The 56581-nt window shown below is 40.1% G+C and carries 65 protein-coding genes, 2 pseudogenes and 1 other annotated feature (2 of these 68 running past the window's edge); of the genes and pseudogenes, 12 read left to right on the forward strand and 55 right to left on the reverse strand.

What is annotated here, in order from left to right:
* The 13 genes from HMPREF9624_RS09305 to HMPREF9624_RS09370 form a co-directional block, all read right to left on the reverse strand.
* A protein-coding gene (locus HMPREF9624_RS09305) for a metal-dependent transcriptional regulator (protein ID WP_009537518.1) crosses the window boundary here: on the reverse strand, window positions 1–310 show its 5' portion. It extends 89 nt beyond the left edge of the window; only the first 310 of its 399 coding nucleotides appear in the window; the start codon lies at window positions 308–310; the stop codon falls past the left edge of the window.
* Between the two features lie 47 nt (window positions 311–357).
* Window positions 358–2514 (reverse strand): heavy metal translocating P-type ATPase, encoded by a 2157-nt coding sequence (locus HMPREF9624_RS09310; protein ID WP_009537519.1) that lies wholly within the window; start codon window positions 2512–2514, stop codon window positions 358–360.
* A 34-nt stretch (window positions 2515–2548) separates the two neighbouring features.
* The gene (locus tag HMPREF9624_RS09315) at window positions 2549–2842 is read right to left on the reverse strand and encodes a DUF6110 family protein (protein ID WP_009429850.1); all 294 of its coding nucleotides are present in this window, start codon (window positions 2840–2842) and stop codon (window positions 2549–2551) included.
* A gap of 829 nt (window positions 2843–3671) precedes the next feature.
* Window positions 3672–4055, reverse strand: coding sequence for a 50S ribosomal protein L7/L12 (gene rplL, locus HMPREF9624_RS09325; RefSeq protein WP_009428111.1), 384 nt, complete (start codon window positions 4053–4055; stop codon window positions 3672–3674).
* A 64-nt stretch (window positions 4056–4119) separates the two neighbouring features.
* Window positions 4120–4617, reverse strand: coding sequence for a 50S ribosomal protein L10 (gene rplJ / locus HMPREF9624_RS09330; RefSeq protein ID WP_009428779.1), 498 nt, complete (start codon window positions 4615–4617; stop codon window positions 4120–4122).
* A 74-nt stretch (window positions 4618–4691) separates the two neighbouring features.
* Window positions 4692–4887, reverse strand: a sequence feature (ribosomal protein L10 leader region).
* Between the two features lie 98 nt (window positions 4888–4985).
* Entirely contained in the window at window positions 4986–5246 is a 261-nt protein-coding gene (locus HMPREF9624_RS09335) for a SemiSWEET family transporter (RefSeq protein ID WP_009428935.1), read from the reverse strand.
* 182 nt (window positions 5247–5428) lie between these two features.
* Window positions 5429–7678 carry a right-handed parallel beta-helix repeat-containing protein gene (locus HMPREF9624_RS09340; RefSeq protein ID WP_009537521.1) on the reverse strand — a complete coding sequence of 750 codons (2250 nt, stop codon included), beginning with the start codon at window positions 7676–7678 and terminating at the stop codon, window positions 5429–5431.
* Between the two features lie 298 nt (window positions 7679–7976).
* A complete protein-coding gene (gene rplA, locus HMPREF9624_RS09345) occupies window positions 7977–8669 on the reverse strand; it encodes a 50S ribosomal protein L1 (RefSeq protein ID WP_009429834.1) in 693 nt (230 codons plus the stop codon).
* A 20-nt stretch (window positions 8670–8689) separates the two neighbouring features.
* A complete protein-coding gene (gene rplK / locus HMPREF9624_RS09350) occupies window positions 8690–9115 on the reverse strand; it encodes a 50S ribosomal protein L11 (RefSeq protein WP_009427820.1) in 426 nt (141 codons plus the stop codon).
* A 108-nt stretch (window positions 9116–9223) separates the two neighbouring features.
* Entirely contained in the window at window positions 9224–9754 is a 531-nt protein-coding gene (gene nusG, locus HMPREF9624_RS09355) for a transcription termination/antitermination protein NusG (protein ID WP_009427809.1), read from the reverse strand.
* 10 nt (window positions 9755–9764) lie between these two features.
* Window positions 9765–9965 (reverse strand): preprotein translocase subunit SecE, encoded by a 201-nt coding sequence (gene secE / locus HMPREF9624_RS09360; protein ID WP_009428472.1) that lies wholly within the window; start codon window positions 9963–9965, stop codon window positions 9765–9767.
* A complete protein-coding gene (gene rpmG, locus HMPREF9624_RS09365; RefSeq protein WP_036595071.1) occupies window positions 9965–10114 on the reverse strand; it encodes a 50S ribosomal protein L33 in 150 nt (49 codons plus the stop codon). Before rpmG ends, secE begins: the two co-directional genes overlap by 1 nt.
* Before the next feature lie 258 nt (window positions 10115–10372).
* Window positions 10373–10936 carry a prolyl-tRNA synthetase associated domain-containing protein gene (locus HMPREF9624_RS09370; RefSeq protein WP_009537522.1) on the reverse strand — a complete coding sequence of 188 codons (564 nt, stop codon included), beginning with the start codon at window positions 10934–10936 and terminating at the stop codon, window positions 10373–10375.
* A 221-nt stretch (window positions 10937–11157) separates the two neighbouring features.
* Between HMPREF9624_RS09370 and HMPREF9624_RS09375 the strand changes: the two genes are divergently transcribed.
* A complete protein-coding gene (locus HMPREF9624_RS09375; RefSeq protein ID WP_009537523.1) occupies window positions 11158–12039 on the forward strand; it encodes a CPBP family intramembrane glutamic endopeptidase in 882 nt (293 codons plus the stop codon).
* A gap of 243 nt (window positions 12040–12282) precedes the next feature.
* On the opposite strand, the gene HMPREF9624_RS09380 is transcribed toward HMPREF9624_RS09375, so the two are convergent.
* The 4 genes from HMPREF9624_RS09380 to HMPREF9624_RS09395 all read right to left on the reverse strand — a co-directional run bounded on the left by HMPREF9624_RS09380 (window position 12283) and on the right by HMPREF9624_RS09395 (window position 15205).
* Window positions 12283–12732 (reverse strand): Hsp20/alpha crystallin family protein, encoded by a 450-nt coding sequence (locus tag HMPREF9624_RS09380; protein WP_009537524.1) that lies wholly within the window; start codon window positions 12730–12732, stop codon window positions 12283–12285.
* 217 nt (window positions 12733–12949) lie between these two features.
* Window positions 12950–13990, reverse strand: coding sequence for a S66 family peptidase (locus HMPREF9624_RS09385; RefSeq protein WP_009537525.1), 1041 nt, complete (start codon window positions 13988–13990; stop codon window positions 12950–12952).
* Window positions 13991–14003: 13 nt separating this feature from the next.
* Window positions 14004–14234: a thioredoxin family protein gene (locus tag HMPREF9624_RS09390; RefSeq protein WP_009537526.1), complete on the reverse strand. Its 231-nt coding sequence runs from the start codon at window positions 14232–14234 to the stop codon at window positions 14004–14006.
* Window positions 14235–14275: 41 nt separating this feature from the next.
* Window positions 14276–15205: a CobW family GTP-binding protein gene (locus HMPREF9624_RS09395; protein ID WP_009537527.1), complete on the reverse strand. Its 930-nt coding sequence runs from the start codon at window positions 15203–15205 to the stop codon at window positions 14276–14278.
* 273 nt (window positions 15206–15478) lie between these two features.
* Here HMPREF9624_RS09395 and HMPREF9624_RS09400 point away from each other — a divergent pair, with 273 nt between their 5' ends.
* Window positions 15479–15673 carry an IS110 family transposase gene (locus HMPREF9624_RS09400; RefSeq protein ID WP_009537528.1) on the forward strand — a complete coding sequence of 65 codons (195 nt, stop codon included), beginning with the start codon at window positions 15479–15481 and terminating at the stop codon, window positions 15671–15673.
* A 201-nt stretch (window positions 15674–15874) separates the two neighbouring features.
* On the opposite strand, the gene HMPREF9624_RS09405 is transcribed toward HMPREF9624_RS09400, so the two are convergent.
* Window positions 15875–16456: an MptD family putative ECF transporter S component gene (locus HMPREF9624_RS09405; RefSeq protein ID WP_009537529.1), complete on the reverse strand. Its 582-nt coding sequence runs from the start codon at window positions 16454–16456 to the stop codon at window positions 15875–15877.
* Window positions 16457–16716: 260 nt separating this feature from the next.
* Between HMPREF9624_RS09405 and HMPREF9624_RS09410 the strand changes: the two genes are divergently transcribed.
* The 4 genes from HMPREF9624_RS09410 to HMPREF9624_RS09425 are packed head-to-tail and all read left to right on the forward strand — an operon-like array spanning window position 16717 to window position 20425.
* Window positions 16717–17655 (forward strand): metal ABC transporter solute-binding protein, Zn/Mn family, encoded by a 939-nt coding sequence (locus HMPREF9624_RS09410; protein ID WP_009537530.1) that lies wholly within the window; start codon window positions 16717–16719, stop codon window positions 17653–17655.
* Window positions 17656–17669: 14 nt separating this feature from the next.
* Entirely contained in the window at window positions 17670–18386 is a 717-nt protein-coding gene (locus tag HMPREF9624_RS09415; RefSeq protein ID WP_009428760.1) for a metal ABC transporter ATP-binding protein, read from the forward strand.
* Window positions 18379–19266, forward strand: coding sequence for a metal ABC transporter permease (locus tag HMPREF9624_RS09420; RefSeq protein ID WP_009537531.1), 888 nt, complete (start codon window positions 18379–18381; stop codon window positions 19264–19266). Before HMPREF9624_RS09415 ends, HMPREF9624_RS09420 begins: the two co-directional genes overlap by 8 nt.
* Window positions 19250–20425: a metal ABC transporter permease gene (locus HMPREF9624_RS09425; RefSeq protein ID WP_242822642.1), complete on the forward strand. Its 1176-nt coding sequence runs from the start codon at window positions 19250–19252 to the stop codon at window positions 20423–20425. Before HMPREF9624_RS09420 ends, HMPREF9624_RS09425 begins: the two co-directional genes overlap by 17 nt.
* A 276-nt stretch (window positions 20426–20701) precedes the next feature.
* Here HMPREF9624_RS09425 and HMPREF9624_RS09430 read toward each other — a convergent pair whose 3' ends face one another.
* The 10 genes and pseudogenes from HMPREF9624_RS09430 to HMPREF9624_RS09475 form a co-directional block, all read right to left on the reverse strand.
* Window positions 20702–21283, reverse strand: a complete 582-nt coding sequence (locus tag HMPREF9624_RS09430; RefSeq protein WP_009537533.1) for an MptD family putative ECF transporter S component — start codon at window positions 21281–21283, stop codon at window positions 20702–20704.
* A 17-nt stretch (window positions 21284–21300) separates the two neighbouring features.
* On the reverse strand, window positions 21301–22002 hold the full coding sequence (locus HMPREF9624_RS09435; RefSeq protein WP_009428607.1) for an energy-coupling factor transporter transmembrane component T family protein: 702 nt from the start codon (window positions 22000–22002) through the stop codon (window positions 21301–21303).
* Entirely contained in the window at window positions 21999–23507 is a 1509-nt protein-coding gene (locus HMPREF9624_RS09440; protein WP_009537534.1) for an ABC transporter ATP-binding protein, read from the reverse strand. The genes HMPREF9624_RS09435 and HMPREF9624_RS09440 overlap by 4 nt, the downstream gene beginning before the upstream one ends.
* An 8-nt stretch (window positions 23508–23515) precedes the next feature.
* Window positions 23516–25240 (reverse strand): ABC transporter ATP-binding protein, encoded by a 1725-nt coding sequence (locus HMPREF9624_RS09445; RefSeq protein ID WP_009537535.1) that lies wholly within the window; start codon window positions 25238–25240, stop codon window positions 23516–23518.
* The gene (locus HMPREF9624_RS09450; RefSeq protein ID WP_009537536.1) at window positions 25241–26992 is read right to left on the reverse strand and encodes an ABC transporter ATP-binding protein; all 1752 of its coding nucleotides are present in this window, start codon (window positions 26990–26992) and stop codon (window positions 25241–25243) included.
* A 57-nt stretch (window positions 26993–27049) separates the two neighbouring features.
* Entirely contained in the window at window positions 27050–27691 is a 642-nt protein-coding gene (locus tag HMPREF9624_RS09455) for a TetR/AcrR family transcriptional regulator (RefSeq protein ID WP_009537537.1), read from the reverse strand.
* A gap of 356 nt (window positions 27692–28047) precedes the next feature.
* Window positions 28048–28393 (reverse strand): annotated as a pseudogene (locus tag HMPREF9624_RS09460) (type IV secretory system conjugative DNA transfer family protein); the annotation flags it as partial.
* On the reverse strand, window positions 28365–29363 hold the full coding sequence (locus HMPREF9624_RS09465) for a permease (protein ID WP_009537538.1): 999 nt from the start codon (window positions 29361–29363) through the stop codon (window positions 28365–28367). The pseudogene HMPREF9624_RS09460 and the gene HMPREF9624_RS09465, both read right to left, overlap by 29 nt.
* 29 nt (window positions 29364–29392) lie before the next feature.
* Window positions 29393–30115 (reverse strand): hypothetical protein, encoded by a 723-nt coding sequence (locus HMPREF9624_RS09470; protein ID WP_009537539.1) that lies wholly within the window; start codon window positions 30113–30115, stop codon window positions 29393–29395.
* 93 nt (window positions 30116–30208) lie between these two features.
* On the reverse strand, window positions 30209–31171 hold the full coding sequence (locus HMPREF9624_RS09475; RefSeq protein ID WP_009537540.1) for a helix-turn-helix domain-containing protein: 963 nt from the start codon (window positions 31169–31171) through the stop codon (window positions 30209–30211).
* A gap of 183 nt (window positions 31172–31354) precedes the next feature.
* Between HMPREF9624_RS09475 and HMPREF9624_RS09480 the strand changes: the two genes are divergently transcribed.
* The 5 genes from HMPREF9624_RS09480 to HMPREF9624_RS09500 are packed head-to-tail and all read left to right on the forward strand — an operon-like array spanning window position 31355 to window position 37674.
* Entirely contained in the window at window positions 31355–31966 is a 612-nt protein-coding gene (locus tag HMPREF9624_RS09480; protein ID WP_009537541.1) for an MptD family putative ECF transporter S component, read from the forward strand.
* Complete coding sequence (locus HMPREF9624_RS09485) at window positions 31963–32691, forward strand: energy-coupling factor transporter transmembrane component T (protein ID WP_009537542.1); 729 nt, start codon at window positions 31963–31965, stop codon at window positions 32689–32691. The genes HMPREF9624_RS09480 and HMPREF9624_RS09485 overlap by 4 nt, the downstream gene beginning before the upstream one ends.
* A gap of 3 nt (window positions 32692–32694) precedes the next feature.
* The gene (locus tag HMPREF9624_RS09490; protein WP_009537543.1) at window positions 32695–34218 is read left to right on the forward strand and encodes an ABC transporter ATP-binding protein; all 1524 of its coding nucleotides are present in this window, start codon (window positions 32695–32697) and stop codon (window positions 34216–34218) included.
* On the forward strand, window positions 34211–35968 hold the full coding sequence (locus HMPREF9624_RS09495; RefSeq protein ID WP_009537544.1) for an ABC transporter ATP-binding protein: 1758 nt from the start codon (window positions 34211–34213) through the stop codon (window positions 35966–35968). The genes HMPREF9624_RS09490 and HMPREF9624_RS09495 overlap by 8 nt, the downstream gene beginning before the upstream one ends.
* A complete protein-coding gene (locus HMPREF9624_RS09500) occupies window positions 35965–37674 on the forward strand; it encodes an ABC transporter ATP-binding protein (protein ID WP_009537545.1) in 1710 nt (569 codons plus the stop codon). Before HMPREF9624_RS09495 ends, HMPREF9624_RS09500 begins: the two co-directional genes overlap by 4 nt.
* Before the next feature lie 108 nt (window positions 37675–37782).
* Here HMPREF9624_RS09500 and HMPREF9624_RS09505 read toward each other — a convergent pair whose 3' ends face one another.
* Both HMPREF9624_RS09505 and HMPREF9624_RS09510 read right to left on the reverse strand, forming a co-directional pair.
* A complete protein-coding gene (locus HMPREF9624_RS09505) occupies window positions 37783–39015 on the reverse strand; it encodes an ATP-binding protein (RefSeq protein WP_009537546.1) in 1233 nt (410 codons plus the stop codon).
* Window positions 39016–39212: 197 nt separating this feature from the next.
* Window positions 39213–39728 carry a nitroreductase family protein gene (locus HMPREF9624_RS09510; RefSeq protein ID WP_009537547.1) on the reverse strand — a complete coding sequence of 172 codons (516 nt, stop codon included), beginning with the start codon at window positions 39726–39728 and terminating at the stop codon, window positions 39213–39215.
* 246 nt (window positions 39729–39974) lie between these two features.
* On the opposite strand from HMPREF9624_RS09510, the gene HMPREF9624_RS09515 reads away from it, so the two are divergent.
* The gene (locus HMPREF9624_RS09515; protein ID WP_009537548.1) at window positions 39975–40322 is read left to right on the forward strand and encodes a winged helix-turn-helix transcriptional regulator; all 348 of its coding nucleotides are present in this window, start codon (window positions 39975–39977) and stop codon (window positions 40320–40322) included.
* Window positions 40323–40371: 49 nt separating this feature from the next.
* On the opposite strand, the gene HMPREF9624_RS09520 is transcribed toward HMPREF9624_RS09515, so the two are convergent.
* From HMPREF9624_RS09520 to HMPREF9624_RS09635, 25 genes and pseudogenes are all read right to left on the reverse strand, one after another.
* Entirely contained in the window at window positions 40372–40587 is a 216-nt protein-coding gene (locus HMPREF9624_RS09520; protein ID WP_009537549.1) for a hypothetical protein, read from the reverse strand.
* Window positions 40584–40799: a DUF3791 domain-containing protein gene (locus HMPREF9624_RS09525; protein ID WP_009537550.1), complete on the reverse strand. Its 216-nt coding sequence runs from the start codon at window positions 40797–40799 to the stop codon at window positions 40584–40586. The genes HMPREF9624_RS09520 and HMPREF9624_RS09525 overlap by 4 nt, the downstream gene beginning before the upstream one ends.
* Entirely contained in the window at window positions 40796–41341 is a 546-nt protein-coding gene (locus tag HMPREF9624_RS09530; RefSeq protein ID WP_009537551.1) for a DUF1697 domain-containing protein, read from the reverse strand. The genes HMPREF9624_RS09525 and HMPREF9624_RS09530 overlap by 4 nt, the downstream gene beginning before the upstream one ends.
* Window positions 41342–41359: 18 nt before the next feature.
* Window positions 41360–41743 (reverse strand): hypothetical protein, encoded by a 384-nt coding sequence (locus tag HMPREF9624_RS09535; protein WP_009537552.1) that lies wholly within the window; start codon window positions 41741–41743, stop codon window positions 41360–41362.
* A gap of 110 nt (window positions 41744–41853) precedes the next feature.
* Complete coding sequence (locus HMPREF9624_RS09540) at window positions 41854–42267, reverse strand: DUF5301 domain-containing protein (protein WP_009537553.1); 414 nt, start codon at window positions 42265–42267, stop codon at window positions 41854–41856.
* A gap of 17 nt (window positions 42268–42284) precedes the next feature.
* A complete protein-coding gene (locus HMPREF9624_RS09545) occupies window positions 42285–43283 on the reverse strand; it encodes a PDDEXK nuclease domain-containing protein (protein WP_036595163.1) in 999 nt (332 codons plus the stop codon).
* 112 nt (window positions 43284–43395) lie between these two features.
* Window positions 43396–44178, reverse strand: coding sequence for a CPBP family intramembrane glutamic endopeptidase (locus HMPREF9624_RS09550; protein WP_009537555.1), 783 nt, complete (start codon window positions 44176–44178; stop codon window positions 43396–43398).
* Window positions 44178–44435, reverse strand: coding sequence for an AbrB/MazE/SpoVT family DNA-binding domain-containing protein (locus HMPREF9624_RS09555; protein WP_009537556.1), 258 nt, complete (start codon window positions 44433–44435; stop codon window positions 44178–44180). Before HMPREF9624_RS09555 ends, HMPREF9624_RS09550 begins: the two co-directional genes overlap by 1 nt.
* 170 nt (window positions 44436–44605) lie before the next feature.
* A complete protein-coding gene (locus tag HMPREF9624_RS09560; protein ID WP_009537557.1) occupies window positions 44606–44872 on the reverse strand; it encodes a hypothetical protein in 267 nt (88 codons plus the stop codon).
* Between the two features lie 2 nt (window positions 44873–44874).
* On the reverse strand, window positions 44875–45099 hold the full coding sequence (locus tag HMPREF9624_RS09565) for a hypothetical protein (protein WP_009535020.1): 225 nt from the start codon (window positions 45097–45099) through the stop codon (window positions 44875–44877).
* A 74-nt stretch (window positions 45100–45173) separates the two neighbouring features.
* On the reverse strand, window positions 45174–45383 hold the full coding sequence (locus tag HMPREF9624_RS09570) for a DUF3791 domain-containing protein (RefSeq protein WP_009535021.1): 210 nt from the start codon (window positions 45381–45383) through the stop codon (window positions 45174–45176).
* A 94-nt stretch (window positions 45384–45477) separates the two neighbouring features.
* Window positions 45478–46290, reverse strand: a complete 813-nt coding sequence (locus HMPREF9624_RS09575) for a DUF6630 family protein (protein WP_009537558.1) — start codon at window positions 46288–46290, stop codon at window positions 45478–45480.
* Window positions 46277–46912, reverse strand: coding sequence for a hypothetical protein (locus HMPREF9624_RS09580; RefSeq protein ID WP_009537559.1), 636 nt, complete (start codon window positions 46910–46912; stop codon window positions 46277–46279). Before HMPREF9624_RS09580 ends, HMPREF9624_RS09575 begins: the two co-directional genes overlap by 14 nt.
* A 32-nt stretch (window positions 46913–46944) precedes the next feature.
* Complete coding sequence (locus HMPREF9624_RS09585; RefSeq protein ID WP_009537560.1) at window positions 46945–47682, reverse strand: CPBP family intramembrane glutamic endopeptidase; 738 nt, start codon at window positions 47680–47682, stop codon at window positions 46945–46947.
* Window positions 47683–47743: 61 nt separating this feature from the next.
* Window positions 47744–47935: pseudogene (locus HMPREF9624_RS09590) on the reverse strand (phosphomethylpyrimidine kinase); the annotation flags it as partial.
* Between the two features lie 5 nt (window positions 47936–47940).
* The gene (locus HMPREF9624_RS09595) at window positions 47941–48402 is read right to left on the reverse strand and encodes a hypothetical protein (protein ID WP_009537562.1); all 462 of its coding nucleotides are present in this window, start codon (window positions 48400–48402) and stop codon (window positions 47941–47943) included.
* 28 nt (window positions 48403–48430) lie between these two features.
* On the reverse strand, window positions 48431–48820 hold the full coding sequence (locus HMPREF9624_RS09600) for a bleomycin resistance protein (RefSeq protein WP_009537563.1): 390 nt from the start codon (window positions 48818–48820) through the stop codon (window positions 48431–48433).
* 47 nt (window positions 48821–48867) lie between these two features.
* On the reverse strand, window positions 48868–49044 hold the full coding sequence (locus tag HMPREF9624_RS12320; protein WP_334290522.1) for an N-6 DNA methylase: 177 nt from the start codon (window positions 49042–49044) through the stop codon (window positions 48868–48870).
* A 96-nt stretch (window positions 49045–49140) separates the two neighbouring features.
* Window positions 49141–50010 (reverse strand): BRO family protein, encoded by an 870-nt coding sequence (locus HMPREF9624_RS09605; RefSeq protein WP_009537565.1) that lies wholly within the window; start codon window positions 50008–50010, stop codon window positions 49141–49143.
* A 418-nt stretch (window positions 50011–50428) separates the two neighbouring features.
* Window positions 50429–50983, reverse strand: coding sequence for a GNAT family N-acetyltransferase (locus HMPREF9624_RS09610; RefSeq protein WP_009537566.1), 555 nt, complete (start codon window positions 50981–50983; stop codon window positions 50429–50431).
* A gap of 31 nt (window positions 50984–51014) precedes the next feature.
* Window positions 51015–51638 (reverse strand): DNA alkylation repair protein, encoded by a 624-nt coding sequence (locus HMPREF9624_RS09615; RefSeq protein ID WP_009537567.1) that lies wholly within the window; start codon window positions 51636–51638, stop codon window positions 51015–51017.
* A gap of 86 nt (window positions 51639–51724) precedes the next feature.
* Window positions 51725–52102 carry an SdpI family protein gene (locus HMPREF9624_RS09620; protein WP_009537568.1) on the reverse strand — a complete coding sequence of 126 codons (378 nt, stop codon included), beginning with the start codon at window positions 52100–52102 and terminating at the stop codon, window positions 51725–51727.
* A gap of 26 nt (window positions 52103–52128) precedes the next feature.
* Window positions 52129–53034: a ketopantoate reductase family protein gene (locus HMPREF9624_RS09625; protein ID WP_009537569.1), complete on the reverse strand. Its 906-nt coding sequence runs from the start codon at window positions 53032–53034 to the stop codon at window positions 52129–52131.
* Between the two features lie 235 nt (window positions 53035–53269).
* Window positions 53270–55006, reverse strand: coding sequence for an ABC transporter ATP-binding protein (locus HMPREF9624_RS09630; protein WP_009537571.1), 1737 nt, complete (start codon window positions 55004–55006; stop codon window positions 53270–53272).
* A 4-nt stretch (window positions 55007–55010) separates the two neighbouring features.
* A protein-coding gene (locus HMPREF9624_RS09635) for an ABC transporter ATP-binding protein (RefSeq protein WP_009537572.1) crosses the window boundary here: on the reverse strand, window positions 55011–56581 show its 3' portion. It continues 136 nt past the right edge of the window; 1571 of the gene's 1707 nt are visible here — the last part of the coding sequence; the start codon falls outside the window, past its right edge; it ends in the stop codon at window positions 55011–55013.

Raw genomic sequence — 56581 nt, forward strand, 5'->3', positions numbered from 1 at the left:
TGCAGGCATCCTGGGAAGCCGTATAAGCATTTACCCCGAGAGCCACAAGTACATCCGTAAGAACCGTATGCTTTTCGTAAGTGCTCTGTGCAATGGCAAGCCCCTGTTCTGTCAAGGTTAAGGAGCCCTTTTCATCCGATTCCACTTTTCCCTCTTCTTTCAGTCTTTTCAGCGCAATGCTGACACTGGGCTTGGAAAAGCCGAGCATATTGGCAATATCAATTGCCCGTACCTTTCTATGGTCCAAGGAAAGCATCAAGATAGCTTCCAAGTAGTTTTCTTCCGATTCATGACTTTCATACGGTTTCATACAGTCCTCCTCTGCCTTTTCCGCCCGGTTTTTCTTTCTTGAAAATATTATGCGGATTTAGCGTTTTGCAAAGCATAGCCCTCATTGATGGCTATCGCATTTTGTCCCAAAACCTCAACTTCTTCCTTCTTCTCTTCCGGAAGAAGAGCCGTCATACTCTTTAAACCTGTCGCAATAGTAGAGAGATTATGGAAAAGAGCGGATCCGGAAGGCGTGATAACGCCGAAGAAGCCCATCGCAATCAGAGCGGAATTAAATCCGATGATAAAACGATAATTGTCGTTAATGCGGCGCATCAGACGATTACTAATCTCCTTCAAAATAACCAGTTCATAAAGATTTCCTTCCGATACTGTCACATCCGCCACTTCCCTTGCGATGGCAGCCCCTGCCGATATGGCAATACCGGTATCCGCCTCGGAAAGAGCCGGTGAATCATTGATTCCATCTCCCACCATGATCACTTTTCTGCCTTTTTTATGCTCTTCCTGAATAAAGGTAGCCTTATCCTCCGGGAGAACTTCGGCATAAAATTCATCAACGCCGACCTTCTTTGCAACGGCCTTGGCCGTATGCTTATTATCTCCGGTCATCATAACCACCTTGTCGATTCCCAGGCTCTTGAGTCTTCCGATAACATCCTTTGCCTCTGCTCGAAGAGGATCAGAAATCAAGATGGCTGCCGCGAGCTTTCCGTTTACTGCAAGATACAGAGACGAGTATTCTTCCGGAATGGAATTGAATTTTTCTTCTTCTCCCTTTGGAATCTCGCAATGCTCATCTTCAAAAACAAAGTGATAGCTACCGATAAGCACTCGTTTTCCTTCGTAAATACTGGAGATGCCGTGCGCTACTACATACTCCACCTTGGAGTGGCGCTCCGCATGGTGCAAATCACGAAGTTCCGCCTCCGTAACTACTGCATTCGCCATAGAATGGGGATAATGTTCTTCCAGGCAGGCTGCCATACGGAGCATCTCATTTTCATCCTCTCCCATAAAGGTAATAATCTGCTCCACCTTCGGCTTAGCATAGGTCAATGTTCCCGTCTTATCGAATACTATGGTATTTGCCTCGGAAATGGCTTCCATAAATTTACCGCCCTTGACGGAAATATGATATTTTCCCGCTTCTCGCATCGCGGAAAGAACCGCAACCGGCATCGAAAGTTTCAACGCGCAGGAGAAATCCACCATCAGGAAGGCCAGTGCCTTTGTTACATTCCGGGTCAACAGGTAGGCCAATACCGATCCACCCAAGCTGTACGGAACAAGTTTATCTGCAAGGTGAGATGCTCTGTCTTCCGTAGAGCTCTTTAATTTCTCCGATTCTTCAATCATTTTGACGATGCGATCGTAGCGTCCTGAGCCTGCCGCTTTCTCCACAATAATGTGGCACTCTCCCTCTTCTACAACCGTTCCGGCATAAGCATAGCTACCGGCTACCTTTCGTACCGGAACCGCTTCTCCCGTCATGGATGCCTGATTCACCATCGCCTCTCCGGAACATAATTTTCCGTCCAACGGAATCATATTTCCCGTACGAATAATAATTTCTGCACCGATTTGCACTTCATTGATGGGAAGGAGCACTTCCTCTCCCTGCACCACAGTCCAAACCTTATCCACATCCAGAGACATGGTACGCGCCAAGTCATCCACGGACTTCTTGTGTGTCCACTCTTCCAGGATTTCTCCGATTCCGAGCAAAAACATCACCGAAGACGCCGTATCGTAATCTCCGGTTAAAATTGAAGCGGAAATCGCCACGGCATCCAGCAGTGCCACTTCTATCTTCCCTCTCAGCAACGTTCCGATTCCCTTTAACAGGTAGGGAATCGCCTTAATACCCGTGAGAACACGTTTCAAAGGCTGTGGGAAAAAGAGAATATTGACCACCCGGTTCACTACGGTAAGAACCAACTTGTCCTCATACTCTCTGTTCAACGCCCTTCCGGTATGTTCCGGAACAAGGCCCGCATTTTCCTGATAAGAAAAACGGGAAAGGGCCTCTACAATCCCCTCCCGTGTTCCTTCGTAAGTAATTATGGCGTCACCGGTTCTATCATTTACTTTTACATCAAGAACTCCCGCCCGGGCCTTCAGGTAATACTCTAAAATATCCGCCTGCTCCACAGTCATCCTAGGCTGTACGGTATGAATTCGCATCCGCCCTTGAGATTCATGTAATATCTTACACTTCATCGCCCTTACCTTTCCTTACTAAAAACAGTTTGCCTTACACTTCTTTTCCGTCACATTCTTCAGCGCAATCACAGATTAATGCCTTTTCTTCTGCCTCTGCTCTCTTCTCATTAATGCGCTTTGCATCCGCATAAATGTCTTCGCAGTTCTCCTTTATGGTAGTGCTGACCTTCATAACGCAATCCTGTCCGCGAAGCACAGCTGCGGCTGCCTCCGTATAAACTTTCTTGGCGTCCTGAGACCCAAGAATCTTCATTCCTGCAGTACCGAAAAGTACTCCGCCTGCAAAAATACCAAGTTTCTTCCATGCAATATTTGCTAAAAACATATTCTTTCCTCCTCTTGTTTTGCTATACATAAACTACTTTTTACTGCTAAAGAATAAAACTTTCTTACATTTGGCACTCTCTTGTGCCCTACGGTTAAAGTCTTGTTCTTTAGAATGAGCATATTGTAAAATAGGAATTATTATTAAGTCAAGGCTAACCCTTTTGTATTTCGTTTCCATTTTTAATACAATGTATACTCTACGCCAGAAAAGTTAGTTTTACATAACTTTTAGCATCGATTATTGAAAAAGTCAAGGGGGCACGCGCAGATGCAGTATAGGCATGAAATCGAGCACGCTCTCGCTATGCTCGCCCCTGCGGAGGGAAGGACTGCGCTCGTTATAAGAAAGCGCTCTGAAGCAGTATGGGTCTATAAATGGGGCACGCTCTCGCTAGCCTCGCCTCGTAGCGGTACTAACTTCAAGCTTCGCTTTGCTCGCTTTCAGTAAGTACCGACGGGCTCAGACTACCCCTATTATAGACCCATACTGCTTCATTCGCTTCAGCTTATTGATTGCTACAGTCCTTCCCGCCGCTATATTAATTTTTCTGTTCTTCTCCTTCTGCTTTTCCCCAATCCAATTTGATGTCGAAGACCGTCATCTTCCCAATCGGCAAATAATTCCTGAATCTTCGTTGCTTTGGGGTTTTTATATTGTGATGGTTTAGCGGTTTCTTGCGTATTCTGTTTTATAGCATTTTATATATCTCGTTCCATCCTTTTTTTCCATGAAGAAACGTGATTTCGCATACTTCGCGAGCGATACTCGTTAAGAATTAAAAAAGATCGGGGATTTCTCCCCGACCTTCTTATCATCTTTAGAAAAATTACTTAAGAGTAATCTTAGCGCCTTCAGCCTCAAGCTTAGCCTTGATGTCATCAGCCTCAGCCTTGGAAGCACCTTCCTTAAGAACCTTCGGAGCTGCCTCAACGAGGTCCTTTGCTTCCTTAAGTCCAAGACCGGTAGCCTCACGAACAACCTTGATAACCTTAATCTTGTTCGGACCTACATCAGTAAGCTCAACGTCGAACTCAGTCTTCTCTTCCTCAGCTGCGCCGGCACCTGCACCAGCACCTGCTGCTGCTACAACTACGCCTGCTGCTGCGGAAACACCAAATTCCTCTTCGCAAGCCTTTACTAAATCATTTAATTCCATTACGGAAAGTTCCTTAATTGCTGCAATAAACTCTTCAACAGTTAACTTTGCCATTGTTTTTTCCTCCATTATTATTATTTTTTAAATGTCACGGAATATCTTCCGTACCTAAGCTGCCTTATGCAGCTTCTCCGTCACCCTTCTGTGCAATCTGGTTAAGCACACGAGCGAAGTTTGTAACAGGGGACTTGATCGATCCGAGAAGTCTTCCCAGAAGCTCTTCTCTGGACGGAATCTCTGCCAGTGCCTGTACTGCCTTTGCATCGTAGAACTTTCCTTCTACAACAGCGCCCTTAAACTCCAACTTGGGAGAGGTCTTTGCAAATTTTGCAAAAATTCTGGCTGCCGCAGTAGCATCATCCTTCGATACTGCAAGAGCTGTAGGTCCGTCTAAAACCGGATCCAGCTGAGCGAAGTCCGTTCCCTCTGCTGCTCTCTTAATCAGGGTGTTCTTGAAGACCTTGTACTGCACGCCTGCTTCTCTCAAAGCCTTACGAAGTGCTGTATCTTCCGCAACGGTAAGTCCACGATAGTCTACTACAGTGGCTGCCACAGCGCCGTCCAAAAATCCCTTGATCTCGTCGATAATCGGCTGCTTTAATTCAACCTTTGCCATCTTCGGTTTCCTCCTTCTTTATTTTTAGAAAGTATTAACGCGAATGGGACAATGTGTTTCCATGAAACTCTCCCGTAAGAATTAAAAAATCCCCTGCCAAAGACAGGGGACGAAATCACGAATTCAACACTTCATTTCTGAAGCCATTCTTTATTCTTTCCTCGGCGGGCGATTGCTCTTTAGATTCTTACTTTCTTAGCTCCGCAATACTCTACGAAATAAGCTGAAAGTTTGAATACCTGCTGTCTTCGGTTAATACCTTGCAGATACTAGCACGTGATAAGGGAAAAGTCAAGCAAAAACATTGGCATTTCCAAAACAGCGCAAAGCACCCATAAATCCTGTGTTTTTCAGGAGAAACTCCTATTTTATAAGATTGCGGTAATCCCCGTAATCAATCCGAAGATGATTCCGGGCGCATTTGCCGCCGCTAACGGAAAGTCTTTTTTCTCTTTCAATAATGCATAACTAACCCAAATCACGCCATTAATCGCTGCCACAAAAGGTTGTACCGGTGACCCCTTAACTCCATGTAAGTTATTCATAATCTGCGGAATGTATGATACATACATCAGTACGGATATCGTTGTCCCGACCCAACCAAAAACTGCCAAACTCTTCTCTGACATATTCTTCCTCCTCTACTCTTTACCCTTTTACCACTCTCCCCATCAGGAAGTTCAGCTAGGTATGCTAACATAGGCGGAAAAGACTTGTCAATTTATATCTCGGCATTACAGAAAAACTTTCCTTAAGCCGTCGGGCCAAGCATTGAAGCTTTTCGACTTCTTCGATCTCCGGCACCGATACTTTATTCCTCTTTCGGGCTCCAGTACCTAATCTTTACATACTGTACCCCTTCCGGGCTTTCCCAACGAATCCAGTCCTCTCCTTCGTAGGAATAATCCTCTACAAAGGCTGTTCCGGAAATGGGGATATACTCCGGGATGTCATCCGGGGTAAAGTTGAAGACCTTGGTTCCGTCCTCAAGGGAATACTCCATGGACTCGTCCAGATGAATGCCTTCCAGCTTCTTCACCCAGTAACGGACGGTTTTGCCGTTTTCCTCGGTCTCACCGGAAAACCAATAGAGTCTGAAGTTTGCGTTTTCCGGAATTTCTTCCTGATCGTGCAGCTCGATATTCAGGGCACCGTCATGACCGGGATGCTCGCTCTCATGCGTTGCCTGCTCCGCCTGTACAGCCGCTTTCTTCAGTTCCTCCGCTTTCTTCAGTTCCTCCGCTTTCTTCAGTTCTTCCGCCTTCTTCTGCTCTTCTGCCAGCTTTTCTTCCTCGGATAAAGGCGCAAAGTTCTTCTCTTCCTCTGCCAGCATTGGCTCTACATCAATACTTTTCTCTTCGTTATTTCTTAAAGTAATCTCTGTTGTACCCTCTTCCGGAATATAGAAGTTTCCGGAATATTTTCCGTGGGGAGAGTTAATCAGGCGGTTATCTGCTACAGTAATCTTCTTCATATCCCCGTAAAGCTTTTCAAAATGAATGGAAGCCAGGGCATTGCCGTAAAAATCATTGTCGGTTCCGGTCTGAATCAAGAGATTTCTTTTAATAGAAATGTTTTGGTTATCATCAAAGTTGTAGCCGGGGAAAACGGTGCTGACACGTAGGCCCGGACCGGATGTGATGTCCTTCACCAGATTTCCTTCAATGCGATGGTTCGCACCGCCGTGGAGGGCAATGCCGGAAGCTCGCCAGGTCAGCTCTACCGTGTTGTTTAAAAAGGCATTGTTCTCCGCAGGCTTGGATTCTGTATGGATATAACGAACCTGTTCTACCCCATTGACATTTTCCTTGATTTCCAGAACTGCCTTGCTGGCAAAGGTTGCCAGACCGTCATCTCCATTTCCACGGATATTGGAGTTCTGCACCTTGGAATTCTTGGTTCCCTGGGCAAAGTTCACGCCGTCCGCAAAGTTGTTTCGAATACGGCTGTTGGAAACGGTCAGCTTGTCGGTGTATTTCATTTTATCCGCTTCCACATAGTCTCCTACCCAGATTCCGCACTCAAAATGCTCAAGCCAGAGGTCATGGAGCTTGGAATTCTCTCCCAAAACGCCGGCGATTCCCTTGTAATTTGCCTCCTGATGAAAACGGGACTTTAATTCGGAATCCATGTATAGGTTATCCATCTCAACATTTGAGCTGCTGTCCAGAAACTCGATGCCGCCTCCGGCCTGCTCCTCAGAGGTAAAATGAAGCCGGGTGTACCAGATTCCTGCACCGGTAATCCGCATATCTGTAGCACTTAGCACCAGCTTTTGGTCAAAATCGAAGGTACCCTCCGGAATATATAAGGTCTTGTTCTCCGCATCCGCGTCTTTCAGGGCATCCAGAAATGCTTTGGAATCGTCCTGTCCGTCGTTTGGCACCGCGCTGTAAGGAGCGTCTGTGATGGAAATGCTGTTGCTTGGGGCGCCCTTTGCTTCCGGCGCCTGCTCCAGCTCGATAAAGTCGATTCCCAGTTCATCCGCTTTTTTATCGGTTCTGCGGATGGTGAGTACGTCACCCGTTTCCAGTTCCATTAGTTCCTTGCTGTCATTTTCCAAGAGAAAATGTCTCTCATCAAAACGAAAACGAGAATGAGAGTCGGCTATATTTTCATCAAAAACATCATTTTCCTTCACATACTGCCAAGCAGAACTGTTGTCCAGCTCCAGCGTTTTCTTTCCAAGAAGCTCTCCATTTCTCTCCACAGAAATCTCCAGTTCTCCGGATGCATCCTCCGGCATAGTAAAACGAAGAGTCATGGCATTGGCCGTCTTCTTTACCGTAAAGCGTACTGAAGAATCCTCCTTGGTCAACTGCACATAGCTTTGGTTGGAAGCCTCCATCTCCACTTCATCGTAAGCAGTGGAGTGCTTCAGCACCGCATCTCTTCCAACTCCCTCTTCCGCCTCGTAGCGAATGTAGGGAAGCTTGGCGCCGTAGCCCTGGCTTTCCTTCGCCCAAAGCTCTGTCCTCGTTTCCGCAAATGCGGTTCCATGGGAAAGAAGCCCCAGGCCGGTCATAGTCAAGAGTAACGTAAGTTGTTTTCTGAATTTCATTCTTCTTCCTTTCTTCTCCAAAAAAGTTACTGTAGTTTTTCGACTCAGCTTTTTTAGTTTAGAAGGAAATTCAGAAAAAATGATTATTAATTTTGAATGAAATATTAAATAAATTCAAAATTTGCTGTAATTTATTTTTTTAGATTATACCCGCTATTCTCATAACCATAGTTTCAAAAGAGATAACTCGCTCTTTGTATAAGAGACTTTAACGAAACACCGCACGCTACACGCACGATACTCACTTAAAAAAAAAGACTACCCAAATCTTTGACTTGAGTAGTCTTTAGAAATTTCATTATGCTCCGAACTGCACTGCATCCAGCTTAACTCCGGGCCCCATAGTGGAAGTCAAAGTAATGGACTTCATATAAGCTCCCTTTAAGCTTGACGGACGAGCCTTAACGATAGCTGCCATTAAAGCATCCAGGTTGGACTTTAACTGCTCTTCAGTGAAGGAAGCCTTTCCAACAGGAACGTGGATGATGTTTGCCTTGTCCAGTCTGTACTCTACCTTACCGGCCTTAGTATCTGCGATAGCCTTCGCTACATCCATCGTAACGGTTCCGAGCTTCGGGTTCGGCATCAAGCCCTTCGGTCCGAGTAAACGTCCGATACGTCCTACTACACCCATCATGTCGGGAGTTGCGATAACAACATCGTAGTCGAACCAACCGCCCTGAATTCTTGGTACAAGGTCATCCGCACCAACGAAATCCGCACCTGCAGCCAAAGCCTCGTCAGCCTTAGCATCCTTAGCGAAAACCAAGATACGAACATTCTTACCGGTTCCTGCAGGAAGAACAACGGATCCTCTAACCTGCTGATCGGCGTGACGTCCGTCACAACCGGTTCTGATGTGTAACTCTACAGTCTCATCAAACTTTGCAGTTGCATTCTTCTTTACCATGGAAATTGCATCTGCTTCACTGTACTTAACCTGTCTATCTACAGCCTTTGCCACTTCGGCATATCTCTTACCCTGTTTCATTTAACAATCGCCTCCCCTTCTTATTGTTCTACGTTGACACCCATGGATCTGCAGGTTCCTGCGATCATGGACATTGCAGCTTCAATCGATGCAGCATTTAAGTCTTTCATCTTTGTCTCTGCAATCTTCTGAAGGTCAGCCTTGGAGATGGTTGCAACTTTATTCTTATTCGGCTCGCCGGATGCCTTCTGCAGCTTACATGCTTTCTTAATGAGAACAGCAGCCGGAGGAGTCTTTGTAATAAAGCTGAAACTTCTATCTGCATAAACTGTGATAACTACGGGGATGATCATATCGCCTTCATTTGCAGTTCTGGCATTGAACTCCTTTGTGAATGCAACGATATTAACACCGTGTTGTCCTAAAGCGGGACCAACGGGGGGAGCCGGAGTTGCTTTTCCAGCCGGAATCTGTAACTTAATGTAACCTTCTACTTTCTTTGCCATATAGGCACCTCCTTGTGGTAATTGCGGGTAAACCCTCCCACGAGCTTGCTTTGCAAGCGGTGGCTAAATGTACTCCATGGGATAAAATCCCTCGGGTATTACCAAATATTATCTTAACTTTTGCACTTCACCGTAGGACAATTCTACCGGGGTATCCCTTCCGAACATCTCTACATTAATGGTGACAGTCTTCTTTTGGTCATTGATTTGTGTAATGACACCAATGGTATCTCTCCATGTGCCGGAAATAACGGTAACGGTATCTCCCACTGCGAAATCCACCAGTACCTCGGATTTTCTATATCCCAAGGTCAGGATTTCTTCTTCGGAAAGCGGTACCGGCTTGGATCCGGGACCCACAAAGCCTGTTACTCCTCTGGTATTTCGAACCACGTACCAAGTTTCATCGTTCATGACCATGTTCACAAGAACATAGCCCGGAAACATCTTCTTGTCCGTCTTCTTCTCTACACCGTTCTTCACTTCAATAACCGGTTGCATGGGAACACTGACCTCTAAAATCACATCTTGAAGACCACGGTTATCAATGGTTTTTTCCAAATCCATCTTGACCTTATTCTCATAACCCGAGTAGGTATGCGCTACATACCAGCGGGCTTCTGTGTTTTTCTCTGCCATTATCCCACCTTTACTTTACAAGAACCAATCCAAGACCCCATTTCATGGCAATGTCTAAACCGGTAATCAGCATACCAATTAAAACACTGATGGCAATTGTGGCTATGGACTGCTTAATAACAGTCGGCCGTGTTGGGAAGACAATCTTCTTGAATTCCGCTTCCAACCCCGACACAAAAGAACCCAGTCCGGACTTATTCTCTCCTTGCATTATTTTGTCTCCTTATGCAACGTGTGCTTTTTGCAGAACTTGCAATACTTGGTCACTTCCATACGCTCAGGATGAAGTTTCTTCTCCTTCGTAATGAAGTAATTTCTTTGCTTACATTCTGTACATGCTAATATAATCTTTGTACGCACGGCTTTCACCTCCAATGATTTTTAACTTCGCATGACTACGAAATTAGTGCATAAAAAATAGGGCAATGCCCCAAGTACCATGCAAGTCTAACATGGACAGGGCGCCCCGTCAAGCAGTATTTTGAGGTGCTTTGGAACCGAGCTGTAGGTTTTAGGAGTCTTGGAACCGAGCTGTAGGTTTTAGGAGTCTTGGAACCGAGCCGGCAACTTCTCTTCCGTGCATTCGCTCTTGCCCGGTTTCACCCCGACAAGAGTAAATCAGCTTTGCCCTCTTAATGTAACTTCCGTCTTATAATGCTTTGTCGCCTTGATGAACTTTGTGAAAATGTCCTTGGTTTTTACCTTCAGCGTAGCAATATTATGACAGGGATGCGCACCAAGATATTCGTCCTTCAGAAGATCCCTGTCCACCAAAAGTTCCACCAAGCCTTCTTTATCATGCATTAGACCAAAAACCGACGCAGACCCCGGTGTACATCCGAGTACTCGTTCCATTTCCTCCGCCTCCGCAAAGGAAAGATGGCCACAACCGATTTCTCGCGAAAGCTCTGCCGTCTTAAAGGGCTTATTCCCCGGCATCATAAGAAGGTAATAAAAGCTGTGTTTACTATTGGTAAGGAAAAGATTTTTACAAACCTTCGCCCCCAAAGCACTGGAAACCTCCTCGCAATCCTCCATGGTATGGGCTTCTGCATGATCCGCGCGTTCATAGGGGATTCCCAGTTTGTCCAAATAATCATAAACCACGATTTCCTTCCGGCTTCTTCCTTCGTCACTCTCCGGTCTTCCTTTTTCCACAGTTAATTTCATGTCAATGCCCATCCCCTTCCTGAATTACAAGATTCCTTCCATATAATATACGCTAATTATCTATCTTTTGAAAACAAGAAACCTTGCATAGGCAACAAATACTGTTCATTAAATTTACTTAATTTAATAGAGTTCTTGTGTATAAAGAAGGAATAGACTATATTTTCTCTAATAAAAAAATAGATTGGGTCGATAGAAAAAAGATTCGTTTTATAAATGTAAGGGAGAAAAAAATGGAAACTAAAATATTTGATAAGAAAAAACTGCTCTTTTTATTCCTGCCTTTTGCGGTCATCATAATCTATGATATCATCGGAAACTTTATTACGGGAGCACTCTTTTGGGTTTTGGATTTGTTCCGTATTTCATTTGACTGGGTGAATAACACCCCCGCCTTTTTGGATGCTTTTCTGGCGACATGTTTATCTATTATTCTTTATATTTTTTATCGGAAGGTCTTTCCGCGGAAAAAGGCGGAAATCCAGATTGCCCCATGGCAAGGATTATTATTTTCCGTCGTAATCGGTTTCGGCGCAGGCGGATTGTCCACCATCTGGCTTAACTTGGTTGACTTAGTTGCTTCGCATTTTTCTGCTTTGGGAGAGCAGGCCGAAGCTTTTTCCAGCATGTATGACGACTTGGAGAAAGGCTCCTATATCTGGACCTTCTTAGCGATTGTTGCAATCGGTCCTCTTGTGGAAGAAATTTTATTCAGAGGCGTTATTTTCCGTAGCTTTGAAGAAACCACAGACCTTCCCTGGTTTCCTCTTCTTTTATCCGGCGTAATGTTCGGAATCTGGCACGGCAGCTTTATTCAGGCTGTATACACTGCCATGATGGGCATTATTTTGGGCTATTATATTAAAAAGACCAGAACGCTCTTTTATGTTGTTCTTGCCCACGCAGTCAACAACTTAAGCGGAACCTTGCCTCCCGCCTTGGATACGGATTTTAACAACAGCCTTATCACCGTACTTTCCTATGTTTGCATTATTCCGATGTTTTGTATTCTTTACTATCTGCACAGACAGGGAAAAATGAAGGCTGAAGAGATCTCCGAATCGGAGCAAAGCCAGGAGGAAGAAGCAGTACAATTCGCAAGCAGCACCTGTTAACCATTAAATAAACAGCTCTCACCGAATGCAATTTCTTGCTACTCTGTGAGGGCTGTTTCTTTCTTCACTTTTCGGTTCTTAACTCACTTTTTAAGAAAAGAACTTTACCCGTTCTTGAATATTCTCCTTTCCTTGGCATCCTTTTCTGCATTTTGGGCATAAAAACAGCGTAGCAGCCATAAAACTGCTACGCTTAAAAAGTCTAACTTTCGGGGTGCTTCACATTCAAAACAGTCCCGTTTTTTAACCTTCAATCATAATCGGTTGCTTATCCGGAAGTTTCTTCTCCCCTTCCTTCGGGAAGGAAAGCTTCAGAACGCCCTGTTCAAACTTTGCTTTCACATCTTCCTGCTTAATGCTGTCTCCGACATAAAAGCTTCTCTGCATAGAGCCGGAGTAACGTTCCTGACGAATAAGTTTCCCTTTCTCATCCTTCTCTTCTTCATTTAAGCCCTTCACAGCACTGACCTGAAGATAGCCGTCATGAAGCTCTACCTTGATATCCTCTTTCTTAAATCCCGGAAGGTCGATATCCATATCGTACTGTCCGTCCTTCTCATGAACATCCGTCTTCATCAATCTTCCACTGCGGTCTCCATAAAGCTTATTTTCTACTCTGCCAAGACCTCCGAAACTTGGAAAATCAAACCAATCATCAAATAAATTCTCTCCAAAAATGCTAGGTGCTAACATATCTTTTTCCTCCTTATACTCTTTTTTTGACTTCTAATTTCTTGTCGTTTTTTCAGCAAGGGGAAGAATCTTCATCATCGTGAGAACCTTTAAAGTCATTGCGGTCTTCTCTGTTCCTCTGCTTGATTATGATTATACTCAAGTTGTTAGCACTGTCAAGTGTTGAGTGCTAATTTAGTTGTGAAAAATTTGTGTCTTTTTTAGTTAAGAATCAGCCTTACGCTTCCGTAAAGCTGATTCTTTGTGCCAAAACATCCACCTTCGCCATAATGCCAAAGGGAACAATCGCTCTCGGCGTGGCATGTCCTACATTCAGATTGAACACAATCGGAAGAGTGGGATTTCCAATCACTTCCGGAAGAATTTCCTGATACTCCTTGGAATAACGCTCATCCATGGGCTTCCCCACCAGCACACCGCTAAGGACTTCGAAAATACCGCTTTGCTTTAAGGCTTTGAGCATTTTCCTATACTTCTCCGGATTTGGCTGATTCTCACTACTTTCCAGCAAAAGAATCTTCCCTTTCCAGTCTGCCAAATCCGGAAATAGTGCATACTTTTTGCATAAGCTGACAGAATCCTCGTGCCTCGTTGTGTCAAAGATATCATAGAGGGTATCTATACAGCCTCCTAAGATTTCTCCTTGAAAAACAGGACTGCCCTGTAAGAGTAGAAAGCCTTCATTCTCATGGCTAACTCGTTTTGTTCCTATTGCTTTCGGTCCAAAATCTGTCCGCTCCTCATACCAAATCGGACTCGGCTCAACACAACGAATGCTTCCGCTTTGAATCAATTCCGAAAAGTATTTTTCGCTGTAGGGCAGCATTTCCTCTTCCAACTCACAAATATCCGGTAGAAAAGCCTGTCCGTAAAAGCTCTTAATCCCCAATTTATGAAGCATCAAGTGATTCATCGTGGTATCGGAAAAGCCAAGGAAAATCTTTTGCCTTACGGCCTTTTCCAATTGCCCCTCTTCAAAAAGATAGGGTAGTAGGCGATAAGTATCCTCTCCCCCTATGGCACATAAAATCATATCTATCGAATCGTCGGAAAAAGCCTGTAAGAGATCTTCTGCCCTCTTCTCCGGATGCTCTTTCAGATAGTCTAAGCCTTTCAAAGCATTTTCCATGAATTTCACTTCCAACCCAAAACGGCGTAGGCGTTCCAGGCCTATTTTTACTTCATGCTGCACAAAGTCTTCTCCCAGAACACCACTGGAGAGACTCACGATTGCCACTGTTTTTACCTTTTGCACCACGCTTCTCCTTCCTTTAAGACAATAGCTTTTTTAATTCTCCGACTCCGGGGACCCGTCCGCTTACGACCAATTTCCCGTCAATCATGAGGGATGGCGCACTGAGTACTCCAAGCTTTACAATCTCGATTAACTCCTCTACTTTCTCAATTTTAGCATCCTTTCCCAACTCCTTTACCGCCTCTTCTACATTTTGATACAGCGTATCACATTCTTTACATCCTGCACCGATAACTTTGATTTCCATATTCATCCCTCTTTACGTTTCTTTCCAACTTTTCTTACTCTTTAATTCTTTAATTTCATGGGACTATTCATCGTCTTTTTCCATGCTTCATCAATGCTCCGAATCACTTTTGGTCCAACCTTCGACAAAAATACCAGCTCGGAAATCTCCTTCTTTGGGCATGGCTTATAGTCGATTAGTTCTTCCACCACATCCACCTGCATCCAGCAATTATCCAAAAGGAAAAAGCCTTTAATCCGATAACAGTCCGGTAAAACTGCTTGTAAAAATTGATGAAAATTCTCTTTGGAAACATTTTCCATACATACTAGAGAAATGGTTTTCGGCTTGTTGTCCACCGTATTTAAGCTTTCTTCCGAATCTACCCAGCTTCCCTTTTCAAAGCCCTCTCGAATAAAGCTAAGATCTGCTCTTCCATTTTCACAGTGTAAAATCAGGCAATGGGAATTCACTTCCCGAATCAAAGAAAGTACTTTCTTATATTGTTCCTCGGAAATCAAATCCATCTTGTTCACGATGGCTACATCACAATGCTTTAACTGCCGATCTACCGTTTCCGTATCCTTTACCTGCTTTGGAAAATGCACGCCGTCAATCAGGCAGATTACGCCCTGAAAATCATAGACGTCCCCGGCCAGAACTTCTACGCTCTTTAAAATGTCCCGAATATTCGAAGGATCGGCAAGACCGGAGCTTTCCACAAAAAGGTATTCCATATCTCCCTTGCTCATCTCGGCCAATGCCTCCACAAAGGAAAGTTGCAGGCAGGAGCAAAAAATGGATCCTCTGTTGATTTCCTTGATGGTCAGTTCCTTCTTTTCCAGAATACTGCCGTCAATTCCCGTTTTCCCAAATTCGTTTTGAATGATGGCAAGCTTTTTATCGGAAAATTCTTCCAGTATATGCAGCAAAAGACTGGTTTTTCCGGCTCCCAAAAAGCCTGTTAAAACATATAATTTTTTCTTTTCCATAAATGATCTTGTATGATGTTTTCAAAAGCAAAAACACCACTTTCCTTTCTTTTTAATATCGTGGTTCAATACATTCAGATACTGTGTACTTTTGATTTTATTCTGTAGCTTTGACTACTCGAAGGAGTGTATTGCCGCTAGCTGTATCTGAATTGTTTATTAGTTGGATATGCCATAGGATTTTACCCTCGAGTACTTATCTCACGCAAGTCTACGATGATACAGATTGGTGGATATCACGGCATCAGACTTTAGGAAGGGAGGTACAACCTCATGATCTATGTTGGCGTTGATATTGCCAAACTTAACCATTTCGCCTCAGCAATCTCATCTGACGGTGAAGTACTCATTGAGCTGTTCAAATTTACAAATGACGCTGGTGGCTTTCAAATACTGGTCTCGAAGCTCATTTCGCTTAACACAGAGCCCGACAGCATCATCATCGGTCTTGAATCAACGGCGAAATGATACTCGGTGAAATAGGTAATATTCACCGTTTCTCCAGTCCCGGTAAGCTCGTCAGAGTCATCTGGAAAATGATGACAAACGACTTGGAATTCAACCTCCACTAAGAGGTCTGTATATCACATCGATAGAAAAAGGAATTTTTTGCTAATTTAGGATTGATTTTTCATAGTTGGTCTCCTCCAATTTCATCTATAAAAAATTCTAAATAATCCCTGCTTTTTCAAAATGTTTCTTCAATAGTTTCTTAGAAATTACTGCTCCAATCAATCCGCAAATGGCTATTACAATAAGCATTATTGCTGTAGTCATAGGAGAAACAATTTTAGTTAATGTACCTAAATATTCGCTCCCAAACATTTTTTCATAAGATTTAAGTGTTTGATCTGCATAAAAAAGAAATGGTACATACATTCCACCAAAGCCGGCGAGAACACAAAATATCATATATCCAATTGTTAATCCTTTATAATTGCCAACCCCTTTTGTTCTTGCAATCAACATAGCTATAATCCCGGCAAATATACAACTAATGATATATGGTGGATAAAAACCTATAATGCTTGTAAGTACACAAAATAATAAAATCATCCATGGATTTTTTGTTTTTACCGGTACTAAGAAATAGGCAATTGCTCCAATAATTGACCATATCGGAACTACTAATAGCATTGTGTATGGCGATATGAACAGAAAAGATAACACTCTATATAAAACCTGTGAGCATAACACCATTAGTGCTGTAATAATTAAATCTTTAATTTGAAATTTCTTTTTTTCTTCCATAATAATTCCCTCCTGTAAGAATGTACATAAAATATAACTGCATATTATGGGTTATAATAAGTATATCGGATGATATCTTAAAAGGTTGAGATTATTTTTAAGCTGTAGTAGAGGATTATGAAGCAGGTGGATATGTAGGGAGAAAACCCGGTACTGAAAAATCTACTTGACATAAAATGCCTGTAAGAATATGCTAAGAATAAGTTAGTTAAGGCTAACTACTTTAAGCTTACATTAATTCTAAAAAGGAGAATAGAAAATTGAGAAAAACAATATTATTTTTACTACTTGGAGTATTGCTTTTAACAGGCTGTGGGAATATGGGTAGTACTAAGGAAGCTGTAAGTAATGCTAATCCTCAGCCTAAAAAGAAGGTAACAGTAACAACTTCATTTCTGTACGACATGGTAAATCAGCTTGCAGGTGACATGGTGGATAAAGAGCTGATTATCCCTGCGGGAGAGGATCCTCACCTATATGTAGCAAAGCCTGAGGACTTAAAGAAGATAGCAGAGGCTGATTTGCTGCTTTTTCATGGACTGCACTTTGAGGGGAAGATGCAGGAGGTGCTTGAAAAGAAGGGATATGCGGTAGCATCCACATTTCCTGAGGACAAAATAGGCAAGATGGAGGAAGATGGGGCGGTAATAGTAGATCCGCATTTTTGGTTTGATATAGATCTTTACAAAGAAGCCACCGAGAATGCAGGTGCAAAGCTTTCTGAACTTTTACCTGAGAAAAAAGATGAAATAGATAAAAATACAAAAGCTTACTTAGAAAAGCTGTCAGCTCTTGATGAAGAAAATAAAAAATCACTTGCAGAGATTCCTGAAGGCGGACGGTACCTGATTACGCCACACGATGCCTTTAATTATTTTTCAAGGAGATACGGTATTGAAGTTGTGGCTCCTCAGGGTGTCAGTACAGATTCAGAAGTAGCAAATAAGGATATAGACAAAACTGTGGACTTCATAGTGGAGCACAAGGTCAAAGCTATATTTGCAGAATCTACCACAGATCCTGCAAGGATGGAGAAGCTAAAAGAGGCTTGCAGGGCGAAGGGCTTTGATGTAAAGGTTGTAAGTGGCGAGGGAAATGAGCTGTTTTCCGACTCGCTTGCACCGAAGGGACAAAGCGGCGATACATACATAGATATGTATAAGCATAATGTTAAACTGATTACCAAGAATTTAAAATAAAAGGAGTGGTGGGCATGGAAAAAGTGATAGTAAAGGTGGAGGATTTGACCATAGCCTACCACGACAAGCCTGTGCTAAAGGATTGTGACATTGATATAATGGCAGGCTCGGTTACAGCCGTTATAGGACCAAACGGTGCTGGTAAGTCCACCTTGATAAAGGGGATATTGGGACTTCAAAATAAGCTTGCAGGTGAGATTCTTATTATGGGAGAGCCCATTAAAAAAGTCCAGAAGAAAATAGCCTATATTCCGCAGACTTCTGAGGTAAATTGGGACTTTCCGACCACCGTTATGGATGTGGTGCTTATGGGCAGATATGTACATCTAGGTTGGTTTAGGCATCCCGGGCTGGAGGATAGGAAAAAGGCTGAGGCGGCTCTTAAAAGGATAGGTATGTATGAGTTTAAGAATAGGCAGATATCCAAGCTTTCAGGAGGACAGAGACAGAGGGTGTTTATAGCAAGGCTGATAGCGCAGGAGGCTGAGATTTATTTTATGGATGAGCCGCTTGCGGGCATAGATAAGGTTACGGAGAAGGTAATCATAGATTTCATAAAAGAAGAGCGGAAAAAGGGGAAAACAGCCGTAATAGTCCACCATGACCTCGCCACCATAAGGGAATATTTTGACCATGTCGTAATTATCAACAAAAAGGTAGTAGCCGCGGGCAGGGTGAGTGAGGCGTTTACAAATGAAAACTTAGAAAAGGCGATGATGAAAAATGCTTAATCTTGACATACTTATAAGCTATTCATTTATCATAGTTGGCAGCGGGACTTTTTTGCTTGCAGCCATAGCAGGGGCTGTGGGCTGTATTACAGTACTTAAGGGACAGTCGCTGATAGGAGATGCCATAGGACATGCTGCATTCCCGGGGATAATCCTGTCTTTTATGCTTTTTATGCAAAGGGAGCCTGTGCTGTTAACGCTGGGAGCGGTAGCATCCGGCGCTACAGCCTTTATGCTCATTCAGGTCATAAAGGAGAATTCAAAGCTTAAGTTAGATGCGATACTTGCAGTGGTTTTATCGTCATTTTTTGGAGTGGGAATGGTGCTAAAAAGCTATATTCAGGGTAATAGCAACTATAAGGAGGCTGCTCAGTCAGGGCTTTCAAGCTATATCTTTGGACAGGCCGCTTACATTATGAAAGACGATGTGAAGCTCATAGTGTATATTGGAGTTCCTACCTTGGTTTTACTTGTTTTATTTTACAAAGAAATTAAGTTATTTTTATTTGACGAAATATATGCAAAGGCTATAGGGATAAGAACGGTTTTGCTGTATGGGATAATTCTTGTAATGACAATGGGAATAATAGCCGCAGGACTTAAGCTTGTGGGTGCAATCCTCATTTCATCATTGCTTATAATCCCTGCCATCACCGCTCTCCAGTGGAGCGACAAATTTAGCAGGGTACTTATAATAGCGGGTGTGGTTGGCGGAGTTTCAGCACTTATCGGTACTTATATTTCAACTGCCTATGACGGAATGAGCACAGGGGCAACCATAATACTCATAATGGGAAGCTTTGCAATCATTTCTCTTGTAATAGGGCCACACGGGATGATTAAAAACCTTAGGATGAGGAGGCATGGAGGAAATGATTGAGTCATTATTATCTTATTTTGCCATATCCTACGAGTCTTACTTTGTACTTCTTACAACTGCTGTAGCCTGTGCGGTGTTAAGCCCGTTTTTGGTCTTAAGGAAGCTTTCAATGGTTTCAGATGCCATTTCACATTCGGTTTTACTGGGCATAGTTATTGCATTTTTCATAGTAAAGGATGTGGGTTCCCCGTTTTTAATAGTGGGAGCGGCGACATTTGGCGTGATTACAGTATTTGCGGTAGAATTACTTTCGGGAACAGGACTTGTAAAAAATGATGATGCGGTTGGTATAGTCTTCCCGATGTTTTTTGCCCTTGCAGTAGTTCTGATTACGAAATTTGCTAGGAATGTACATCTGGATACAGACGTAGTGCTGATGGGAGAGGTCATCATTGCACCGTTAAACAGGATAGAATTTATGGGAATCGACCTGCCCAAGGCATTTGTACAGATGGGAATATTGCTTGTGATAAACTTACTCTTTGTCATCATTTTCTTTAAGGAACTTAAGGTAACTACCTTTGACAGAGGGTTTGCAAAGCTTGCGGGATTTTCCTCAGCAGCCCTGTTTTATGCATTGATGACACTTTCATCGTTTACAGCAGTTACTGCCTTTGATGCGGTTGGGGCTATCTTGGTAGTTTCGTTTTTGATTACTCCGGGGGCGGCAGCCTATCTTGTAAGCAAAGATTTGAAGGTGATGATAACCATATCGGTTGGCTATGCAGTTATTAATTCGAGTATAGGCTACGTACTTTCTCTTCTTATGAATGTATCTATGTCGGGAATGACGGCTACAGTAGCAGGAGTTACATTTTTGCTTACCTTTTTGTTTAATAGAGAGGGACTGATTACTGCTATATTTATAAGGCTTAAGAGAAAGAGTGAGTTAAAATCTGAACTTTTCCTTACCCATATAGGTAACCATTCAGGCAAAAAGGAGGAAAGAGAGGAACTGGGATTAGGCTCAATCAAAGACCATCTTAAATGGAAACAGGCTGAGGTTGATAAAATAGCAGAAAGACTTATAAAAAAAGGGTTAATAAGAATAGATATAGATAAGAATATTTATGCTCTGACTGAGAGAGGCAGGGAGAAGTTTGTGGAGATTGGGGAATCACTACCACCCGTCAAACGGGTGGTTTGCTCGGGGCTATAAGCCCCTGCTACTCGCCAGCGTCTAAAGGCGCTGGCTTTCATAGTCACCAACCCGATAGTTTAGAGATGGATTTTTCTAACCAACCCGATAATTTATACTATCGTCCTCTAAAATGAAAAAAACTTGCTCTTTCCTTATATTTTAAATTTGATTTTTTATGGTAATTACCAGTATCAAAAAGGTCTATTGTTTTTTTCTATATAACAGACCCTAAATAATACATAGCAATTACCTCCATTATTTAATCCATTTTTTCCCCTCACAAACAAAGATTGATTAAATCATTCCTGCTTTTTCAAAATGCTTCTTCAATAATTTCTTGGAAATTACTGCTCCAATCAATCCGCAAATAGCTATTAAAATAAGCATCATTACTGTAGTCATAGGAGAAACAATTTTAGTTAATGTACCTAAATATTTGCTCCCAAACATTTTTTCATAAGATTTAAGTGTTTGATCTGCATAAAAAAGAAATGGTACATACATTCCACCAAAGCCGGCAAGAACACAAAATATCATATATCCAATTGTTAATCCTTTATAATTGCCAACCCCTTTTATTCTTGCAATTAACATAGCTATAATCCCGGCAAATATGCAACTAATGATATATGGTGGATAAAAACCTATAATGCTTGTAAGTACACAAAATAATAAAATCATCCATGGATTTTTTGTTTTTACCGGTACTAAGAAATAGGCAATTGCTCCAATAATTGACCATATCGGAACTGCTAATAACATTGTGTATGGCGATATGAACAGAAAAGATAACACTCTATATAAAACCTGTGAGCATAACACCATTAGTGCTGTAATAATTAAATCTTTAATTTGAAATTTCTTCTTTTCTTCCATATTTATTCTCCTTGTTTTTAAATATTTTTTATTTTCATAATGATGATAGCTAGATAAAATACCATCATTATTACTAGCAATAACATATCAAGCATACGAAATTTGACTTCTGTATAACTAGTTTTTTTACACGAAACTCCAAGTCCTCGTGTCTCAACAGATGCCGACAACTCAGTTGCAGTACATAACATTCGCATTAACATAGGAATCAACATCATTTCATAAACTTTAAAAGGATGTTTTAAAAATCCAAGGAAAGAAATATCAATCCCTCTAGTCTTAATTCCCTGCTTTATACAAGTAATATCCTGCTTTAGAGTAGGAAAAAATCTTAATATAACAGCTAGTGGAATGTTTATATAATATGGAATTTTCATATTTTGCAAGGAAGCTAATACTTCAGATATTTCACTTGTTCTAATCATATTTATAGTTGCGAGTGTCAATGTTATAAAACATAGGAAAAAATAGTGTATTGTAGTTGAAATAAATAATGGACTTATTTCCGCTACCATAAACAACACTATATATAAAGCTAAAAATTTAAAACAAGTTTTGTATATGCCGCTTATCATTCCATATGCAAATACTGACAAAAAAAGTAGAACTTCATACTTTTTACCAGTCAAAGTAAATACTAAAACCCCTATAATTAAAACTTGTAACAACTTAATTCTTGGATCATATCTTATTCCATTTTGTTTACAAGATTTGCTCATTCTTCATATCCCTCACTCTGCAGTAAAAATCTTTTTATTGTTTCAAACTCATCACTTTTCTTTAAATTGATCCTTTTGCTAACAGTATTATTCTCTATGAAAACTGCTTTAGTTGCTACTCTACTTAAAAATTCTAAATCATGAGAAATAACAAAAATCAGTATTCCTTTTTTACGAAGAGTATTAATTGCTTCAGATACGACTTTCATATTTTCATAATCAAGTCCACTGGTTGGCTCATCAAAAATCAGAATTTTTTTATTTGAAGCTATTGCAGCTGCAATAGTAACTCGCTGCTTTTGCCCTCCTGATAAGCTTTGCGGATGTCTATTTCTGAATGATGAAATATTCAATAAAGTTATCGCATTTTCTATTTTTTCATCATTTTGCTTAATACTATTCATAGAACTGAGCATTAACTCAGAAACAACAGAATCGGAGTACAATTGATAATCTGCATCTTGCATTACAAAATATACACTTTTATATAAGTTCTTTTGCTTTGTCAATTTACCTTCAATAAAAAATTGTCCACTTCTTGCTTTTAGTAATCCTGACATTATTTTACCTAATGTCGTTTTGCCGTTTCCATTGTGTCCAACTATAGCTACTGTTTCACCAAAATTCCCTTCTAAATTACAATTACTCAAAACAGAATGATTGACATCATAGGAAAAAGATAAATTTTCCACTTTAAAATCTGCATTTTGCTTGTTAACAATAAGATTATCCTTTAGTTCATATTTAATATTACTTAACTTAAATGTTCGAAGTTTATACGCTCTAATATCTGAATCATTCAAGTTATCAATATCATTTTTCTTTAATTCTCTATCAATTTTTCCATCTTTCATTATTAAACATTTATCTACTAAATTTTTTAAGTAGAACAATCTATGCTCTGAAACAATTACTGTATGTCCCTGTTTCTTTAACCACTCCATATTTTTTTTCAATTTAATAATTGAATGAATATCTAAATTTGCAGATGGCTCGTCAAAAACATAAATCTTGGGATTCAAAGTTTTTGCAGCTATAATCGCTATCTTCTGTTTTTCACCACTAGATAAAGAAAACATATCCCTGTCCATAAGATTTTCAGCTTCAAAATCGTGAAATGCACAATTCACTCTACCTATCATTTCATCTCTATCTATTCCATAATTTTCAAGAGCAAATGCCACTTCCTTGGTACTATTCGTTGTAAAAAATTGACTTCGTGGATTTTGAAATATAGAAGCAATATTTTTCCCCATTTCTCCGGGAGTAGTAGTTTTTATATCACTTCCTAACACTTTCACAGTTCCAGTTAAAACCCCTTCAAAGAAATGTGGAATTAAGCCGTTTATCAATCTTGTAACAGTTGTTTTCCCTGAACCAGACTGACCAGTAAGCAAAATAAATTCTCCTTCTTTAACTTTGAAATTTATATTTCTGAGACTCCCTTCTGTTTGTGTTCCATAACTGAAACTTACATTATCAAAATCAATAACTACATCTCCCATTTCATCACCTATATTTGCCAACCAATAGATTGTTTTTTAATTTCAATGAAATGTTTATATACTCCATCTTGACTAATTAGTTCCCTATGATTCCCTTGTTGTACAATTTCCCCTTTATCAATAACAATAATTTGATCTGCTTCTCTTACCGTAGATAATCTATGTGCAATGCTAATGAGGGTTTTATTTTTTGTTAACTCATTAATTGCACTAATTAACATATGCTCGTTTTCAGGATCTACACTTGAAGTTGCTTCATCAAGAATAATAATTGGTGCATCTTTCAAAATAGCTCTTGCAATAGATATTCTTTGTTTTTCTCCTCCCGACAGAGTTGAACCACCCTCACCAACAACAGTGTCGTATCCGCACTTAAGGCTTGTTATAAAATCGTGGCAACAAGCTTTCTTGCAAGCCTCCACCACCTCATCATGTGTTGCGTTTGGATTTCCAAATTTTATATTGTTTTCAATCGTGTCATTAAACAAATACACCTTCTGAAATACCATACTGATATTTTTTAAAAGGCTTTCAGAAGTAAAATCCTTAACATTATGTCCACCAATAAGAACTTCACCTTTTTTTACATCCCAAAATCTTGCTATCAGATTACATAGCGTTGTTTTCCCGGAACCTGAAGCACCCACAATGGCTAAACTGCTATTAGACTTTATTTGCAAGTTTATATTCTTCAAAATCTCCCTTTCTCCATAGCTGAAACAAACATCTTTCAATTCAATGTCATAGGAGTTCAAAGAAATTTCTTTTCCGCCCTCATCAAGTGAAGGTATATCCGAAATATATTCCAGTCTATTAAGTTGTGTTGCAAGCATCCTACTTAAAAAAGCTCCATCGCTGACCAACTCCAATTCCAAAAAAATCAGAAAGGCAGATACTATAAACATCAGTGCATATGAAAGTGGAATTTGTGAATTCATATATAAAACCGTAGCAACAAACACTAAGGCACAACTTGCTACCTTGAAAATCATTTCATATAATTTCATTAAATAAGCTGAACCTTCATTGACCTCTATATCAACTTCGCATTTCCTCATAAAAGCTTTTTCAACTTTGTTTTTTCCATCAGTCCCTTTCTTAAATGAACGAAGCACTGAAATTCCTCTGATATATTCAATTGCTTCTGTAACTAATATTTCCTGCGAATCTTGCATAATAGGAGAATATTTTTCGGTTTTCTTTGTGATTAATTTAAGAACAACTATTCCAAGGATTATCGCAATTAAAGACACCATCCCTACCGGGAAACAAAAGATTAATAACATGATTGTCATAGTTAGAGCTTGGAAAAATCCACCAACAATAAAGTTCATCGCAAGCATTGCCATAGCTTCTAAGTCGGAAATAGTTGTCGTTAAAACAGCTTGAATTGTCCCTAAGTTTTTTTCTGAAAAATATCCCATCGGAGCTTTCTTTAATTTTTCGCCTATTTCAATTCTTTTATCCTTAAAAATCTCGTAGCCTGAAGCACTAAGTTTTCTATCGCAAAGATACTGAAATATGAATCTGCCGAATATACTCACAACTACAATTGCTGTTGCCTGCATAATAATAGTCATGTTCAATTGTTCAAGATTAATCATAATCAGTAAAACCGCCAACAACATCAAAGAAACGAAAAATGATTTTAATCCACTAAATATAAGACCAAGGATTACATTTTTTTGATACTTTCCTGATATTTTTAATATTCGTTTTACAATGCTAATCATTTACATCGCCTCCTTTTCATTATCTTGTCCGCCCACATAATTTTTCCACAGGGAAGCATATACTCCATCTTTTTTTACAAGGTTTTCATGAGTTCCATTCTCTACAATTTCCCCATCTTTCATAACAAGGATTTTATCAGCATTTGTAATAGTAGAAAGCCTGTGAGCAACCACTATAAGAGTCTTTCCTTTAATAAGATTGTTGATTGCACTTTGAATGAGATATTCATTTTCTGGATCTGCAAATGCAGTTGCTTCATCTAAAATTATTACCTTAGATTGTTTTAACATTGCTCTTGCAATCGTAATTCTTTGCCTTTCTCCACCGGACAAAGAACCTCCTGCATCACCGACCTTTGTGTTATATCCATCTTCAAGTTCCATAATAAAGTCATGGCAAGATGCAGCTTTAGCCACCTCAATAACCTCCTCATCACTTGCAGTTGGGTTTCCCATTTTTATATTTTCTTTTATACTTGTATTAAATAAAAAATTATCTTGAGCAACATAGCTTATCTCATTTGTTAGCTGTTCAAATGGAATTTCAGTTATTTTTTTCCCACCATAACAGATACTTCCTTTGGACGGATCCCAAAAACCAGCCATAAGTTTTGCTATTGTAGATTTTCCAGAACCGGAACTTCCTACCAATGCGGTTACTGTGTTTGGTTTTAATTCAAAGTTGATATTTTTTAGCACAAGTTCCTTATCATATGCAAATGAAACATTTTCAAAACGATAAAGAGTGTCATCAAAGATTACCTTCTCTTTTGGTCTTTTAAGTTCCTCTGTCGATAAAAATTCATCTATTACATCTAAACTCGCCTTAACCATACTGAATTGCTCCGAATACTTTCCGATTTTCATTAAATGTGCAATAAAGCCGATAGGTAAGATAATACACACAATGAAATTTGATAGAGATATTTGAGAATTCATATATAGATATGCACCAACTGGCAAAGTCCCCAAAAGTGTTGACGGCATAACTGCTTGAACAAATGCTGACCATAACCAGCTTTGTTTCCACCAAGCAAGGGTACTATCATGGAAAAATTGAATTGCACTCGTAAATTTTTCATATGAAGATGTACTATGATTAAAAGCTTTTATGACCTCAATGCCATTAACATATTCAACCAATGTGCTATTCATATTATTTTGAGCAGTCGTATAAGTTTTGCTTCTAAACTCATAATCTTTCATCATCCCTATATATCCAAGCATTCCCAAAGGAATTGTAAGTAGCGAAGCCAAACCCATTCTATAATCTAAAGCAAAAATCAGAATTAAAAATAAAACAGGAGATATCAAACTTGATGTTATTTCTGGCATAAAGTGAGCCATAGAATCTTCAAGTTTCGATATTGTATCTACAATCAAATTTTTAAATTTACCTATAGGTGTATCTATCATTACCCCCATAGGTACTCTTAACATTTTTTCTGCAACTAAGCTTCTTATATTTTTCAAAATGTGAAATGTTGCTTTATGTGAAGTCATTGTTGAATACAAAGTAAAAATACCTTTTAAAATTTGTCCGAACAAAGCTATAAGTGTTAAACACAATACAGTTCTAAATGACACTTCAGATTGATATATTTTTTCTATCAATTTTGCTATTGCTAAAAAAGGAATCATTCCAAACAGTTCCCCCATGGTCGCTAACAAAATTGATTTGTATAATTGTTTTTTCTCGCCATCAGCGTATTTAAGCAACTCTGAAATGACATTTTTATTGTTACTTTTCAAGAAAACACCTCCTCCAAGCAAATAGTTGATTAGTTATTGCTAACTCTTTGATAAAAATCATCTGTTATTTATCTTCATTAAGCCTTTCCACCCATAATATTGAAAAACAACAATACTTCTAATATATTCGCTAACATTATCATGCGGTATATCATGAAGAACGCATTCGCATAGAGATGTAATATAGCCTTTTGTAATGACATGTACTTCAAACTCTTTAATTTCTGTGTTAATTTGCTCCTGTTTAGCATTGAAATGAATAAGCTTCCTATTTTTAGCTGTATATCTTTCAGTTATATCCTCAATAAAGTTTTCTACTTGCGACCCTTTGCTACACGCAAAAATCAACTTAAAATTATCAAAATGTGCATACATATAATCAACAAATAGCATTGTTTCTAAAAATAAATTTTCTATAATCACTTCATCATCAACTAAATCAGAGTCTATCCTAATAGTTTTTTGTTCGCTCCTTTTTTCAACATCAGAAACAACATCTAATGTGTAATTATATTCCTCTTCAATTAGAGCAAAAAATAATGCTTCCTTATTTTTGAAATGACGATAAATAGCTCCTGTAGTTACTTTTGCTAATTTAGCAATTTCAGCTACCTGTGCATTTTCGAATCCTTTGCTTAAAAATTCCCCTTTAGCACATTCTAAAATTCTATTTTTTGTTATATCAGAGCAATAAGACATATAACTCTCCCCTCCCATTTTTTATTTTGATAATCTTATTATTTTAGATAATTAAATTATCACTTTTCCAGTTTTTAGTCAATATATCACCAATCCTATAAATAATTATCTAAATCTTTTACCGGTATACCCACTCTTTTCAGAACCTTGATTTTCTCCTCTCTCCTCGCCTTATATCTTTCCTCATATTCTTTTTTCTTGCCGTTTTCTTTACGCTTTAGGTAGTTTTGATGAAGCCTGTATTTTCTCTCCCGTTCTTTTTCTTCCTCCTTTCACTCAAATTCTTCAATAAAAAAGAATTAAGCAAAACATCTTTCACTCAAATAGTGATGAAGTGTTCTTCTTAATTCTATAACTCCAGCAGCAAGTTTATATTTTCGGTATTGCTTCACTGCAAAGTGTGTAGGATCTTTCTTTTCCAATGCTTCAAAGAGTCTGTCTATCGGATTCATGTATGTTTCGTCATCTTCCCTTACTTCCGAAGCATCGACCATATCAAGGAGCGTTGCAAAGTTCTTTTCCTCTCTTGGTGCTTCGTAGAAGATATATCCGATAAGGGCTGTATAGTATAGCTTTTCGGCTTTTACCCAAAAATCTTCACCTGCTTTTTCTCCCTCGCCCTTGGTGTTTGCAATGATGGTTTGCACTAATTTTAGTATGTCTTTTTTCACTTCTAAGGTAAGCGAACGGATTGTAATGCATTAAAAATATATCCGATCAGGATAATGCCGAGGATGCATATTCCTATAAAAGTCCCCAAAAGCTTCGGCTTAATGACCTTCCTAAGCATAATCATAGAGGGAAGAGAAAGAGTGGTAACCCCCATCATAAAGGCCAGCACCGTTCCCAGCTCCGCCCCCTTCAAAAGAAGGGATTCCGCAATCGGTATAGTTCCGAAAATATCCGCATACATGGGAATCCCCACCAGAGTCGCAAGAATCACGCCGGCAGGATTTCCTTTTCCAAGTAAAGAAATAATCCAGTTCTCCGGAATCCAGTTGTGAATCAAAGAACCGATACCTACCCCTAAAAGGATATAGGGGAAAACCTTTCGAAAAGTCGTTTTCACCTGCTCGGCAGCATAAGAAAGACGCTCTTTCCGGGACAAGGTAGGGAGCGCCTGTTCCACGGGTTGCAGCTGCCGAAGAATGGGTTCTATCTCATTTTCCAAGGACAAATGCTCTATCACTAAGCCACCTAGAACCGCCAGCAAGAGTCCCAATATCACATAGACAGAGGCAATCCTTAGACCGAAAATACCGGTGAGTAATACAAGGCTTCCCAAATCCACCATGGGAGAAGATATCAAAAAGGAAAAGGAGACTCCAAGAGGAATCCCGGCTGCCGTAAATCCCATAAAAATTGGAATGGAGGAACAAGAACAAAAAGGAGTAATCGTTCCCAAAAGAGCCGCTATGATATTGGCATAGATGCCGTGAAAACGCCCCATAATCCGCTTTGTCCTTTCCGGCGGAAAGAAGCTCTGCACATAGGAAATGGCAAATATCAAAACGCAAAGGTAAACCGTGATTTTCACACAATCATAGAGAAAGAAATGGAGACTTCCTCCGATGCGACTTTCCGTAGCAATCCCAAAGTGTTCCAAAGCCTCTCGAAACAGCCGGCTTAGCCAGTCCATTCTCAAAATTTCCTCTTGTATAAACTGTATCATGCTGCTTTTTACACCTCCTTTTCTCTCTCCTATACATCACTCTTTGTGTCTTCCTGCAGATTTCTCTTTCCTTCTTCCAAAAGCCCCTCCAAATACTCAAAATCTTCTTGCAATTGCTTTTCCGGATACATCCTTCTTGCTTCCTGAATTCGCTCTGCCACTCCCTCCTTTTTTCCATAGCAGCATAGATCCATAAACAAATCCAGAATGGTAAAGTTCTTTTTATAGAATGCATTTTCTTTATATTTTCCAAAAAGAGCTTCGCTATCTTTATAAAGAGTCTCCGCCTCCTTGTAGTCCTTTAAGTAAAAATAGTTTAAGCAGAGATTCAGCCTTCTTACCATCTCTACAGAAGGCATTTTCTTTACCCTCGGTTCCAATTCCCTTAGAATTTCCACCGCTGTAGCATATTCTTTTTTCCCTGTTAATGCCGCAGTACGATTCAGCTCCGCAATAGCCCTAAGATGCTTGGATTTTACCTTGTCTCGAATCGCTGTTATCTTTTCCAGATATTCATCATACTTTGCTTCGCCAAGTAAGGGAGTTAGGTCGTTGATTTTCTTTCCGTAAAAGAAATTATAGGACAGGTTTATAATAACGCTGATAAGTAGCACCGCTATCGACGAGAAAATGTAAATGCGCATGGTTTCTTCTTCACTTAGCTGAAGCCTTAGCTTAATAAAAAGAAGAATAAGCCCGAATAAGATGCCCAGAGCGATACATATTTTTATGCTTTTACTGACTTTTTTCATATATCTCCTCGTTTAACCGGTTTAGGTAATCTGAAAACATAACTTCTGCAAGCTTTAGGATAGCAAAAATCGTATAAATGGAAAATAATGTCCTTATTTCCTCCGTGCCATTTTACGATATTCCGACGGAAAGAGTCCTGTATTGTTTTTAAAGTTTGCCGCAAATCTTCCGGCATTGGAATACCCTACAGCCGATGCTACCTGGTCAACTGTAAGGTCTGTGGAGCTCAAAAGCATTTCCGCATGACTCATACGTCGCTCTTGGATGTACTCCGAAATGGTGCGTTGATAGACATGCTTAAAAGAGGTCTTCAACTTTGTTGTACCCATACAGGCAATTCGCGCAAGCGTATCCAATGGAAGCGCCGAGTTAAAATGGTCATGGATATAGGAGGTAACATTACTTAAGGCATCCATGTCCTGCTTGGATATTTTTGTAGATAAAGTATTCTGACTATGCTTTCCATGTTCATAAACAAGCGAAACCGCTTCAGCGACCTTGGCTTCATAGAATAACTTTGCCGGTATGCCCTCTCCATTATACTCCCAAACTTGACGTAAAAGTCGGGACATCTCCGGAAAGTCAAGCGTCTGCCCGATGCGACGGAATGCCTCATTGGGAGGAAGGTAGTCATCCGGATAGCTTTCCCGCAGATATTTTTCATAATATGCGGGAAATACTTCAATTCCCACGGAACGAATCGGAATATTCTCGTGCATAATGGATTGATAAAGCGCATGCCCTCCGTGAAAGGTTTTGACACATCCCGCAGTTAAACGGCGGTAAGGGGTCAACTCCTCCCCGGACACGGAATCATAGTAAGTAATGCTTAAACACTCCGGCGTAGTAAGAGAGATAAAGTGATCCTCGAAAAAATAGAAATCATGGATTTTAATATCAAACAAATCCTTTTCTCCGTAGACCCAGTAATATCCACAAGCCAGCTCCTTTGGCGCGAGATACAATTTTCCGGCAGGGCTAAAGTTCTGTGTAGATTCACATTCAATAAAACCGCTGCGGGTAAGCCATTCTCTGTAAAATTCGTTGACTTCCATAGAATCCCCTCAAAATCATACATATCGGACATCATTTCGTACAGTTCAGGCAAACAACGCTCGACTGCATTGTTTCGCTTCTCCTGATTTTTTATACTGTTTTTGCGATTAGCGACATCTAACAATGTATTACCACAGCGTCTCTTTCATTTCAATATGTACGGTTAAGGGAGGGCATCTCTTATGACAAGCAAAAGAAAGATCAAGAAACAGAGCCTTACAATCAAGGACCTCATTACGATCGGCATTTTTTCGGCAATCATTTTCGTATGTATCTCCTTAAGCGGAGGTCCCTTTGCCATGTTCCCGGCTTTGACCTTTTATTTTCCGGTGGGCGCATCGCTTCTAGCCGGCCCGGTCTATCTTTTACTGATTGCGAAAGTACCAAAACCGGGGCCAATCTTTATCACAGGACTCTTGATGGCAATTTTCTGCTATGCGACCGGCATGCATATCGGCATGACCATCGGATATCTGGTCGGAAGCGCAGCAGCGGATCTTCTGGCATGGACCGCACGATATAAAAGTATAAGAATCAACATTCTATCCTATATTGTTTTCTGTCTCGGGGGAACCGGTTCTTATATTGCCTATTTCTTAAATCCCAAGGTCTGGGTAAGTCGGATGTTGGAGAAAGGCACACCGGAGGAGTATCTGGATAGAATGACATCCGCAGTCAACCACCGGGTTTTCCTGACCATGCTGGCAGGCACGGTTTTCGTCGCTCTTCTCAGCGGCTTTGTTGGTAGTAAACTGTTAAAGAAACACTTTACAAAAGCGGGAATCACGGCATGAATCGGAGTGCATATACAGAAAACCGATTCGGCCTGCAATTTGACCCCCGCACAAAAATCGTCCTGCTGATTCTATGCGTAATTTCAGCGACGATTGCCTCCTCTCTCCTGTATGAGAGCGTGCTTGTTTTTGCGATTACCGTATTCGGCTGTGCAAGCGGAAAAGTGCGCAAATCGCTTTTCTGCATGGCATTTTATGGCGCTTTCTATATATTAACGCTATGGATTCGATCGCTTGAAAAAGGGGTACTTTACACCGTGTTCACCTCCTGGCTCGGCTTGTTTTATACGGTCTACCCCTGTGCTTTCCTTTCGAGCATTATTCTTTCCACAACGAAGGTGAACGAGTTCCTGACTGCGATGAACAAAGCACATATACCGAAGAAAGTGCTTATTCCGCTCGCGGTCATGCTTCGCTATATTCCCACAGTTCGTGAAGACTGGGGGTATATCAAAGACGCTATGCGGCTTAGAGATGTAACGCCATCCTTATTCGGATTGCTTAAAAACCCGGCCATGACGGTGGAATGCCTTTATGTTCCTTTATTGATGACGGCTTCCAATACAGCGGAAGAACTCTCTTGTGCCGCAGTAACACGCGGGATAGAAAATCCAAAGCCCCGTACCTGCCTTCTTGCGATACGGTTCCGGTGGAGGGACCTCGTTGCCATAGTTCTTGCAGTATTCATCCTTATTTTGGGTTTTATCCGGGAAAGGATGGTGTAGCCTATGATTACGTTTCAGCATGTATCTTTTTCGTATGACTCGCATGAGGAGCAGGAAGCCGGACAGAGAACGGAGGATTTGCAGGACATCAACTTGACGGTGCATGACGGAGAATGCGTCCTTCTCACCGGAAAAAGCGGATGCGGAAAGACCACGATGACGCGCCTCATAAATGGACTTGTTCCGCATTTTTATCCCGGGAAACTTTGCGGAGAAGTTCTACTTGACGGGCGAAACATATCTGAAATGCCAATGTATGAAACGGCTTCTCTTGTCGGCTCGGTATTTCAGAATCCCAGAACGCAGTTTTTTAATGTAGACACAGACAGTGAGATTGCTTTCGGTTTGGAAAACCGGGCATTCCCAAGAGAACAGATTGAAGAAAAAGTGGCGACCGCAGCAAAGGATTTGAAAATTGAAAATCTGCGCGGAAGAAATATTTTCTCTCTTTCAGGGGGAGAAAAGCAGAAGATTGCTTTTGCCTCCGTCTATGCCATGAACCCCTCTGTTTATCTCTTGGATGAACCATCCTCCAATCTGGATATGGAATCGGTCGCTTCTTTACGTTCTCATCTTAAAATGCTGAAGTCTCAGGGAAAGACTATTTTAATAGTCGAGCACAGGCTACATTATCTCATGGATATCGCTGACCGGATTATTGTACTGAACGAGGGGAGAATAAAAAAGGATTACTCTGCGAGAGAGTTCCTAAGCCTTTCAGACGAAGAACGCCAGAGTATGGGGCTCCGAACGACGGACTTACGAAAAGAGCTACCCTTAATCACCGCGGGAAAAACGCAAGAAATAAGGCTGGAGCTGAAGAACATTTCTCTTTTCTACAAGAAAAAAACCGTGCTGGAAAATATCAACGAAAAGTTTTCACAAGGTGAGGTAATTGCCCTTGTCGGGAAAAACGGCGCAGGAAAAACAACATTTTCACGGGCTCTTTGCGGATTACATAAAGAAATAAAAGGAGATTTTCTCCGGGATGGTAGAATCCTCTCAAAAAAGATGCGGCAAAAAATCTCCTATATGGTCATGCAGGATGTGAATTATGAGCTTTTTGCAGAAAGCGTAAAGGCCGAATGCTCCTTTGGCATAAAAAACCCGGATGCCGATTTCGTCGCGGAAACAATGGCTATGCTGGAACTGACCCCCTTTAGCGAACAGCATCCCGGTACCCTTTCCGGCGGACAAAAGCAAAGACTGGCCGTCGCTGTGGGACAGATCTGCAAAAAAGAGTTGATTGTCTTTGACGAACCTACCAGCGGGCTCGATTATGAAAGCATGGAAAAGGTCGCAAAAATTGTCCGTAAACTCTCCGAACAGGGGAAAATCCTATTTATTGTGACGCATGATTATGAATTTTTTTGCAGGACATGTAGCCGTATGCTTGTTTTTTCTGATGGGAAAATACACTACGATTTACAATGCCGTGCAGAGAATAAGGAAGAAATAAGGCAGTTGTTCTTTTCCGCCGTGGGAGAAAAGAAGAGTGGAAATAAGGGAGGGAATTACTTTGCATAAGAACCGAGAAAAGCCGATAAAATTACTTCTTACATGGGCAGGAAGCGATAAATGGTACTTATTTGCCTCCGTTTTCTGTGCTTTCTTAAGCGGACTGTTTGTAATCGGACCGTATGTCGGCATTTATCACCTGATGGACGCTGTCCTCCTCGGAACACTGACAAGGAAAGGATTGACGGACTGTATTGTTCTCGTAAGTGTCACGACTGTTTTTCGCATGGTTCTCTTGGGGCTGTCCGGCGTGCTCTCACACAAAGGGGCGTACAATGCGCTGTTTCGCGTGCGCTGCATGATTATAGAAAAGCTCGCGAAAGTGCCGCTCGGATACGTTAGCGAACGGAGCACAGGCGAAATCAAAACGGTCTTGAATGAGAACATTGAGAAGTTAGAGTTATGTCTTGCCCATAACATTCCGGAGCTTGTCAGCTATCTCACCGGTCCTGTCGTGATTTTTATATACCTCATGACCGTGAACATCCCGCTGGCACTGATTTCCCTGATTCCTCTCTTTTTGGATATCCCGGTGATGATGGCGGTGTTTCAAAAAATGTCTGCCCTATTACCGGAGACCAACGCCTCTCTCGCCGACTTCAATTCCGTTATGGTCGAATATGTCCGCGGTATGCGTCTCATTAAAGCATACCGGATGGGTAGCAAATCCTTTAAAAAATTCAGAGAAGCCATTCTCGACGAAAACAGAGCATGGAACAAAATCGCGAAAAAGACCGCTCCCCTATATGCCGTATTCATCCTGCTTTTGGAGTCCGGACTTTTACTCCTTGTTCCTCTTGGCGGGAGACTTTTCCTGCACGGTTCTATCCCGGCAAGTGTATTTCTCCTCTTTTCCTACATCGGATCCTTGTATTTAACGGAACTGCTTCCGCTTCAACAGCTTTCTGGGAATTTTGCACAGGCATTTAGCGGCATGAACAAAGTCAAAGAAATACTGGCGCTTCCTACCTTTGAAGGGGGAGACGATTTCCCCGAAAGCCATGATATCACGCTAAAAGGCGTGCACTTTTCTTATGACGGGAAAATAAATGTGCTGGAAAATGCCAACCTGTCCATCCGGGATGGCGAAAAGATTGCCGTTGTAGGCGCATCCGGGGCAGGGAAAAGTACGGTTGCCGCACTGATTGCCCGTTTCCATGATGTGGACGAGGGAGAGGTTTTGATCGGAGGAAAAAATGTTAAAAGCATTCGCTATGAAACGCTCCTTCAGCATATCTCTCTTGTCTTTCAGAAGACTTTTCTGACCCGTGACTCTGTCTTTGACAATATCCGTATGGGGAGGCACGCATCTCTTACGGCGGTGCGGGAAGCTGCAAAAAAAGCGCAGATTGACGATTTCATTATGTCCCTTCCGGATGGATATGATACAAAGGTCGGAAGTTATGGTTCCCGCTTTTCAGGTGGAGAAAAACAACGAATCGCCATCGCAAGAGCCATTTTGAAAAATGCACCGATCCTGATTTTAGATGAAGCGACAAGTGCCGCAGACCCTGAAAACCAAATGGAGATTGACAAGGCGATTAAGAACCTCTGCGAAGGAAAAACCGTCATCATCATTGCCCATCGGCTTAGTGTAGTCGGCATGTGTGACAGGGTTTTGGTGGTAGAAAATCACACGATTTCCGATATGGGAACCCATGATGAACTGCTTTTACGAAACAGAAACTATCGGAAAAGTTGGGAAAGCTATGAAGCGGCAAGAAATATCCGCTATGGGAAAGGAGGAGACGTAAGATGAGAGACAATGATCTTTTCCATAAGAATCCTCGGTTTTACCTCGGTCTGCTATTGACTGTTCTGGAAGGACTGCTGTCAGGAAGTAACTACATTGTCCTTTACGCGGTGCTGAAAATGCTGTACGACGGGTCTGCCGATATAAGGAGCATCACCCGTATATCCTGCCTCGTCGGCGTAATCTTCCTAATACGGCTTGCTATTTACAGCACCGGCTATACACAGAGCCAAATCGGGGGTGCCGAAGTTTCTAAAAATATCCGTCTCGGCCTTGGCGATAAGCTGAGGAGAGTTCCACTATCCTCTTTTACGGAGAAACAGGAAGGACAATATATCCATATCATGACGGCAGATGTAAACAGTTATGAGCAGATTCTGACGCACAAACTTGCCTCCCTTGTGAAAAACGGGGTGCTGTCCGTAATCGTACTTGCTTTGATCTGTGTTCTCTATTTTCCTGCCGCAATCCTCCTGCTGTTTTCTCTTCTACTCCTCGTTCCGGAAATGTTGCTGTCGTTTCGGATTGTGGAAAAGTACGGTAAAGAAAAAAATTCCGTTACGGCGGAAGCTGTAGGACAAATCGTCGAGTACATTGACGGAATCCGGACCTTCCGTTCTTATGGAATGGGCGGTGTTAAAAACAGAAATACAACAGATGTCCTGCGTAAATTCAGCGCCGTCAGTTATCAATATGAGGCACACGGTATACCTGTTAATTTCGCTTTTAACATTTTCAATTGGCTGACTGTTCCGCTTATTATGTGGATTGGATTCATCCCTTGGCAGTCCGGGAAGATTCCCGCAATCACTTTCCTGTTTCTTTGCATGATGCCGATGGTTTTCGCTCGTCTAATCGCTGCGATTTCGGTCGATCTGTTCAGTTACAGGAATCTCCTGCTCTCTAAGACAAACATTCAAAACGTGTTGGCGGAAAAGGAAGAAGCGAAAAGCCAAGCTGTTTTTTCTCCCAAAGAGCACGACATCTCCTTTCACGATGTATCCTTTTCTTATGTGCAGGGGGAAGTGGTTCTAAAAGAAATGCGCTTCTCCATCCCGGATTGCAAGCTAACCGCAATCGTGGGGGACTCCGGCTCGGGCAAATCAACAATTCTGAATCTGATTGCGAAGTATTATGAGCCGGAAAGCGGAGAAATTGCCATCGGAGGACAATCTATCCGAAATGTCAATGCGGAAGATGTGCTGGATAGCATCTCCATGGTGGATCAGGACACCTTCCTGTTTAATGATACAGTTCGGGAAAATATACGCCATGCAAAGCCTTCCGCTACCGATGAAGAAATTGAAAAGGCCTGCCAAAAAGCGAACTGTGACCCGTTTATCCGCAAAATGGAAAAGGGCTATGATACTCCTATCGGTGAAAATGGAAATCTGCTTTCCGGCGGTGAACGGCAGCGACTTTCTATTGCTAGGGCTATATTGAAAAACAGCCCGATTCTGCTTCTTGATGAGGCAACCGCCTCTTTGGACATTGAGAATGAATTCGCTGTAAAACAGGCCATTGTACGTCTTCTGCAAGAAAACAAGACCGTTGTAATGATTGCACACACATTGTCTATTATAAAAAACGCGGATCAGATTCTCGTGCTGTCCGGTGGAAAAGTGGTGGAATCCGGAACCCATGAAAAACTTTTGGCATTGGGCGGTAAATATACTGCCATGTGGAACGCCGAACAATCGATTACGGCGTAGAGGGGGCACTGACTTTACTCTTCCGGCGTCTACTTTAGGGAACTTTATGTATTTCTTATTCGTAAAAAGTTCCCTAAAGCAGAAGAGACACTTGTGATAATCTCTGCACTAGATATACTCAAGCGGTAATGCCAATAAATTTTCTCTAAGATAGGTCTTTTTATCAATAAGACATAGAATGATTCCCATACCTCTTTTTTTATCCGGAATCTTATCCAGTACTTGATTCGTAGCTCCCATGGAAGCCTTAGGATTGCCCGACATTTTTATTTCCACCGGATACAAGATTCCATCCTCTTCAATGATTAAGTCGATTTCATTTTCACCGAAGGTATTCTTATCCTTTCCTCTATAGTAGAAGATATTAAAGCGGTAGTCTTTTCCTGCATTGGAATAGGATTTTAAAATCTCCGACACCACAAAGGTTTCAAAAATGTTTCCGGCAACCGCTGAATTTTTCAAAGCATCCGCAGTTAACCATCTGGTCAAATAACAAACAAGACCCGTATCCCGAAAATAGATCTTCGGGGTTTTGATTGCCCTGTTTAAAGCCCCCGCACTGTAAGCCTGTAAAAGAAAGACGATTCCCGTTCTTTCCAGAATAGAAATCCAGTTTTTTATGGTCGGTTCACTTACGCCAACATCTCCCGCAATGTTTTTATAATTCAGCATCTCCCCCGTTCTTGCCGCAACCGCCGTCAGGAATTTTGTAAATGTAATACTATCCGCAGCAATCAGTTCATGGATATCTCTTTCCAAATAAGTGGCAACATAGGAGGAATAAAATTCCTGCCAGTCCCTCTCTATATCATAAAGCTCCGGATAAGAACCTCGATGAATGATTTCCCAAATATTGTCATAGTCTTTCAATTCCTTCTCCCGCTCTTTGATATACTCTTCTTTGGGAACAAAGGGACGGTTGAAACGGATTTGATGAAGCTCCCGCAAGGATAAGCCGGATAACTCATAGACCGACACTCTCCCTGCCAAAGATTCGCTTACCCCCTTCATTAATTCCAGCTTTTGGGAACCGGATAGGATAAATTGTCCTCTTTCATCAGAATCATCCACCTTCAATTTAATCTCTTCCAAAATGGAGGATTCCTTCTGTACTTCATCAATAAACAAAGGACAGGGGTTGTTCAAAAAGAAAAGCTTAGGTTCCTCTTTGGCCTGCACTCTGGTTAAGCGATCATCAAAATTACTTCGGTTAAATTCAGGGAATTCCCGCTTTACCAGTGTGGATTTTCCCACCTGTCTTGCCCCTACAATCAATGTACATTTGCTGCTTTTTACCCTGCTTTTTAAAATATCCGAAATAGCTCTTGGAATATATGCCATGCCTATCCTCCGACTAATCTAAAGTATGACTTAATTATAGTCGCCATCACAGTAAAAGTAAAGCGACTAATCTAAAGTCTAATTTTAGATTAGTCGCCGTATAAAGTCTTGTTTTGTTTAAGATATTTTCAGATTATTTTCCGGATGTCTAAAAATCACTCCATTTTCATACAAAAGCCTTCTGCCGGAGTTCTTCTCTATAGTATCTTCACCATTTCTTCAATAGGTCTATACTTCTCGTGCATCGGTGCCGGCTTTGCGTCATCCGCCGCATAGCCTACAGGCATCAGACATACCAGCTTTACAGACTTTGGCAAATGAAATGCTTCTGCCGTCTCGGTATTTGGGAACCCATCCACCCATACAGAACCAAGTCCCAGCTCTGCCGCCTCAAGCATCATATGAGTAGCCACAATAGAGGCATCCTGCTGACCGGAAAGAATTCCCTCTTCCATTTCATTCCGATATTGCTCGGACTCCTCATAGCCAATCATCAGAATCGTTGGCGCATTGTACGCACATCTGGTAAGAGAACGAAGCTTTTCAATTCCTTCCGTACTTTGCACAACATAAATTCTGGCAGACTGCTTGTTTCTGGCACTGGGTGCGATATGCGCCGCCTCTAAAATCTTATCCAGCTTATCTTTTTCTATCTGCCTCTCGCTATAATTACGAACAGAATAACGACTCTTTGCCAGTGTTATAAAATCCATGATTTTCTCCCTTTCTTCTTCCTACTATATTTTGTTCTGTTCTATGAGTTCATCTCTGTTGGATATAATTTTTTTCTTACCAACTTGATTATGTCATCCTAAACAGTTAGTATATTTTCAGCAAGAACGCACTTTTTAGTAAGATACTCACTTTTCAGTAATATACTTACTTTTGGGAAACCACAATACAGTCTTGATTTTATTGACTTTTTCTATGAATTTCCGGAAGAATTTGGAGCAAAAAAAATGACAAAAAAAATTTCAAATTCAGAAAAATTGTTTCATTGTCCCGTAGAGGCAACGCTCTCTCAGATTGGCGGAAAGTACAAAATGATTATTCTCTGCCATCTCATCCACGATGGAACCTTGCGATATAATGAGCTACAAAAATATATTCCTCAAGCTACCGCCAAAATGTTGACACAGCAGCTTAAGGAATTAGAACATGACGGAATAATCCATAGGAAAGTCTACCCTGTGGTTCCGCCCAAAACCGAATATTCCCTTACGGAAAGAGGAAAAACCCTTACAGACATTATCCATTCCATGCGGGACTGGGGACGCAAGTATATGGCCGGAAGCTTTGAAGAATAAGGCGGAAATACCGCCTGTAAATAGCTTATTTGTGGACTGTAAATGAAATTTATACCTTCTCCATTTCCATAAAAAGCGCAGTTAAAGCCCTATAATCCAGATACTGCACTCCTTCCTTTCCCCCCTGAATCAGGCCTGCCAGCCTACTCTTATAATAACAGTCCATCGCCTCTTCTAAAGATAAATGCAACTCTTTTGCAATATTCTGGATCAATCTTTCTTCCAGACTTTCTTGATAAAACTGCTCTAAAGCTTCCTCTGTCATACTATCACCTCTTTTTGGGCAAGATATTCTTCAATATCTTTCACAACAAAATCAGTACTCTGTGTATGTAAAATATCATAATTCGGAATCAGGTAATAATTAAGACAGCCACTCTGTTTTAAAGCAAAATATACCCGTGCAGGCGTCTTCCTCCAACGGTTTGCGCAGGCATGAATCATATAAATAACAAAAGAAAAGATTTCCGAACTCAAAATTCCCTCCTCAAAATTTCTGCAATCTTATCAAAGGTATTTCCGTTTCGAATCGTAATTTGCTTGTAGAAATCCTGCTTCATGAGTTTTTTATGGTAGGTAGTTTTTAGATATTCCGCCTCATCCATTTTTCCCCAAAATACAGCCTGTTTCCCGACATGTACTTTCTCATTGTAAAATGTAGCGTTCTCTATAAAGTGAAGAATATCAGATTTATCCATAGTACAGGAATAAAACAAAACATCTCTTCTTGCCAACGCCTCTTCCCACCAAGCCGGTAATGCCGCTTGTTCTTCCAGATACTCTTCTTTAGTAAGCAATGCAAAGGGAATAGAAAAATCGTAGTTTGTTTCTAAGACTTTTCTTATCTTTAAGATACAAGCCTCAAGACTTTCCGCACTACCAAAAAACAGATTGCCACTATTGATATAGGACTCCGGATTTTCAAAGCCTGCAAGGAATAAAGCTTCTTTTAACGCACTCATAGAAACTTTATTCTTACCGCCCACATTGATGCCCCGAAGGAAAAGTATATATTGCAAGAAACTGCCTCCTTAATTTTAGTGTTTCTTCTTCCATAACGACCCCAGCAAGATACCGATTGCAGAGATTATCGCTCCAACTACAATCATTCCCCAGTCCGGGGCATTGATCTTGTTAGCGGCAATGTTGTTTGCCATTTTAAATGTACCATATTCAGCCAGCATATACATTAGGCCAAAGAAAAGGGTACATCCCCATTTTCCTTTTCCCCAAAAATCATTTTTCCCAATCAGCACAGACTCAACAAATGTTGTTACCGGAAGGATAATCCAAAGGTACATTAAACTGTAGCCCATAGCATCACTTCCGCTTGTAAAAAACCAAAACACAATCATGCTAAGCGCCCAAATCAATAGATAAGAAAGTATGATAACGATTTTATTTCTAATATTATGCTCCATGCTACTGCACCTCCCTGGCATTTTTATTGTAGGGAAAATGCCCCCTGTCGTCCAGCAAATGGCTTTTACATCACTTATAGCGTGTGTCAAAATCCTTTTACATTGTCCCTTTATTGCTTTAATTTACCGCTAATCTCTTTAAATACTTCTTTTTTGATCTTCCAAATCCCTGAATAGGGTTGTTCAGCATAGGTCTTATTTCTATTTTCATATAGATAAACGACCTCCCAGTTCCTTTCCGTATTGTTATAATAAAAGCTAACAGCCAGAAATTTTTTAATGTTTGCAGGCTGTTCATGATAACTTTCCCCTCCTGTATCTTTAGTATTTTCTTTGATGTCCTTCACGATTTTAGCTATTTCATCCTGTTCCGTGATTTTCACAGTATTTCCGGAAGGATTTTCCGTGATTTCAATTTCCGTTATGTCCTTTGCCTCCGGCAAGCTGATTTCCTTCTTCGCTCCGCAAGCTGTTAATACAAAAATGAAAATAAAAGCTAACGCGATTCCCATATACTTTTTCATGTTTTTTCTCCACAAATTCACTTAATTCTCTTTTGAATATCTTCAACCGAGGGCAACTGCTCTTCCAGGGCATCCGGCAGGCTTCGGGTGACTTTATATTCACTCACACCAATCGGCTTTGAAATGTCCTTTAGGGAATATTCTGCAACCAAATTATTCTTGCTTTTGCAGAGCAGTAAGCCGATGGACGGATTGTCTTCCTCTTTCTTTAGGATTCCATCTACTGCAGACAGGTAGAAGTTCAGCTGACCGGCATATTCCGGTTTGAAATCTCCTGCTTTCAACTCGATAACTACATAACACCGCAGGTTCAGATTATAAAACAATAGGTCAATATAAAAATCATCACCCCCGACATTAAGATGATACTGATTGCCTAAAAATGCAAATCCTGTTCCAAGTTCCAGCAGAAGCTTAGTAACGTCGCGAACAAGCGCCTGCTCAATATCTCTTTCCAACATCTCCTCACGGAATGGGATAAAGTCGAACACATACGGGTCTTTCATGGTCTGCGCTGCCAACTCACTTTGCGGTGATGGCAAGCGGCTCTCAAAATTAGAAACCTTATCAACCAGCACCTGCCGCTGATATAGTCCGCTTTCGATTTGATGCACCAGCACATTGCGGGACCAGCCATTCTTTGCCGCTTCTTTCGTATACCATATATGTTCATCTGCACTCTTCAGTTTATCCATCAAGGCAATATGATGATACCAAGTTATTTGTGCAAGTGCCTCTTGCACAAATTCTCTATCTGAAAAACGAGCAGCAAATTTTGCCATATACTTTAGATTGCGAACAGAGTAACCTTTGCTTTCCGGGAACGCCATGCGAATATCGGACGCAAGGTTATCAATGAATTTGTTTCCCCAAGTTTTGTGCTCATTAATGACACAACCGATGTCATAATATAGGAGCAACATATCTGCGTTTACATGAACAGCTGCCCGATACTGCGCACTCGTAATTTCACTCTTTATCTTCTCAACAATGGAGATATACTCCGACGAATTCATTAACACTCGCTTCACCTCGCTTTCAATGTAATCTGTATTTTTTACAATAATACGTTGATTTCCCGTATCCTTGCCCTTGGTATAGTCTCCTATCAAATTGCTGAACTTTTGCTCATCCAACGGTAGAAACATTGTCAGCTTTCATTAAGCTGCTATTTGCCTTCTTTGTCGCATGAACTAACAAAATAGCAGCAACTATACATATTACTTTGGATGCATTCCCTATAATTACATTATCATGGAAAGTAATTTGAGATAATGTATTCATTAGTGCATGTGTCATTACACATATCCATAAACTATTTGAATAGGCAAATAATGCCGATAGTATGAAACAGTTTGTGAATAGTCCCAACGAGAAATTAAGAACATCAACCATTGCAATGCTACCATCAATAAAAAAGAACAAAAAATGCCATACTTCCCAGCACACAAAGGTCATCATCGTCGCAACGATATAGGAAAGCTTTTTCTCTAAACAGGGCTGAAAAGAATATCTCCATCCTATTTCTTCTATTCCACCAAATAGAATGGCCTTAAAGAATAGAGTTATCGGAATCCATACATTTTCAATTTTGAATCCCTTACTTATTGCCACAGAACAAAAGTCTATAATTAAAAATACGATTACCATTGCATAGATTTTAAATGGCTGCTTTATTTTGAAAAAATCCTTTATTATACACAAAGGATTTTTCCCATTGTATTTAATTTGATAAAATACGCCCCAAAAGGCGGACGACACACCTCCAATGATAATAAAAACCATCCCCAAAAAAGAATGGTAACCTAATCCATATCCTTTTTCTTTTAGAATTCCAACCAGTACTGCAACTGCTGTTATATGAAGCAATGTTGGAAATAAAAACGCTTTAATAATTGGCTTAATATTCATTATACCTTTCTTCCATAACGCACTTCATTTACCAGTTCTTGAATATCCTCCTCACTATTTATACCCATTTCTTCTGCAACTCCCTGAAATGCAGCTTGCGCCTTTCGGATGGCAGTAGCGGAGGCATTACTAACAATAATTTCTCCATTTTGCTTTTGAAGAAATAAAAGCTTATCACCGGATTTTAATCCAAGTTGGCGGCGCACTTCTACAGGCACTGTAATCTGACCGTTTGCTGAAATTTTTGCCAAGTTCATATTTTCTTCCTTTCGCTCTTTATCTTACTTAAATTTTTTAAATTCTTTAGATTCTTTATATTCTTTAGATTCTTTAGATTCTTTAGATTCTTTAGATTCTTTAGATTTCAAGTTTTCTTTTATTATTATAAATCAAGCATTATAAAAAGCAAACTTTGAACTATTGTTCTTTAGTGAATCGATAAGAAATGCAATGCCTCTTCTCTGATTTCCTTATCGCAGGATGCATTTTCAGAAATTCCCTTCAGAATATCTAAATAGACTTCCGCTTGATCTGTTCTATTGATAAGACGATTTAGCATCCATACCGTATGTAACGTAGGCATTCTTTTTAAGGACAGAAGAAGTTCTTCTTCATATCCTTTTTTATAAAATCTCTCCACAAAATGGACGATTGGTCCGGGACTTCCAAAATCTGTCAAAGGATGCCTTTCCATGTCTATTTACACCTCAAATTTTTCTCAGACCTTCTATAGTAGTCCAAAAAATAATCAGGTCCTTCTTTCCACAGTTCGGAATCAAAATCATAAAGACATTTGCATGCATTAGAACTCAAAAGTCTATTTCTCGACTCTTCAATGGAGATATTTTCTTCTTCAGCCATATCACAAATAGCATCTGTAAGTATCATGTCTGCACATGCATTCATTTTTTCAAATGACATATTTTCTTGCCTCCTGAAATTTTAAACAGCCGATTGCTCTTTCCGTGATAGGAGCATTCCATCTTTTAGTTTCACTAAATCGCTCCCTTCGTCTTTAAAACATTACTGATATCCTCTAAATTGTGCTCATCACCATTAATATGAAAAGTGTCATAACACGACTCTATATATTGCCAGATTTTATGTTTTGAAAAAAGATCATTGGCAGCCGCCCGACTCATTCTATACTTTTGGCAGAACTCTCCTAATAATCTAATTTCCATGAAAATTATTTCGTTAATCATTAGTGTTTTTCTCCTTATACATTCAAACTTTTCGGATGAGAAGTAATTATACCATGCCTCGATTGTTTCCTTGGAATATAACTATAAAATCTTCTCACATCTCTTCAATCACTGCGATTCTATGCAAGAACACTTTCGCCAGCTCCCTTGCTTTTTCAAAGTCTTCCTTACTGAGAACCATCATCGCATAGCTGTCACTTCCTATGTCCATGGCAGACAAAACATACTCTGTCCACTCCGCATTCAGAATCTTTCCCCATCTTGGGATATCCTCTTCATCATTCAGCATTTTCTCATCCGGATTGAGATTTAGTCCGGCACTTAATTTACGCACAGCAGGAATAAAACTATCCTTCCTCGCTTTCCAATCCAGTTCTATCACTTTTCCTTTCCGCTCTAACGCGAAAAAAAGCTCTTCCCAGGCATGGTCCATATCTTCCATACTTTCATGCTTGTGCTTTTTCAGGAATCGTTGCGCTGTTTTTGGGTCTTCCAGCAGGAGCTTTGATAAGTCTTCAAATGCGGATTTTACGATTGCATCATCATTTCCTATCACTTCCGTATAAGTCTTTTCATCGGGAAGAACTTCCTTTTTCACAAATGCCCTCATAATCTTTACGGCATCGCTGTAGCTTAAGTCGGAAATAAGATATTTTTTATCCTCTATTTTCAAATATAAATTGACCAGCTCTTTGCTTTTCCCGACTACCGCTTTCATCAATGTACACCCCTTTACGGCATGGGACGGGCTTATCTCTGCATAAGTATAATATCCGTCATGCATCGCTTTTAGTGCATTGTCAATTCCGCTAATATGAAATCCATTTCTATCGTAAGCCGGGTCTTTCATGTGCCATTCTTCATAAATCTCAAAGAACACTTTCTGTATCCAATTATAGATGCTCATGATTGTTTTCCATCTCCTCTTTCGTCATTCCGGTCAACTCTTTCACCCACATCCCTACCGTATCGGAAAGTATGGAATCACAAGTATATTCCTCCATACCGTCCATATATTTGCAAGAAAATAAAGGCTCTCTTATCGCTGCTTTATAAAACTGCATTGCCACATCCTGCAAATGCTCCGGATGAAACGGAAGTGACAGTTCTTCCGCTAACGCCCCCCGAATCTTATCCCAGTCCTTATGTTCTTTATGATAATCTTCTCGAATTTTGGCTAGATAGCCTTCGCAAAAGGCTCTCAGCAAGCTTTCCCTTTGATAAATCTTCTTACAGTTAAAGTCAAATAGATTTCCTGCGTGAATTAAAAAGGTCAGAAGCTCTGCAAGACTTTCCGCAATTCTTCCCACCTCTCCTTCACTACCGATAAAGCCAATGCTTTCATCCTGTAACAACACAAATTCTCCGCCACTTGCATCATGTGCAAATGCCTTAGCTTGCATAGAATAGTTTTCATTATTCTCCATAAACTGGATTTCCTGAAGCTGCTTGTAAAAGCAAATGTCACACTCTCGCATAAGCATAGTATGAAGTTCCGTATTATTCTTGATCAGCTCCCATAAGTCCATTCCGTTTTCTCTCCTCCCCTACAAACTGGAAGTTATGATTTTGCTTCTCCGTAATACCATATATATATTGAATATATAAGCATAGCAATAACACCTATTATAAGTATAATATTCAATTTAATGATAAACATAGACAAAAGAGTGTTTGTCAATCCATGAAAAACACTACAAGCAAATATGCATTTCGTTTTTTTGTAAATTGTCGCTAGCCAAAAACTGAGTATAATAGCTAATACTAAAAACAAGGTAAACGGCATATTTTGTTGAGATGACCCATTTATAAACCAAAGCGGTATATGCCAAATCCCCCACACTGTGCCTGTAATAATGGCGGATATCGGAAAATTCAATTGTTGCTCTAATAAAGGCTGCATTACTCCTCTCCAACCTAATTCTTCTTCACCACCATATATAAATGTTGCTTGTAGAAAAATTAAAGGTATTAAATACATCTTTAATGCAGCATTAAATTCTCTTGAAGATAAACTTATTGTCAGTATTTCAAAAACAGAAAATAGAAACAGATAGTTCAATGATTTTTTCCTGTGTTCAAAAATGAATTTTACTATAGATTTAATCGTATTTTTTTCTTCCAATACAAACAAAGTTGCTATCGCTGGTCCGAAGCCTCCTATAATATGCAGAATAGTACCTAAAGGATGGGAAAATGGAACAATATTGAGACTTGTTAACGCAGCAAGCCCACACCATGCTATCCAAGAAATAAGGAATGTAATGATAAGAAATTTTGCCAGCCTCTTAGAATTCATTTTAGTATAACTCCTTCTCAACTTCTCCGTTCCAATTATGGCAAGTAACAGAACAATGTATTTAATCCTTTATCAATTTACTTGCCAAGTGATAAACCTGTTTGATTTCTTTGCTATCCAAAGACCAAGTCTCTACTTCTTTACGAATAAAATCCGGAAATTTCTTACTGATATCTCGTAAAGCATTGCCCACGGATTTTCGGACATATTCACTGGGATCCGCTTTTAAAGCGTCTAATCGCTGAATGAATTCTTCCGTCATAAGGACAACTTATCCCAATCCTGCACGGATTCTATTACCGGAATCCAACTGTCTATTTCAAATTTTTCTTCTGTCCATGGCTCCGCATAGCCGTCAAGAATAAGCACCCCATTGCATTTTATATGGGCTTTTGCCTCTGCTATATCTAAGACTTCTATCCTGTATTCAATTAGCGGTTCGTTTTCATAAATATAAAAGGAATCTTCACGCTCTTCACTTTCCTCTACTGTCTTTACTGAAAATGTAGTCCCCACCAATTCCTTTACATCACTCTTATCGGTATCTATGGGATTGATACAGATAGAAGGGGAAATCTCATTTCCCTCAAAATCCCCGGGCTTAAACCCAATGTCTACAGCCCACGAGGCACTTTCCTCTTGGTCTGCTTTAAAGAACATGAGGCAGCTTCTTCTGTCTCCCCAATCCTCTTGAAATATAAAATCTTTTATTTTTAACATCTTGTGCTCCCCTACAAACTGGAAGTTATCAGTTTGTAAATCTCAATAAGTATCCATTAGGATCTTGAATCAAGAACTCCATCTGTATTTCTTCTATTCCGTTAACCAGATATACACTTTTGGTCAGTTTTTTGTAAATCTCTAATTTTTTACTTTTCACTAATGTATATAGGTTTTCAATATCATCAACTGTTATGGAAAAATTTATTCCTCTTCCTAAAGGATAGATTAATTCCCCTGTGTTCCACCCTTCATCATGAATTTGTTCAAACATAAACTGACTATCTTGAAAAGACATAAAAACAAATTTCTCTTCCTGTCGTTCGTACTCTATTTTAAATCCTAATTCTTCGTAAAAATTTTTAGTTTGAAGAATATCAAAAACTGATAATTCAGGAATCAAATTATTAAAATCCATACCAGCTTCTCCTAAAATTCTAATTTTTCTACACCGCTTTTATCCTATCATTTATCAATTCGATAAACGCTATCACTGTTGCTCCTATCATAGGAAGTCCTCATCTTCACAAGGGATTTCGGCATAAAAAACATACCATCATCTGAAGCAATACTTTTGGGAAACTTATTGAGAAAATACTCATAAATTCTTTCGAAGGCATAACGTAAAAAAAACAAGACCAAAAACAGGCATGCAATATTGATTTGATGTTAGCGGTGAACCTGAGCGGAGTAAATCTGCCGACTCCCATAATTCACTCTCCAGCTTTCTGATATTAATCATTTCTTTTTACTCCTATCTATCCTGTTTTCAGGCAGCTCTTTCGTTACGTCGCTAATCAACTTTCCAAAATCAATTGCATTTTGAGAGGTAATAACTGCTTTTCCGGTATGCTCCTCAATTTCTTTTCTCGCGTTTCCGGCAATCTTACCACCGTCTCTTGCAGCTTGCCTATTCTCTTCTAATCCATAGGGATTTGTCGCATTAGTAATATCCTTTGTAGCCGCTTCTGCAAGCATATTTAATATTAACTCGGTACTGCTCATATTATCCCTAAGATTTTGCTTTTTCAATCCTTTGAAGTCTTTGTATTCTCTTGTTGTCATACCGCTCCAAGCCTTAGATATTTCATTTGTGAGTATGGCATATTCTTTGCCCTCTTCTACCCCATGGTCTTGCCAAGTATCAGTCAGTTCTTTTCTTACTTGAATGGCTTGTAATCTCTGATTAATCCATTCTCTGGAATATCCCTTCTGCGCATAGGTCTCCAACGCTCTATCTATCGTTAACTCCGGATCGATAATCTCATCTATTCTTTCTTTTCCAACTTCTGCCAACCACATCTTAAAGGGTTCTGCCTTGGGAGATGGTACGGATTGAATAATGCGGAAAATCCCCTGCATATTGGCTACATCCGTTTGCCTCATTTTTCCGTCTGAGGCTTTCATTTTCAACTGGCTACAAATTGTAGCCAGTTCATTGCCTTCCTTTTTCAGCCTTACTTTAAACACGCTCCAATATTTTCTTGGATTTTCACTTTCTGTAAGAATCCCTAAAATATCAATAATTGAAAAATACCACTCTTCCTTTTCCTCGTTCCAAATTGAGCGAATCCGGTTCCCTTCAAAGATTTTAATTTCGTCGTACATATCAAGACCTCCTGTTTTACTATGAACTATTGAACTAGTCAAAAAATCTAATGATTTATGCTGACAGATGTCATCATAGATGGTCTCTCAACTAATTTTCCTAGCGAAAAGAAAAAAATTTTTGATGTATTTAGCTTTTATCAAATTTAAATTACCAAGATAAATTCGTATTATAAAGTGATTATATTAAGGCATAATCATGTATTGAATTTCCCTATTTAAATCCTTTATTTACTTAAAAGTCCAAAGAACCTCTCTCAAACAAATAACAGATTTTCATTTTAACATTGTCATGAGCTTAAAAACACCTCTTTCCGTAAAGTCTCAAGGTAAATATTGAAATTACCACGCCTACCCTTATTCAAGATTCATATCACTTGCCCTGAAAGTTCTCCTATGTCATATGATATGAGCTGACTTAGATTCTTTCCTTTAAAGGAAGCTCGGGGAATTGGAGGCAGTTACATTCCATAATGACCGCTATTCCATGCTCATTTTCTTTTTCTACTCCCGTCTCCGTAAAACCACATTTTCTCCAAAAGTTCCTGCTTTGCATATTTCCTTTCATATAGGCCAGCCTTACTTTTTTATAACCTTCACTTTTCCATGTAGTTAAAGCCTCTGCAATAATAGCGCTCCCTTTCCCTTTTCCGGACTCTTTACTGTCCATCATAAACAAACCGATGAAAATCGTATCTTTTTCCGGAAAGGAGAGAATAAAGTCCATAATGGCAATTAAGCTGTCATTTTCAAAAAAGCCAATATAGAATTTATCCTCATGGCTTTTCCCCTCCGGTAATGCTTTTAAATCATTCAGCACCGTTTCCCTACATGGCTTTGGTGGACAATACAAAAAATACAGGGGATTGCTATTCTCCAGTTTCAAAATCCCGGAGACATCCTCTTCCCCCATTTTTTTAATTTTGTATTTTGTAGACAGTTGGCTGATATTCAGCATACTTCTTTCGGACATTTCTACTTTACCTCATTATGCACGTATGATCTTAATTCTTCTTGATAACTTTACTTGCCAAGTGATAAACCTGTTTTATCTCTTTACTATCCAAAGACCAGCTCTCTACTTCTTTACGAATAAAATCCGGAAATTTCTTACTGATATCTCGTAAAGCATTGCCCACGGACTTTCGTACATATTCACTGGGATCCTCTTTTAAAGCAGCTAAGTGCCGAATGGCTTCTTCCGGGTGGTCTTTAAAATAGGCTCTGCTTGTCCAGATTCTTAGCCCTTCCGTAACGGCTCTTCGGGCGTTCGGCTCAGGACTTTGTAGCCATTCCGTAATCGTAGGGAGGGCTTTTTCCATTCCGATTTTTTTACAATAGGTATCAAAGGACTTCGCTAAAATCTCCTGCACTCTCCAGTTCTCATCCTTTGTAATTTCTTCCTTCATAAAATGGAGGATTTCTTCATCCTCAGATAAGTAGCCAAAAAGAAATACCCCATACATTCTCACTTGATAAACAGGAGATTGATAAGCTGCAAATGCCAAAGTCTTGCAATAAGCAAAATCATGAGATTGAAAATCCTGTAAAGCTCTACTTTCTTCCGGCTTGAAACCATTTTCTACCGAAGATAATTCCTGTTCTAATGCGGCAATATATTCCTTCAAATCCACTCACCTCCTTAAGAGATTTTGCTCTGCCCTTTTCTATTTTGCACTGACAAATCTCACTCAAAAAGCTCCGTCAATTCTGTTTATCTTCTTTTTCCGTTTTCATCAAAATTTTTCTTTAATTCGCTTTCGGTTGGAACTATCGCTCCGATTAAGGGGAGCATCTGCAACATCGTGATAATACCGCCAACCGTCCCCACGGTTCCCGGTCCTTTCCCAAACACAATGGCTATGGCAATCACGGAGAGAGGGGCTGAAATCAGTCCACAAAGATACCATACTTTCCCAAAATATTGATTCGCAAATCTCCATGTTTCCTCATTCATCATTGACCTTTTTGTTCGGTATCCGTATACATAATTAATTTCTTTCGGTGTTTTCCTGAAAAGTAGCCACCCGAAGAAAATCATAGTTAACGGAATAAGTAAAACCATAATGAGCATGAATATCCAGAATCCCATTTGAAATTCCTCCATTACTTTTACTTCTAAAGCATTGATTCAGCCTCAGTTATATTTATAACATTTTCCATGTACTCATAAAATTTCTTGTGTAATTCTCTCATTTCATCCGGTGCATTTATCGAATGTTGATACATGAACTTTTCGCCGAAAGTACTTCTATATACAAACGACATAATAAAAGTCAATATCGGCAGCGGCACAAACAAAAAAATATTCATTTTCCATGGGGATAACTTGCCGCAGTTTTTCCTCACAAATTGGAGGTTTCGTTTTAGAGCTTTTGCTACCTTACGCATAATCTTTTGTTCATAACCGGTTTTTGCGGGATTATCCGCTTCATAATATGCATCTGCAATAGGAACTACCATTGCAAGATGACAAAGCTGCCAAATGTGCATATCTTTCACTATCTGATATGGAATAGACGATTGCTTAAAAATCAAAGAAAGGCGTCTTACTCTATCCGTTCTCATTCCGGAAATCTCTGCAAAAGTAGTCGGTTGAATGATTTTCGGAGTAAGCGAGGCATCCAATACATCATCCTTAATCCTTCCTCCTGCGCCCGGAAATGCCGGAAGGATTTTGCCTTTCCCACAAATCTTCTCCCATTCATTGTAGTCATCCATAGAATTTGTCATTGTTACAATGCATTTGCTTTTATTGGTTTTCAGTTCCTCAAGTGCCTGATATAACTGATTTTCTCTGACTGTCAAGAATATAAAATCGTATTCGTCATCATCTTTGAGTTCAGACAATACAGAAACATTTGCTTTTGTAAGTTTTTCTCTTTTCAAATAAAGAAGCCCCTTTTTCTTGAGCGTTTCCAGTCTGGCTCCTCTTGCATAAACAGTAGTATCAAAACCCGCTTCGGCAAAAAGCGAGGCATACAGCGAGCCTATCACTCCCGGACCAAATATGAGTAATCTCACTTACAGACTCCTTTCTGTCCCATACAAGATATCCGCCCATCATGGATTTTATGGCAATATCACCTGATACGGGAAAGGCCTCACGAACAAATCCAATTTCAAAGTCTATAATAACACGGTGAATCCTCCTTTTGCCACCGTGCTCAAAGCAAGTAATCGTAAATTTCCACCGAGTTCCAGCATAAAAAAGGAAATGGCGGCTTGAAATAGTTTCATTTTAACCTTCTCCTTCACACTAATTGGCAATCTTCCAAATAGTTGCTTTATTTTTCATGCTTATCAAGGTTTTATACAAACCTCCCTGCTTCATCAGTCCTTCATGATTTCCTCGTTGTTCTATTTTCCCGTTATGTAAAACTAAAATCTGATCGGCGTTTCGTATGGTAGAAAGCCTATGAGCAATCATAATAATGGTCTTATTCTTTGTCAGTTCTTCAATGGCAGCCTTTAGCTTATCTTCATTTTCCGGATCAATATTTGCTGTGGCTTCGTCAAAAATGACAATCGGGGCATCTTTTAACATAGCTCTGGCAATGGAAATTCTCTGTTTTTGTCCTCCGGAAAGAGTGGCTCCGCCTTCTCCAATCAACGTATCGTAACCATTTGGCAAGGCTTCTATAAAATCATGACACATCGCCTTTTTAGCAGCTTCTATGACCTCTTCTCTTGTGGCACTTGGCACACCGAACTTGATATTATTTTCAATCGTATCCTCAAAGAGATATACATTCTGGAATACCATAGCGATATGACTCATCAGATTGGGCAGGGTATACTCTTTAATGTTTTTGCCTCCCATTAAGATTTCTCCTGCGTTTACATCCCAAAATCTTGCAATCAGATTGCAAAAGGTCGTCTTTCCGCTTCCGGACGGACCAACAATGGCGGTCATAGTGTTCTTCTTCATCTCACAGGAAATATGATCTAAAATTGTCTTTTCATCATAAGCGAAAGAAACATCTTTAAATTCAATATCCGGGTGACGGATTGGGCTTGTTTCAGCTCCTTCTTTTATTTCCGGAATCTTTTCCAAATATTTCAAGCTGTCGATGGAGTTCTCTGCAATTCTCAGTATCGCCATAGAGCTTCCTGCCGCTTTAATTCCTTCAAAAATAATAAATCCGGCAATCATAGACATAATCGCATCTGCCAAAAGCATATCTCCTTCAATGTAATACTTGGCAGATAAAATAATAATAGCGGCAATACTGATTCCAAGAACAATTCGCTGTAAGGCGATATATGGCGTCATGGTTTTTTCCAGTTTCATTGTAATATTGCAGTTTTCTTCAAACGCATTACTCAGTTCTTTATTATTCTTGCCGCCTAAATTGTATGATTTAATCACCTGCATTCCTTGTACGGTTTCCAGTACCTGTTTTGTCAAATGTGTTTGAGCAATACCGATTTCGCTTGCATTTTCTCTTGACTTTTTTTCCATAAAACAGGTGACCATAAAAAATGCAAAGATACCCAAAAATGCGGTAATTCCTACCATTATGTGCAAATAAAATAAGGCTAAGGCAAAGACGAAAGTATTGAGTAATCCGCCTAAAACAAGCACAAGTAACATTGGTACCTGCATTTCAATCTGGCTGAGAATGGTGGTACTCATTGTTGTAATCTTTCCTAAACTGAATTCACTGAAAAATCCCATCGGTACTCTTTTCAGCTTGTTTCCGATACGGATTCTTTTATCCGCCGCCATAAAATAGCCGGCATGCGTTTGCTCCAGTTGAGATATATATTGTGTAATAATCTTTCCGACTAAGCTGACAAGAAGAATCCCTAAGACAATGGCTATATCCTTCATGGAAAGAGTTTCGTCAAATATTTTAACGAGAACATAATACACACCGCCCATTTGCATTGCATTAAATGCCGCACAAAGGAAACCGACAATAATGGACTTTTGTATATTCGGCTGTTCCTTTTCCGCAAAGTTCCATATTTTCTTAAATACTGTAATCATAACGCTACTCCCTTCCCGCAGCTTTCCATAAAGAGGAATAGACTTTTGACGTTTCTAAAAGTTCCTCATGCTGTCCACAACTTTCAATCTTCCCGTTTTCGACCACAAATATTTTATCTGCATTGACAATGGTTCTAAGCCTATGTGCAATTAAAATCAATGTTTTTCCTTTCACCAAATTACTGATGGCTTCCTGCACAATGCTTTCGTTTTCGGTATCCATATAGGAGGTGGCTTCATCTAAAATAACGATCGGTGCATTTTTCAGCATGGCTCTTGCGATAGAAATTCGTTGCTTTTCTCCTCCGGACAAATGTCCTCCGCCTTCTCCCACAATCGTGTCATACCCGGCGGATAACTCTCGGATAAATTCATCACAACCGGATAATTTTGCCATTTCCTCTACTTCCTTATCACTTGCCGACGGTTTTCCGATTCTTATATTTTCTCTGACAGACATATCAAATAGATAGTTGTCCTGTGATACATAAGAGATGGTTTCGGATAACTGTTCCAGCGGAATCTCTTTGATGTTTTTTCCCCCGATACTTACTTCTCCGGCATCTGCATTCCAAAAACCTGCGATCAGCTTTGTAATGGTTGACTTTCCGCCTCCTGACGGACCGACAAATGCCGTTACCTGATGTTCCCCAATCGTCAAACTGACCCCTTCTAATACTTTCTTATCTTCCGAATAGGAAAAATCCACATTTTTCAGTTCAATATCACTACCGGATAACGAAACATTCTCTTTCCCATGCTCAAGATCAGGGGCATCCAAAATCAATCCGATTTCCTTTGTAATCGTTCCTATTCTGGACAGATCATCCATATAATTGGTCGCCGTCAATATATTTTCCACCGTTCCAAAAGAAAGTACAATGATGGTTATAAAAGTCGCTATTGTTAAGGAACCATTTAAATAGAAATAAACTCCTAACGGCAGGATTGTAAGCAAGGACATAGGTGAAATTTTTCTGTATGCAGATACACCAATCATCGTTTCTTTCATCCAATGATAATAAAATGCCGCATTTTCATGGACTGCTTCACTGTATTTCTGGTAGGAAGTTTCGCTTTGATTGAACATCTTGATGACCTCAATTCCACCAATGTATTCCACCACTGCGTTATTCATTTTCTGATTGATTTCCACCGATTGCTGATACTTTTTCCCATAAGATGCCATCACCGATTTCATACAGAACATTCCAATCACAAGAGGAATCAAGGAAGCAAGTGCCAATCGCCAATCCAAAATAAACATATAAATCATCAAGAGAATCGGGGCAATGATATTGGCAGTCATTTCAGGAATAATATGTGCTAAGGTTGTTTCCATGGAATCCACCTGATCCACAATAATATTCTTGAGCTTACCGGAAGAAATATTCATAACCTTTCCAAGGGGCATCCGAAACAGTTTTTTAGAAATTTCTTCCCTTATCTTTTTTAAGGAATAAAACGTTGCCTGATGCGATATGGAAGTGGAAGCCGCCGCAAAGATTTCTTTCAAGACCATTGCAGCTAATATCATAAGACCGTATTGCAAATAAAATCCGAATTCTGTGTTTT

The organism is Oribacterium asaccharolyticum ACB7, assembly GCF_000238075.1.
Classification (GTDB): domain Bacteria; phylum Bacillota; class Clostridia; order Lachnospirales; family Lachnospiraceae; genus Oribacterium; species Oribacterium asaccharolyticum.

Coding starts and splice junctions, on each gene's coding strand:
- HMPREF9624_RS09310 (WP_009537519.1), bottom strand. CDS start 2,514: ATGAAGTGTAAGATATTACATGAATCTCAAGGGCGGATGCGAATTCAT.
- HMPREF9624_RS09315 (WP_009429850.1), bottom strand. CDS start 2,842: ATGTTTTTAGCAAATATTGCATGGAAGAAACTTGGTATTTTTGCAGGC.
- rplL (WP_009428111.1), bottom strand. CDS start 4,055: ATGGCAAAGTTAACTGTTGAAGAGTTTATTGCAGCAATTAAGGAACTT.
- rplJ (WP_009428779.1), bottom strand. CDS start 4,617: ATGGCAAAGGTTGAATTAAAGCAGCCGATTATCGACGAGATCAAGGGA.
- HMPREF9624_RS09335 (WP_009428935.1), bottom strand. CDS start 5,246: ATGTCAGAGAAGAGTTTGGCAGTTTTTGGTTGGGTCGGGACAACGATA.
- HMPREF9624_RS09340 (WP_009537521.1), bottom strand. CDS start 7,678: ATGAAATTCAGAAAACAACTTACGTTACTCTTGACTATGACCGGCCTG.
- rplA (WP_009429834.1), bottom strand. CDS start 8,669: ATGAAACAGGGTAAGAGATATGCCGAAGTGGCAAAGGCTGTAGATAGA.
- rplK (WP_009427820.1), bottom strand. CDS start 9,115: ATGGCAAAGAAAGTAGAAGGTTACATTAAGTTACAGATTCCGGCTGGA.
- nusG (WP_009427809.1), bottom strand. CDS start 9,754: ATGGCAGAGAAAAACACAGAAGCCCGCTGGTATGTAGCGCATACCTAC.
- secE (WP_009428472.1), bottom strand. CDS start 9,965: ATGCAAGGAGAGAATAAGTCCGGACTGGGTTCTTTTGTGTCGGGGTTG.
- HMPREF9624_RS09370 (WP_009537522.1), bottom strand. CDS start 10,936: ATGGGCATTGACATGAAATTAACTGTGGAAAAAGGAAGACCGGAGAGT.
- HMPREF9624_RS09375 (WP_009537523.1), top strand. CDS start 11,158: ATGGAAACTAAAATATTTGATAAGAAAAAACTGCTCTTTTTATTCCTG.
- HMPREF9624_RS09380 (WP_009537524.1), bottom strand. CDS start 12,732: ATGTTAGCACCTAGCATTTTTGGAGAGAATTTATTTGATGATTGGTTT.
- HMPREF9624_RS09390 (WP_009537526.1), bottom strand. CDS start 14,234: ATGGAAATCAAAGTTATCGGTGCAGGATGTAAAGAATGTGATACGCTG.
- HMPREF9624_RS09395 (WP_009537527.1), bottom strand. CDS start 15,205: ATGGAAAAGAAAAAATTATATGTTTTAACAGGCTTTTTGGGAGCCGGA.
- HMPREF9624_RS09400 (WP_009537528.1), top strand. CDS start 15,479: ATGATCTATGTTGGCGTTGATATTGCCAAACTTAACCATTTCGCCTCA.
- HMPREF9624_RS09405 (WP_009537529.1), bottom strand. CDS start 16,456: ATGGAAGAAAAAAAGAAATTTCAAATTAAAGATTTAATTATTACAGCA.
- HMPREF9624_RS09415 (WP_009428760.1), top strand. CDS start 17,670: ATGGAAAAAGTGATAGTAAAGGTGGAGGATTTGACCATAGCCTACCAC.
- HMPREF9624_RS09420 (WP_009537531.1), top strand. CDS start 18,379: ATGCTTAATCTTGACATACTTATAAGCTATTCATTTATCATAGTTGGC.
- HMPREF9624_RS09425 (WP_242822642.1), top strand. CDS start 19,250: ATGGAGGAAATGATTGAGTCATTATTATCTTATTTTGCCATATCCTAC.
- HMPREF9624_RS09430 (WP_009537533.1), bottom strand. CDS start 21,283: ATGGAAGAAAAGAAGAAATTTCAAATTAAAGATTTAATTATTACAGCA.
- HMPREF9624_RS09435 (WP_009428607.1), bottom strand. CDS start 22,002: ATGAGCAAATCTTGTAAACAAAATGGAATAAGATATGATCCAAGAATT.
- HMPREF9624_RS09440 (WP_009537534.1), bottom strand. CDS start 23,507: ATGGGAGATGTAGTTATTGATTTTGATAATGTAAGTTTCAGTTATGGA.
- HMPREF9624_RS09445 (WP_009537535.1), bottom strand. CDS start 25,240: ATGATTAGCATTGTAAAACGAATATTAAAAATATCAGGAAAGTATCAA.
- HMPREF9624_RS09455 (WP_009537537.1), bottom strand. CDS start 27,691: ATGTCTTATTGCTCTGATATAACAAAAAATAGAATTTTAGAATGTGCT.
- HMPREF9624_RS09465 (WP_009537538.1), bottom strand. CDS start 29,363: ATGATACAGTTTATACAAGAGGAAATTTTGAGAATGGACTGGCTAAGC.
- HMPREF9624_RS09470 (WP_009537539.1), bottom strand. CDS start 30,115: ATGAAAAAAGTCAGTAAAAGCATAAAAATATGTATCGCTCTGGGCATC.
- HMPREF9624_RS09475 (WP_009537540.1), bottom strand. CDS start 31,171: ATGGAAGTCAACGAATTTTACAGAGAATGGCTTACCCGCAGCGGTTTT.
- HMPREF9624_RS09480 (WP_009537541.1), top strand. CDS start 31,355: ATGACAAGCAAAAGAAAGATCAAGAAACAGAGCCTTACAATCAAGGAC.
- HMPREF9624_RS09485 (WP_009537542.1), top strand. CDS start 31,963: ATGAATCGGAGTGCATATACAGAAAACCGATTCGGCCTGCAATTTGAC.
- HMPREF9624_RS09490 (WP_009537543.1), top strand. CDS start 32,695: ATGATTACGTTTCAGCATGTATCTTTTTCGTATGACTCGCATGAGGAG.
- HMPREF9624_RS09500 (WP_009537545.1), top strand. CDS start 35,965: ATGAGAGACAATGATCTTTTCCATAAGAATCCTCGGTTTTACCTCGGT.
- HMPREF9624_RS09505 (WP_009537546.1), bottom strand. CDS start 39,015: ATGGCATATATTCCAAGAGCTATTTCGGATATTTTAAAAAGCAGGGTA.
- HMPREF9624_RS09510 (WP_009537547.1), bottom strand. CDS start 39,728: ATGGATTTTATAACACTGGCAAAGAGTCGTTATTCTGTTCGTAATTAT.
- HMPREF9624_RS09515 (WP_009537548.1), top strand. CDS start 39,975: ATGACAAAAAAAATTTCAAATTCAGAAAAATTGTTTCATTGTCCCGTA.
- HMPREF9624_RS09520 (WP_009537549.1), bottom strand. CDS start 40,587: ATGACAGAGGAAGCTTTAGAGCAGTTTTATCAAGAAAGTCTGGAAGAA.
- HMPREF9624_RS09535 (WP_009537552.1), bottom strand. CDS start 41,743: ATGGAGCATAATATTAGAAATAAAATCGTTATCATACTTTCTTATCTA.
- HMPREF9624_RS09540 (WP_009537553.1), bottom strand. CDS start 42,267: ATGAAAAAGTATATGGGAATCGCGTTAGCTTTTATTTTCATTTTTGTA.
- HMPREF9624_RS09545 (WP_036595163.1), bottom strand. CDS start 43,283: ATGAATTCGTCGGAGTATATCTCCATTGTTGAGAAGATAAAGAGTGAA.
- HMPREF9624_RS09550 (WP_009537555.1), bottom strand. CDS start 44,178: ATGAATATTAAGCCAATTATTAAAGCGTTTTTATTTCCAACATTGCTT.
- HMPREF9624_RS09555 (WP_009537556.1), bottom strand. CDS start 44,435: ATGAACTTGGCAAAAATTTCAGCAAACGGTCAGATTACAGTGCCTGTA.
- HMPREF9624_RS09560 (WP_009537557.1), bottom strand. CDS start 44,872: ATGGAAAGGCATCCTTTGACAGATTTTGGAAGTCCCGGACCAATCGTC.
- HMPREF9624_RS09565 (WP_009535020.1), bottom strand. CDS start 45,099: ATGTCATTTGAAAAAATGAATGCATGTGCAGACATGATACTTACAGAT.
- HMPREF9624_RS09570 (WP_009535021.1), bottom strand. CDS start 45,383: ATGATTAACGAAATAATTTTCATGGAAATTAGATTATTAGGAGAGTTC.
- HMPREF9624_RS09575 (WP_009537558.1), bottom strand. CDS start 46,290: ATGAGCATCTATAATTGGATACAGAAAGTGTTCTTTGAGATTTATGAA.
- HMPREF9624_RS09580 (WP_009537559.1), bottom strand. CDS start 46,912: ATGGACTTATGGGAGCTGATCAAGAATAATACGGAACTTCATACTATG.
- HMPREF9624_RS09585 (WP_009537560.1), bottom strand. CDS start 47,682: ATGAATTCTAAGAGGCTGGCAAAATTTCTTATCATTACATTCCTTATT.
- HMPREF9624_RS09595 (WP_009537562.1), bottom strand. CDS start 48,402: ATGTTAAAAATAAAAGATTTTATATTTCAAGAGGATTGGGGAGACAGA.
- HMPREF9624_RS09600 (WP_009537563.1), bottom strand. CDS start 48,820: ATGGATTTTAATAATTTGATTCCTGAATTATCAGTTTTTGATATTCTT.
- HMPREF9624_RS09605 (WP_009537565.1), bottom strand. CDS start 50,010: ATGTACGACGAAATTAAAATCTTTGAAGGGAACCGGATTCGCTCAATT.
- HMPREF9624_RS09610 (WP_009537566.1), bottom strand. CDS start 50,983: ATGTCCGAAAGAAGTATGCTGAATATCAGCCAACTGTCTACAAAATAC.
- HMPREF9624_RS09620 (WP_009537568.1), bottom strand. CDS start 52,102: ATGGGATTCTGGATATTCATGCTCATTATGGTTTTACTTATTCCGTTA.
- HMPREF9624_RS09630 (WP_009537571.1), bottom strand. CDS start 55,006: ATGATTACAGTATTTAAGAAAATATGGAACTTTGCGGAAAAGGAACAG.